Origin of the sequence: Streptosporangium nondiastaticum (assembly GCF_003011965.1) — a bacterium.
Taxonomy (GTDB): domain Bacteria; phylum Actinomycetota; class Actinomycetes; order Streptomycetales; family Streptomycetaceae; genus Streptomyces; species Streptomyces nondiastaticus.
In genome coordinates this window covers 1-54,600 of the sequence record NZ_PXWG01000017.1, presented here as the reverse complement: position 1 = coordinate 54,600, position 54,600 = coordinate 1, and the positions used below count along the sequence as shown (strand labels likewise).

General features: G+C 73.4%; 55 protein-coding genes (1 of these 55 only partly in view). 23 read left to right on the top strand and 32 right to left on the bottom strand.

What is annotated here, in order from left to right; genetic code table 11:
• A protein-coding gene (locus B7P34_RS10340; protein WP_189382662.1) for an ABC-F family ATP-binding cassette domain-containing protein crosses the window boundary here: on the bottom strand, positions 1-1,479 show its 5' portion. It extends 126 nt beyond the left edge of the window; only the first 1,479 of its 1,605 coding nucleotides appear in the window; the start codon lies at positions 1,477-1,479; its stop codon lies off the left edge, out of view.
• 230 nt (positions 1,480-1,709) lie between these two features.
• On the opposite strand from B7P34_RS10340, the gene B7P34_RS10335 reads away from it, so the two are divergent.
• Positions 1,710-1,934, top strand: a complete 225-nt coding sequence (locus B7P34_RS10335; RefSeq protein ID WP_106675542.1) for a hypothetical protein — start codon at positions 1,710-1,712, stop codon at positions 1,932-1,934.
• 109 nt (positions 1,935-2,043) lie between these two features.
• Positions 2,044-2,985: an amidohydrolase family protein gene (locus B7P34_RS10330; RefSeq protein ID WP_106675541.1), complete on the top strand. Its 942-nt coding sequence runs from the start codon at positions 2,044-2,046 to the stop codon at positions 2,983-2,985.
• 46 nt (positions 2,986-3,031) lie between these two features.
• Here B7P34_RS10330 and B7P34_RS10325 read toward each other — a convergent pair whose 3' ends face one another.
• From B7P34_RS10325 to B7P34_RS10295, 7 genes are all read right to left on the bottom strand, one after another.
• Positions 3,032-4,486 (bottom strand): hypothetical protein, encoded by a 1,455-nt coding sequence (locus tag B7P34_RS10325; RefSeq protein WP_106675540.1) that lies wholly within the window; start codon positions 4,484-4,486, stop codon positions 3,032-3,034.
• 151 nt (positions 4,487-4,637) lie between these two features.
• On the bottom strand, positions 4,638-4,991 hold the full coding sequence (locus B7P34_RS10320; protein WP_106675539.1) for a peptidase inhibitor family I36 protein: 354 nt from the start codon (positions 4,989-4,991) through the stop codon (positions 4,638-4,640).
• The gene (locus tag B7P34_RS10315) at positions 4,988-5,482 is read right to left on the bottom strand and encodes a DUF2834 domain-containing protein (protein WP_106675572.1); all 495 of its coding nucleotides are present in this window, start codon (positions 5,480-5,482) and stop codon (positions 4,988-4,990) included. The genes B7P34_RS10320 and B7P34_RS10315 overlap by 4 nt, the downstream gene beginning before the upstream one ends.
• The gene (locus tag B7P34_RS10310) at positions 5,482-6,984 is read right to left on the bottom strand and encodes a flavin-containing monooxygenase (protein WP_106675538.1); all 1,503 of its coding nucleotides are present in this window, start codon (positions 6,982-6,984) and stop codon (positions 5,482-5,484) included. Before B7P34_RS10310 ends, B7P34_RS10315 begins: the two co-directional genes overlap by 1 nt.
• A 108-nt stretch (positions 6,985-7,092) precedes the next feature.
• Positions 7,093-7,992 (bottom strand): 1,4-dihydroxy-2-naphthoate polyprenyltransferase, encoded by a 900-nt coding sequence (locus tag B7P34_RS10305; RefSeq protein ID WP_106675537.1) that lies wholly within the window; start codon positions 7,990-7,992, stop codon positions 7,093-7,095.
• Positions 7,989-8,789 carry a bifunctional 2-polyprenyl-6-hydroxyphenol methylase/3-demethylubiquinol 3-O-methyltransferase UbiG gene (ubiG, locus tag B7P34_RS10300; protein WP_223267705.1) on the bottom strand — a complete coding sequence of 267 codons (801 nt, stop codon included), beginning with the start codon at positions 8,787-8,789 and terminating at the stop codon, positions 7,989-7,991. The genes B7P34_RS10305 and ubiG overlap by 4 nt, the downstream gene beginning before the upstream one ends.
• Before the next feature lie 154 nt (positions 8,790-8,943).
• Positions 8,944-9,327 carry a hypothetical protein gene (locus B7P34_RS10295; protein WP_189382659.1) on the bottom strand — a complete coding sequence of 128 codons (384 nt, stop codon included), beginning with the start codon at positions 9,325-9,327 and terminating at the stop codon, positions 8,944-8,946.
• A 233-nt stretch (positions 9,328-9,560) separates the two neighbouring features.
• Here B7P34_RS10295 and B7P34_RS10290 point away from each other — a divergent pair, with 233 nt between their 5' ends.
• Positions 9,561-10,328, top strand: a complete 768-nt coding sequence (locus B7P34_RS10290; protein WP_189382658.1) for a carbonic anhydrase — start codon at positions 9,561-9,563, stop codon at positions 10,326-10,328.
• A gap of 294 nt (positions 10,329-10,622) precedes the next feature.
• Here B7P34_RS10290 and B7P34_RS39320 read toward each other — a convergent pair whose 3' ends face one another.
• On the bottom strand, positions 10,623-10,757 hold the full coding sequence (locus B7P34_RS39320; protein ID WP_286157464.1) for a hypothetical protein: 135 nt from the start codon (positions 10,755-10,757) through the stop codon (positions 10,623-10,625).
• 442 nt (positions 10,758-11,199) lie between these two features.
• Between B7P34_RS39320 and B7P34_RS10285 the strand changes: the two genes are divergently transcribed.
• The gene (locus B7P34_RS10285; RefSeq protein ID WP_106675535.1) at positions 11,200-12,108 is read left to right on the top strand and encodes a 4Fe-4S domain-containing protein; all 909 of its coding nucleotides are present in this window, start codon (positions 11,200-11,202) and stop codon (positions 12,106-12,108) included.
• A 399-nt stretch (positions 12,109-12,507) separates the two neighbouring features.
• Positions 12,508-13,515, top strand: coding sequence for a zinc-binding alcohol dehydrogenase family protein (locus B7P34_RS10280; RefSeq protein ID WP_223267704.1), 1,008 nt, complete (start codon positions 12,508-12,510; stop codon positions 13,513-13,515).
• Here the strand turns inward: B7P34_RS10280 and B7P34_RS10275 are convergent.
• The 3 genes from B7P34_RS10275 to B7P34_RS10265 all read right to left on the bottom strand — a co-directional run bounded on the left by B7P34_RS10275 (position 13,502) and on the right by B7P34_RS10265 (position 16,932).
• Entirely contained in the window at positions 13,502-14,818 is a 1,317-nt protein-coding gene (locus B7P34_RS10275; RefSeq protein WP_223267703.1) for an MFS transporter, read from the bottom strand. The two genes, B7P34_RS10280 and B7P34_RS10275, sit on opposite strands and share 14 nt — an antisense overlap.
• Positions 14,815-15,426 (bottom strand): helix-turn-helix domain-containing protein, encoded by a 612-nt coding sequence (locus tag B7P34_RS10270; RefSeq protein WP_106675533.1) that lies wholly within the window; start codon positions 15,424-15,426, stop codon positions 14,815-14,817. Before B7P34_RS10270 ends, B7P34_RS10275 begins: the two co-directional genes overlap by 4 nt.
• Positions 15,427-15,519: 93 nt before the next feature.
• Complete coding sequence (locus B7P34_RS10265) at positions 15,520-16,932, bottom strand: short-chain fatty acyl-CoA regulator family protein (RefSeq protein WP_106675532.1); 1,413 nt, start codon at positions 16,930-16,932, stop codon at positions 15,520-15,522.
• A 342-nt stretch (positions 16,933-17,274) separates the two neighbouring features.
• Here B7P34_RS10265 and aceA point away from each other — a divergent pair, with 342 nt between their 5' ends.
• The 3 genes from aceA to B7P34_RS10255 all read left to right on the top strand — a co-directional run bounded on the left by aceA (position 17,275) and on the right by B7P34_RS10255 (position 19,674).
• Positions 17,275-18,555, top strand: a complete 1,281-nt coding sequence (gene aceA, locus B7P34_RS10260) for an isocitrate lyase (protein WP_106675531.1) — start codon at positions 17,275-17,277, stop codon at positions 18,553-18,555.
• A gap of 91 nt (positions 18,556-18,646) precedes the next feature.
• Positions 18,647-18,790, top strand: a complete 144-nt coding sequence (locus B7P34_RS37425) for a hypothetical protein (protein ID WP_189382656.1) — start codon at positions 18,647-18,649, stop codon at positions 18,788-18,790.
• Positions 18,787-19,674: a 3-hydroxybutyryl-CoA dehydrogenase gene (locus B7P34_RS10255; RefSeq protein WP_106675530.1), complete on the top strand. Its 888-nt coding sequence runs from the start codon at positions 18,787-18,789 to the stop codon at positions 19,672-19,674. Before B7P34_RS37425 ends, B7P34_RS10255 begins: the two co-directional genes overlap by 4 nt.
• 45 nt (positions 19,675-19,719) lie before the next feature.
• Here B7P34_RS10255 and B7P34_RS10250 read toward each other — a convergent pair whose 3' ends face one another.
• The gene (locus B7P34_RS10250; protein ID WP_106675529.1) at positions 19,720-20,799 is read right to left on the bottom strand and encodes a type III polyketide synthase; all 1,080 of its coding nucleotides are present in this window, start codon (positions 20,797-20,799) and stop codon (positions 19,720-19,722) included.
• Positions 20,800-21,044: 245 nt separating this feature from the next.
• Between B7P34_RS10250 and B7P34_RS10245 the strand changes: the two genes are divergently transcribed.
• The gene (locus tag B7P34_RS10245; protein WP_106675528.1) at positions 21,045-21,593 is read left to right on the top strand and encodes a hypothetical protein; all 549 of its coding nucleotides are present in this window, start codon (positions 21,045-21,047) and stop codon (positions 21,591-21,593) included.
• On the opposite strand, the gene B7P34_RS10240 is transcribed toward B7P34_RS10245, so the two are convergent.
• Entirely contained in the window at positions 21,568-22,719 is a 1,152-nt protein-coding gene (locus B7P34_RS10240; RefSeq protein WP_106675527.1) for an alkene reductase, read from the bottom strand. The genes B7P34_RS10245 and B7P34_RS10240 overlap by 26 nt on opposite strands.
• Positions 22,720-22,771: 52 nt before the next feature.
• On the opposite strand from B7P34_RS10240, the gene B7P34_RS10235 reads away from it, so the two are divergent.
• Positions 22,772-23,167 carry a MerR family transcriptional regulator gene (locus B7P34_RS10235; protein ID WP_106675526.1) on the top strand — a complete coding sequence of 132 codons (396 nt, stop codon included), beginning with the start codon at positions 22,772-22,774 and terminating at the stop codon, positions 23,165-23,167.
• A 23-nt stretch (positions 23,168-23,190) separates the two neighbouring features.
• Here B7P34_RS10235 and B7P34_RS10230 read toward each other — a convergent pair whose 3' ends face one another.
• Positions 23,191-23,643, bottom strand: a complete 453-nt coding sequence (locus tag B7P34_RS10230; protein ID WP_106675525.1) for a hypothetical protein — start codon at positions 23,641-23,643, stop codon at positions 23,191-23,193.
• Positions 23,644-23,748: 105 nt separating this feature from the next.
• Here B7P34_RS10230 and B7P34_RS10225 point away from each other — a divergent pair, with 105 nt between their 5' ends.
• Positions 23,749-24,135 carry a hypothetical protein gene (locus tag B7P34_RS10225; protein WP_106675524.1) on the top strand — a complete coding sequence of 129 codons (387 nt, stop codon included), beginning with the start codon at positions 23,749-23,751 and terminating at the stop codon, positions 24,133-24,135.
• A 42-nt stretch (positions 24,136-24,177) separates the two neighbouring features.
• On the opposite strand, the gene B7P34_RS10220 is transcribed toward B7P34_RS10225, so the two are convergent.
• Together B7P34_RS10220 and B7P34_RS10215 are read right to left on the bottom strand one after the other, a co-directional pair.
• Positions 24,178-25,110, bottom strand: a complete 933-nt coding sequence (locus B7P34_RS10220; RefSeq protein ID WP_223267702.1) for an aminoglycoside phosphotransferase family protein — start codon at positions 25,108-25,110, stop codon at positions 24,178-24,180.
• A 73-nt stretch (positions 25,111-25,183) separates the two neighbouring features.
• On the bottom strand, positions 25,184-25,579 hold the full coding sequence (locus B7P34_RS10215; protein ID WP_106675522.1) for a tautomerase family protein: 396 nt from the start codon (positions 25,577-25,579) through the stop codon (positions 25,184-25,186).
• Between the two features lie 158 nt (positions 25,580-25,737).
• Between B7P34_RS10215 and B7P34_RS10210 the strand changes: the two genes are divergently transcribed.
• A complete protein-coding gene (locus B7P34_RS10210) occupies positions 25,738-26,610 on the top strand; it encodes a LysR family transcriptional regulator (protein ID WP_106675521.1) in 873 nt (290 codons plus the stop codon).
• Positions 26,611-26,711: 101 nt separating this feature from the next.
• Here the strand turns inward: B7P34_RS10210 and B7P34_RS10205 are convergent, their stop codons facing one another.
• The 4 genes from B7P34_RS10205 to B7P34_RS10190 form a co-directional block, all read right to left on the bottom strand.
• Complete coding sequence (locus tag B7P34_RS10205; RefSeq protein ID WP_106675520.1) at positions 26,712-27,128, bottom strand: SHOCT domain-containing protein; 417 nt, start codon at positions 27,126-27,128, stop codon at positions 26,712-26,714.
• Entirely contained in the window at positions 27,125-28,468 is a 1,344-nt protein-coding gene (locus tag B7P34_RS10200; protein WP_106675519.1) for a hypothetical protein, read from the bottom strand. The genes B7P34_RS10205 and B7P34_RS10200 overlap by 4 nt, the downstream gene beginning before the upstream one ends.
• 143 nt (positions 28,469-28,611) lie before the next feature.
• Positions 28,612-28,809: a hypothetical protein gene (locus B7P34_RS10195; protein WP_106675518.1), complete on the bottom strand. Its 198-nt coding sequence runs from the start codon at positions 28,807-28,809 to the stop codon at positions 28,612-28,614.
• A 108-nt stretch (positions 28,810-28,917) separates the two neighbouring features.
• The gene (locus B7P34_RS10190) at positions 28,918-31,605 is read right to left on the bottom strand and encodes a LuxR C-terminal-related transcriptional regulator (RefSeq protein WP_106675517.1); all 2,688 of its coding nucleotides are present in this window, start codon (positions 31,603-31,605) and stop codon (positions 28,918-28,920) included.
• A gap of 263 nt (positions 31,606-31,868) precedes the next feature.
• Here B7P34_RS10190 and B7P34_RS10185 point away from each other — a divergent pair, with 263 nt between their 5' ends.
• Positions 31,869-33,455 (top strand): MFS transporter, encoded by a 1,587-nt coding sequence (locus B7P34_RS10185; RefSeq protein ID WP_106675516.1) that lies wholly within the window; start codon positions 31,869-31,871, stop codon positions 33,453-33,455.
• A complete protein-coding gene (locus tag B7P34_RS10180; protein WP_106675515.1) occupies positions 33,452-33,943 on the top strand; it encodes a potassium channel family protein in 492 nt (163 codons plus the stop codon). Before B7P34_RS10185 ends, B7P34_RS10180 begins: the two co-directional genes overlap by 4 nt.
• Here B7P34_RS10180 and B7P34_RS10175 read toward each other — a convergent pair.
• Positions 33,908-35,254: a diacylglycerol/lipid kinase family protein gene (locus B7P34_RS10175; protein WP_223267701.1), complete on the bottom strand. Its 1,347-nt coding sequence runs from the start codon at positions 35,252-35,254 to the stop codon at positions 33,908-33,910. The genes B7P34_RS10180 and B7P34_RS10175 overlap by 36 nt on opposite strands.
• Before the next feature lie 122 nt (positions 35,255-35,376).
• Between B7P34_RS10175 and B7P34_RS10170 the strand changes: the two genes are divergently transcribed.
• Both B7P34_RS10170 and B7P34_RS10165 read left to right on the top strand, forming a co-directional pair.
• On the top strand, positions 35,377-36,375 hold the full coding sequence (locus tag B7P34_RS10170) for a hypothetical protein (RefSeq protein ID WP_146166788.1): 999 nt from the start codon (positions 35,377-35,379) through the stop codon (positions 36,373-36,375).
• A complete protein-coding gene (locus B7P34_RS10165) occupies positions 36,372-37,772 on the top strand; it encodes a DUF2252 domain-containing protein (protein WP_223267700.1) in 1,401 nt (466 codons plus the stop codon). Before B7P34_RS10170 ends, B7P34_RS10165 begins: the two co-directional genes overlap by 4 nt.
• A gap of 19 nt (positions 37,773-37,791) precedes the next feature.
• On the opposite strand, the gene B7P34_RS10160 is transcribed toward B7P34_RS10165, so the two are convergent.
• The 5 genes from B7P34_RS10160 to B7P34_RS10140 form a co-directional block, all read right to left on the bottom strand.
• Complete coding sequence (locus B7P34_RS10160) at positions 37,792-39,102, bottom strand: cation:proton antiporter domain-containing protein (protein ID WP_106675512.1); 1,311 nt, start codon at positions 39,100-39,102, stop codon at positions 37,792-37,794.
• 121 nt (positions 39,103-39,223) lie between these two features.
• Positions 39,224-40,210, bottom strand: coding sequence for an ROK family protein (locus tag B7P34_RS10155; protein WP_106675511.1), 987 nt, complete (start codon positions 40,208-40,210; stop codon positions 39,224-39,226).
• A 10-nt stretch (positions 40,211-40,220) separates the two neighbouring features.
• On the bottom strand, positions 40,221-41,279 hold the full coding sequence (locus B7P34_RS10150; protein ID WP_106675510.1) for an ROK family protein: 1,059 nt from the start codon (positions 41,277-41,279) through the stop codon (positions 40,221-40,223).
• Between the two features lie 58 nt (positions 41,280-41,337).
• Positions 41,338-42,081 carry a hypothetical protein gene (locus B7P34_RS10145; RefSeq protein WP_146166787.1) on the bottom strand — a complete coding sequence of 248 codons (744 nt, stop codon included), beginning with the start codon at positions 42,079-42,081 and terminating at the stop codon, positions 41,338-41,340.
• Positions 42,065-42,607 carry an RNA polymerase sigma factor gene (locus B7P34_RS10140; RefSeq protein WP_106675508.1) on the bottom strand — a complete coding sequence of 181 codons (543 nt, stop codon included), beginning with the start codon at positions 42,605-42,607 and terminating at the stop codon, positions 42,065-42,067. Before B7P34_RS10140 ends, B7P34_RS10145 begins: the two co-directional genes overlap by 17 nt.
• Positions 42,608-42,774: 167 nt before the next feature.
• Between B7P34_RS10140 and B7P34_RS10135 the strand changes: the two genes are divergently transcribed.
• Positions 42,775-43,035, top strand: a complete 261-nt coding sequence (locus tag B7P34_RS10135) for a hypothetical protein (RefSeq protein ID WP_106675507.1) — start codon at positions 42,775-42,777, stop codon at positions 43,033-43,035.
• On the opposite strand, the gene B7P34_RS10130 is transcribed toward B7P34_RS10135, so the two are convergent.
• Complete coding sequence (locus B7P34_RS10130; protein WP_106675506.1) at positions 43,019-43,636, bottom strand: TetR/AcrR family transcriptional regulator; 618 nt, start codon at positions 43,634-43,636, stop codon at positions 43,019-43,021. The genes B7P34_RS10135 and B7P34_RS10130 overlap by 17 nt on opposite strands.
• Before the next feature lie 73 nt (positions 43,637-43,709).
• Between B7P34_RS10130 and B7P34_RS10125 the strand changes: the two genes are divergently transcribed.
• On the top strand, positions 43,710-44,534 hold the full coding sequence (locus B7P34_RS10125; protein ID WP_106675505.1) for a class I SAM-dependent methyltransferase: 825 nt from the start codon (positions 43,710-43,712) through the stop codon (positions 44,532-44,534).
• Between the two features lie 29 nt (positions 44,535-44,563).
• Here the strand turns inward: B7P34_RS10125 and B7P34_RS10120 are convergent, their stop codons facing one another.
• Positions 44,564-44,914 carry a DoxX family protein gene (locus tag B7P34_RS10120; RefSeq protein WP_106675504.1) on the bottom strand — a complete coding sequence of 117 codons (351 nt, stop codon included), beginning with the start codon at positions 44,912-44,914 and terminating at the stop codon, positions 44,564-44,566.
• A 95-nt stretch (positions 44,915-45,009) separates the two neighbouring features.
• On the opposite strand from B7P34_RS10120, the gene B7P34_RS10115 reads away from it, so the two are divergent.
• Entirely contained in the window at positions 45,010-45,921 is a 912-nt protein-coding gene (locus B7P34_RS10115) for a LysR family transcriptional regulator (RefSeq protein ID WP_106675503.1), read from the top strand.
• On the opposite strand, the gene B7P34_RS10110 is transcribed toward B7P34_RS10115, so the two are convergent.
• The gene (locus B7P34_RS10110) at positions 45,918-47,474 is read right to left on the bottom strand and encodes a carboxylesterase/lipase family protein (protein ID WP_106675502.1); all 1,557 of its coding nucleotides are present in this window, start codon (positions 47,472-47,474) and stop codon (positions 45,918-45,920) included. The genes B7P34_RS10115 and B7P34_RS10110 overlap by 4 nt on opposite strands.
• A gap of 141 nt (positions 47,475-47,615) precedes the next feature.
• Here B7P34_RS10110 and B7P34_RS10105 point away from each other — a divergent pair, with 141 nt between their 5' ends.
• The 3 genes from B7P34_RS10105 (at position 47,616) to B7P34_RS10095 (ending at position 50,953) form a co-directional block, all read left to right on the top strand.
• Positions 47,616-48,215 carry a TetR/AcrR family transcriptional regulator gene (locus B7P34_RS10105; protein WP_106675501.1) on the top strand — a complete coding sequence of 200 codons (600 nt, stop codon included), beginning with the start codon at positions 47,616-47,618 and terminating at the stop codon, positions 48,213-48,215.
• 146 nt (positions 48,216-48,361) lie between these two features.
• Positions 48,362-49,564: a phosphatidylserine decarboxylase gene (locus tag B7P34_RS10100; RefSeq protein WP_106675500.1), complete on the top strand. Its 1,203-nt coding sequence runs from the start codon at positions 48,362-48,364 to the stop codon at positions 49,562-49,564.
• A gap of 3 nt (positions 49,565-49,567) precedes the next feature.
• The gene (locus B7P34_RS10095) at positions 49,568-50,953 is read left to right on the top strand and encodes a S10 family serine carboxypeptidase-like protein (RefSeq protein WP_106675499.1); all 1,386 of its coding nucleotides are present in this window, start codon (positions 49,568-49,570) and stop codon (positions 50,951-50,953) included.
• 33 nt (positions 50,954-50,986) lie between these two features.
• Here B7P34_RS10095 and B7P34_RS10090 read toward each other — a convergent pair whose 3' ends face one another.
• Together B7P34_RS10090 and B7P34_RS10085 are read right to left on the bottom strand one after the other, a co-directional pair.
• Positions 50,987-52,324, bottom strand: coding sequence for a cytochrome P450 (locus B7P34_RS10090; protein WP_106675498.1), 1,338 nt, complete (start codon positions 52,322-52,324; stop codon positions 50,987-50,989).
• Positions 52,325-52,406: 82 nt separating this feature from the next.
• Positions 52,407-53,453, bottom strand: coding sequence for a type III polyketide synthase (locus B7P34_RS10085; RefSeq protein WP_106675497.1), 1,047 nt, complete (start codon positions 53,451-53,453; stop codon positions 52,407-52,409).
• A gap of 208 nt (positions 53,454-53,661) precedes the next feature.
• On the opposite strand from B7P34_RS10085, the gene B7P34_RS10080 reads away from it, so the two are divergent.
• Positions 53,662-54,504: a GNAT family N-acetyltransferase gene (locus tag B7P34_RS10080; RefSeq protein ID WP_223267699.1), complete on the top strand. Its 843-nt coding sequence runs from the start codon at positions 53,662-53,664 to the stop codon at positions 54,502-54,504.
• Positions 54,505-54,600 lie beyond the last annotated feature (96 nt).

Genomic DNA, 54,600 nt, shown 5'->3' with positions numbered 1-54,600 from the left:
CGCGCCGGGGTAGGAGCCGACGGCCGCGAGGACCTCGTCGCGGGAGGCGGGGTCGAGGTTGTTGGTCGGCTCGTCCAGGAGCAGGACGTTCGCTCCGGAGTGCACCAGCCCGGCCAGCGCGAGCCGGGTCTTCTCGCCGCCGGAGAGGACGCCCGCCGGCTTGTCGGCGTCGGCCCCGGAGAACAGGAACGCGCCCAGGACGTGCCGCGCCTCGCCGTCCGTGAGGTGCGGGGCGGCCGCGGCGAGGTTCTCCCGCACCGTGCGCGCACCGTCCAGGGTGTCGTGCTCCTGGGCGAAGTAGCCCAGCCGCAGGCCGTGCCCGTGCACCACCCGGCCGGCGTCGGGCCGTTCCTCGCCCGCGAGGACGCGCAGCAGCGTGGTCTTGCCGGCGCCGTTGAGGCCGAGGACCACCAGGCGGCTGCCGCGGTCCACGGCGAGGTCCACGCCGGCGAGGACCCGGTGGGCGCCGTAGGACTTGGCCAGGCCCGCGGCGCCGAGCGGCGTCCGCCCGCACGGGGCGGGCTCGGGCAGCCGGATCTTGGCGGTCTTCTCGGTCCGGCGTGCCGGTTCGAGCCCGGAGAGGAGGCGGTCGGCGCGGCGCGCCATGCTCCTCGCCGTCACGGCCGTCGCCGACCGGGCCTTCATCTTGTCGGCCTGGGCGTGCAGGGCAGCCGCCTTGCGCTCGGCGCCGGCGCGTTCGCGGGCGCGGCGCCGCTCGTCCGCGTCCCGCTGGGCCAGGTACGTGGTCCAGCCGGTGTTGTGGACGTCGATCGTCGCGCGGGTCGCGTCGAGGTGGAAGACGCGGTTGACGACGCCGGCGAGCAGGCCCGTGTCGTGGCTGATCACGACCAGCCCGCCCGTGTGTGCCCGGAGGAACGCGCGCAGCCAGGCGAGGGAGTCGGCGTCGAGGTGGTTGGTGGGCTCGTCGAGCAGCAGGGTGCCGCCGTGGCCGGCGAACAGGATGCGGGCCAGCTCCACCCGGCGCCGCTGCCCGCCCGACAGCGTGCCCACCGGTTCGTGCACGACCCGGTCGGGCAGCCCGACCCCGGCCGCCACGCGGGCGGCCTCGGCCTCGGCCGCGTAGCCGCCGCCCGCCTGGAAGGCGGCTTCGGCGCGGGCGTAGGCGCCCATCGCCCGCTCCAGGGCGCCGGGCCCCGCGGCGTCCGCCATCGCGGCCTCGGCCTCGCGCAGTTCCCGCAGGGCCCGGTCCAGGCCGCGGGCGGAGAGGATGCGCTCGGTGACGGTCACGGCCGGGTCGGCGGCGCGGGAGTCCTGGGCGAGGAACCCGACGGGTCCGGTGCGGGTGATGGTGCCCGCGGCGGGCCTGGCCCGGCCCGCGAGCGCGGACATCAGGGTGGTCTTGCCCGCGCCGTTGCGGCCGACCAGGCCGATGCGGTCGCCGGGGGAGACGGTGAAGGAGACGCCGGACAGCAGCAGGCGCGCGCCCGCGCGCAGCTCGGCATCGCGAACGGTGATCATGAAGTAACGCTCCGAAAAGACTGAAGGACACACTTCTGGCGGGGAAGCGGGTCCTCAGCTAGGAAATTCGGGGCGTAGACATGCGGCCACGGTAACCGCGTCCGCGTGCATGGCGCATCTTCTTTATCGCGGGAGGGCGGGCCCCGCTCCGGCTGTTGCGGGAGGCGAGCCCCGCCCCGGCCCGCGCGGTCCCGGATGCGTCCCGCCGGATCCTGGCGCAGGCTGGAAACATGTCCGGACTCGCACGCGTCGTCGTGCATCCGCCGTCGTCGTCGGGCGGCCGGCGGGTGACGGCCGGCGCGGAGAACCTGGGGGTGGCGTACGGCGTCGTGGACGTGATCGAGTTCCTGCGGAGGGCCGGAGTCGCATCGGACGACATGCAGCTCGAGGACCCGGAGCTGATCGACTGGCGCGGCGGCGGGCCCGCCGTGTGGTCGAAGCCCGGGGAGGGCTGACCGGGCCGTTGCCGTTCCCCGGGGGCTTCCGGCGTCGCCCGCGTACTCAGTCGCACGCGTACTCAGGAGACGCGTGCTCACGACACGCGTCTCACGAGAGGCCGCTGCCATGGCGATCGACGTTCACGCGCACATCTGGACGGACGCCTATCTCGATCTGGTCCAGGCGTACGGCAAGACCGACACCGCCACGCAGCGCGGGCTCGGCGCCGGCACCTCGGACGCGGACATCGAGGCGCGGTTCGCGCTGATGGACGAGGCGGGCATCGCGCGGCAGGTGCTGTCGGTCGCCCCTCAGTCACCGCACTTCACCGACCGGGACCATGCGGTGCGTGCCGCCCGTACCGCCAACGACCTGTACGCGGAGGTTGTCAGGCGCTGGCCGGACCGCTTCCGCGCCTTCGCCGCGCTGCCCTTCCCGCACACGGACGCGGCGCTGGAGGAGCTGCGGCGCGCGCTGGACGACCTGGGCATGGTGGGCGCGTGCACGACGACGTCCGTGCTGGGCCGGTCGGTCGCGGACCCCGCGTTCGAGCCGGTCTTCGAGGAGCTCGACCGGCGCGGCAGCGTGCTCTCCGTCCACCCGGCCGGCACCGGGGCCGAATCGCCGCTCATCGCCGGCCACCGCCTGACCTGGTCGATCGGGGCCCCGGTCGAGGACACGGTCGCGGCGATGCACCTCGTCCTGGCGGGTGTCCCCAGCCGCCTGCCACGCATGAAGATCGTGCTCTCGCACCTGGGCGGGGCGCTGCCCATGGTGCTCAGCAGGGCCGACCGTCAATACGCCTGGGAGGCCCCGGACATCCCCGAGAAGCCCAGCGCGGCCGCACGCCGCATGTGGTACGACACCGTCGGGCACGGACACGTCCCGGCGCTGTGGGCGGCCGTGGAGTCACTGGGCGCCGACAGGCTCCTCCTCGGCACCGACTTCCCCTACCAGGCCGGCGGCGAATTCCTGGCCGCCACCGGCTACATCCGCCACTCCGGGCTGCCGGAGGAGCAGGTGGCGGCGATCCTCGACGGGAACGTCGCCGGGGTGATCCCCGCGTAGTCGCGACACCGGGCAGAGGGCGCCGCGGTGCCCGTGCGGCCGCCGGTCACAGACGGACGCGGGTGAGGAGCTCTTCCATGGCGTCGACCGGGAGGCGGGGCGAGCGGGCCGCCGCGATCGCGATGTCTTCGTCCTGGTCCGCGAGCAGGGCGAAGAGGGCGGGCAGGGGGAGGCTGCGATGGCCCGCGACGGCGATGCGGACCAAAGGGTCGGGGTCGGCGGCCAGCCGTGCGGCGAGCTCCGCCGGCAGACCGGGGTCGCGCGGGGCGAGGACCCGCATCCCGGGCTCCGGGTCGCCGGCGAAACGGCGCAGCATCGCGGGCGGGAACGTGATGTGATCGGCCGGCCTGCCCGGGCGCTTGCGCTCGTGGACGTGGGTGCGTTCGAGGCGTTCGGCGACGGCCGGGTCCAGGTCCGGGATCCGGGCGGCCATGGTGGCGCGGACCCGGTGGTCCTCGTCGTCGAGGAGACGGGCCACGATCCCGGGCGGCAGCGCGTCGGCGGTGGCGACGGACCGCCGGAAGCACGGGTACGGCGAGTCCGCGTGGTCGAGCGGGGCCTCGGCCGGCCAGGCGACGTGCCGGTGGTGCATGTCCAGTACGGCCACGAGGCAGAAGTCGTCGTCCTCGGTGGCGTCCTGGGGAGTGTCGCGCGAGCGCCGGTAGCCGGCCTGCAGGTTCGCGTGGATCTCGGCCCGCAGGGCGTCGGGGGTGTCCCGGCGGTAGAAGACCTCCGCGCGGACCAGGGCGTCCGGGTCCCGGCCGAGGGCGTCCCGGAGATCGGCCGGAAGCTCCGGGTGACCGGCGACCGCGGCCCTCACGTCCTCGTTCTCGTCGGCCGCCAAGCGGCGGGCCGTGCCGGCGTCGAGCGCCAGATGGCGGACGACGCCTGCGCGGGTGACGGGGTCGGCGAGCAGCGCGGGATGCAGATCCGCGGGCGGTACGGGGGCCGGCCCTCCGCGGAAGTGCGTGGCGCAGGCCGCCGCGCGGACCGTGGGATCGGGGTCGGTGAGCAGGGAGCGCCGCACGGCTTCCGGGGCGTCCGTCCAGAACTGGCCCAGGGCTGAGCGGACTTCGGGATGCGGATCCTGCGCCAGACGGGCACGGAGGTCGTCCGGAGTGCTGCCGTTCCGGGCGGCCTCCTCCCGGACTTCCGGTGCGGGGTCGCCGGCGAACCGCTCGAAGAGCTCCCGGGGTATTCCCTCCTCGTGCGCGGCCAGCGCCGATCGGACAGCGGGGTCCGGCGCCGCGGCCAGCGTCCGCTTGACTCCTGCCGGGAGGCTGCGGTTGCAGGCGAGGGCGTGCGTGAGCATCGGATCGCCGAGCGCGATGATCTCGCCGGCCAGCTCCTCCGTCAGGTCGGCGCGCCACATGACGGCTTCGTCCCGGGCCGGAGGGTGGGCGAACAGCCGGCGCAGGAGGGCGGGCGGCAGGGCCGGGTTCCGGGCGAGTCCTTCCAGGACCATGCCGGGATGGGCGAGAACGGGCAGGCGCATTTCCATGACGATCATTGTTGCCGGGCCGGGCCGGGCCGGGCCGGAGCGGAGTGGACCGGACCGGATTGTTCCGGACCGGACCGGGCGCGCGGCGGGGGCCGGCGGGCCCGGGAGCCGGGCGCGGGCGCCGGGCTCCCGGTGGGCGGCGCCGGCCGGGTCAGCAGGGGCGCGCGGAGCGGGCCGTGAGGCCGAGCCCCGGCGTGTACGAACCGGAGCGGAGGACGAAGGCCTGGCCCCGGTACGACGGTCGCGGGTAGAGGCACCAGGTCTGCCCGGTCTGGTTCTTCGCACTGCGGACGGGCGGGTTCAGGTTGGTCGACGGGCGCTGGAACATTCTCGTCGTGCCCTCGGCGTCGGGCTCCGTCCACGTGCACAGGCCGATCACCTGCGGGCAGATGGGGATCCGCGCGCGGGGCGCGCCCTGTGCCGTGGCCGCCGGCAGCAGGACCGACGCCCCCACGACCGCGGCGGCGATCGCGGACCTCACTGTCTTCCTCGTCGCAGGCCTCATGCCTGCCTCCTCCCAGCTCTCGGCAGCGGGACCGTGTCCGGCCGGCGGCCTTTCCGGTCTGTTGTCCCGTCAAACGATGAATCCTCCCGGATGTTTCGGATGTCCCGGAGGCCGCCCGGGCCGTCCCCGGCCGCCGCGATCTTCAGCTGGCGGACGTACATGAAGACCGAGAAGCTCGCGCACAGCGCCAGCGCCGGGGCGCCGACGATGTACGCCCACACGTGGTGGATCCCGAGCCGCCGCGACTCGGCGATCATGAAGATCGCCAGGGCCGCCCAGATCAGGACCAGGTCCGCGTAGACGAACTGGGAGGCCGTGTTCGTCAACGCGTCGTGGACGAAGTTCCGTACGACGCCGTACGGGCCGGCGTCCATGTTCTCGCGGACGAAGGCGACGGCCAGCGCCCCCATGACGGCGGTCCCGGCGAGGCCGAACAGCCCGTAGAAGACGCACAGGGAGCGGTCCCGCCCGTGGACGTCGCGGAGCCGCATCACGCCGGCCTCCCCAGCAGCCGTTCGTACGCGTAGTCGTCGAGGTCGAAGTGCCGGGCCCGCCAGGCGGCCTCGTACGTGCTGGCCGGCCGGACGGCCGGCGCGTCCCCGCGCTCGTCGAAGTAGTAGCTGTTCGAACGCCTGCAGCTCCCGTGGGCGAACACGGTGCCCGGCACGCGCCGCAGCGTCTCCCGGAACGACCTGTCGTGCTTCTCCGGCCGGACGACGGCCTGCGTGGCGCGCCGGCGCCGGGCCTCGCGGATCACCCGCAGGGCGTGGGTGACCTGATAGTCGATCATGCCGAACCACGAGCCGCCGGTGAAGGAGTACGGCCCGACGATGAACCAGAGGTTCGGGAACCCCTTGACCGACGTTCCCTCGTACGTCTGGAACCGCTCGGTCCGCCAGAACTCCCTGAGGTCACGGCCGCCGGTCCCGTGCACCGGGAACGGCGGGAGGTTCTCGAGGGTCTGGAAGCCGGTGGCCAGGACCAGCACGTCGAAGCGCTGCTCGCCGCCGTCCGCCGTGCGGATGCCGGTCTCCGTGACGCGCTCGACGGGCTGGGTCACGAGGCGGACGTTGTCGCGGGTGAAGGCACGCCAGTAGCCCTTGCCGAACGACGGCCGCTTGCAGCCCAGCCGGTACGCGGGGGTGAGCTTGGCCATCAGCTCGCGGTCGCCCCTGACCTGGCTGCGCAGGTAGAGCCGCGAGGCCGCTTCCCCCGCCCGCACCAGGAAGGGGAACCGGCGGTGGTGGATCATGGCGATCACGAAGCCGACCTCCGTCGCGGTGTCGGTGAGCAGCCGGATCGCCCGCTGCGTCCACGGTGCCGCCCCGAACAGCCGGCGGACGGGCTCCGGCACCGCGAAGTCCGGCTTCGGGAAGACCCAGATGGGGGTGCGCTGGTAGACGTGGAGCGACTCCACGTGCGGGGCGATCTCCGGAACGACCTGGACCGCCGACGCGCCGGTGCCGATCAGGCCCACGCTCCGGCCGGTCAGGTCCAGCGACGGGTCCCAGTGCGCGGTGTGCAGGACGTCGCCCTTGAACGCGTCCAGACCCTCGATGGCCGGCCGCTTCGGCTCGGTGAGCCAGCCGGTGGCGCAGACGACGAACCGTGCGGTCAAGGAGGCGCCGTCCGCCAGGAGAATCCGCCACAGGTGGTGCTGTTCGCTGTATTCGGCGCGCACGACCTTCGCGTGGAAGCGCAGACGGGGACGGAGACCGTATTTGTCGATGCAGTGCTCCGCGTACGCCTTCAGTTCCGCGCCGGGAGGGAAGATCCTGGACCAGGAGGGGAAGGGTTCGAAGGCGTAGGAGTAGGAGAAGGACGTGATGTCCACGGCGATTCCGGGATACCTGTTGGTGTGCCAGGAACCGCCGGCGCCGTCCTGCTGGTCGATGATGGCGAAGTCGTCGATGCCGGCCCGGCGCAGACCGATTCCCGTCCCTATTCCGGCGAATCCGGCGCCTATCACCAGCACTTCGTGATCCGGTGTCACTGGGTTTTCTCCTTCGGCCGGGTGCGGGCCGGGTAACGGGGCTGGCTGCACGGGCTGGTCACAGGACCGGCTGCACGGACTGGTTACGGGGCCGGCCGTACGGGCTGGTCACAGGGCCAGGCCGATCGCCAGCAGCGCCCCGAACGCGAGCAGCAGCAGGCAGGTGTGCTCCAGCGCCGCTATGAGGTCCCTGCCGCGTGCTCCGCTGAGCACGCGGCGCAGCGGGAAGACGGCGGACGGGACGGCGGCGATCACCAGCAGCGCCCAGGGCCGGGCGCCGGCAAGGAGCAGTGCGGAGGCGAAGGCGCCGGTGACGCAGAGCGCGTAGTAGACGCGGGTGCGCTTGTCGCCCAGCAGCACGGCGACGGTGATCTTTCCCGCGGCGGCGTCGGTCCGTATGTCGCGGAGGTTGTTCGTCGTCAGCAGCGCGCAGGACAGCAGGCCGATGGGCACGGACGCGCCGAGCGCGAGCAGGGGCACGTGGCCGAGCTGGACGGCGGCCGTGGTGCACACGGCGATCACGCCGTGGAAGAGGAAGATGCTGAGGTCGCCGAGCGCGCGGTAGCCGTAGGGCCGTGGGCCGCCGGTGTAGCACCAGCCGGCGAGCCCGCAGTACACCGTCACGGCGAGCATCCACCAGGAGACCGTCGCGGCCAGGACCACGCCGGTCACGACGGCGACGGCGTACAGGAACATCCCGAAGCGCAGGACTTGCCGCGGCGAGGCCTGCCCGGAGCCGACCAGCCGCGCCGGCCCCAGGCGCGCGTCGTCGGTTCCCCGCACGCCGTCGCTGTAGTCGTTGAAGAAGTTCGTGCCGAGGACGAAACCCAGCATGAACAGCAGCGTCAGGACGGTGCGCCACCAGCTGACGGCACCGAGGGAATGGGCGATTCCCTCCCCGACGGCGATCGGCGCCAAGGTCACGGGCAGCGTCTTGAGGCGGGCACCGACCAGCCATGCGCGTACGGCGTCTCCGCGGACCGGCCGCTGCTGAAGGGTCGCCGTCATCGTTTCGTCCCCACGCCGAGGTAGAGGACGGAAGTGGACTTGATGGGAACCATGCGAACCTCCTCGCATCGCCCGGCCAGGTAGCGGATGAAGTCGCGGGACCGCGGACGCAGCCCGAGCAGCCGGAGCTCCACGCCGTGCGACCGCGCGACCCGGGCCAGCCGCTCCCGGTTGACGAAGAGGCGGTGGTCGTGGGTGCCGCGGGCGGGCCTGCCCGGGAGGGGGACGTTCTCGGCGAACGTGATGGCCACCAGCCGGGCGACCCTGGTGTCGGGAATGGTGTCGACGATCAGCGTGCCGCCGGGCCGCAGGACCCGGCACAGCTCCGCCACGACGGCGAAGGGATCCGGTACGTGTTCGAGGCACTGCCCCGCCGTGACGACGTCGAAGGACTCGTCGGCGAACGGGAGCCGGGTGATGTCGGCCCGGGCGACGGCGTCGAAGCCGTGCCCGAGCGCTTCCTTGAGCGCCGTGGCCGACAAGTCCACGCCGAACACGCGATATCCCTTGCCGGCCAGATGCGGACCGAAAAGCCCGCCGCCGCAGGCGACATCGAGCAGACGCGCCCGCGGGGCACCGGCCGCGGTATCGGTATGGGTATCGGCATCAGCACCGGCATTGGCGCCGGCACCGGCACCGGCATCGGGAACGAATGCGGCGCGGGCCCGGGCGATCCAGCCCAGCGGCGCGAGCGGCCCGCGAGGATCCCACCACTGACCGGCGAGACCGTCGTAATCGGAGATGAAATTCCGTCTGTACCCTGCCACAAACCACCGTCCGGGGCGGATCCGGGCCAAGTGTTTTTCCAGAGCCTTGGCATCAGCTGCGACGCGGCCTTTCCGGGGCCGTTTCCACAGGCTAGGCGGACGGATCCGGCGGTGGCCAGAATTCACGCTCCGTTGCCCGCGTAACCCGTCAGGTGTGATGCGGGCCACGCGGGGCGGGTCGCGGCTACGGCTGCTGCTGCGGCTCCGGCCGGAACTCCCGGACCACCTCGATGGTGCCGACGATGTGCCGGTTGAACTCGTCCAGTTCCTCCGCGGGCACCCACAGCTCCAGGATCGTGCGCCCGCCGGCCTGCCGGACCGGGTAGCGGGCGGCGAAGGCGGCGTCCACCTCGAAGCGGGTGACGTAGCCGACGCCGGAGGCGGGCACGTTCCAGTCGCGGGCGATGCGGATCGCGTAGTCCTCGTTCAGCACCGGATAGAAGATCGGCTGGTCGGGGAGGCGCGGGGGCCAGGCCCGCCGGCCGGACGCCTCGACCAGCGCCAGCTCCTCCGGTCCCGTCGGCCGCCACAGGGTCATGGTGCGCCGGCCGGCCGTGTTCGTGCTCATCGTGCTGCCCATTCAGTGTCTCGTTCGGTCGCCACACCGTAGGCGAGGGCCCGGTGCGACGGCCAGTCAGTTTCGGTCCGCCGCGGCAGCGGTGCCGGCGGCGCCCGCGCCTTTGGGCCGTCGGTGGTAAATGGGCCCGGCGGTCCTCCGCGCCTCCCGCAGGAGCACCCGCACCGCGGTGAACAATCCCCATCACCGTCACCATGCGTCAGCCATGCCGAGGAGAACCACCGATGGGCTCAGCAGGACAACCGCATCGCCGGGCGATGCTCACCGGCGGTCTCGCGGCCGCCGCCGCGGCCATGCTCTCGGGTTGCGCGAGGGACGCCGCGGACGTGAGGAGCGCCGGGAAGGCGGCCGCCCGCCCGAGGACGACGCCCGCGCCGCCGACCGCGAGCCCGGCCACGGCCAAGGAGGCGCTCGCGCGGCTGCTGGAGGGCAACAAGCGCTGGGTGAACGGCAACCTCCAGCACCCCGACCGCGATCCGGACCGCCGCCAGTTCGTGGCGCAGACGCAGGAGCCGTACGGGGTGATCCTCTCGTGCATCGACTCCCGCGTGCCTCCCGAGCTCCTCTTCGACACCGGCCTCGGCGACCTCTACGTGCTGCGCACCGGCGCGCAGGCCGTCGGCCCGGTGGTCACCGGCTCCGTCGAGTACGGGCCCCTGACGAGCGGCACCCCGCTGATCGTCGTCCTCGGGCACCAGCGCTGCGGCGCGGCGAAGGCGGCGTACGACGCCCTGCGCGACGGCGCGACCCTGCCCGGCAACCTGCAGGCGATCGTCGAGGCACTGCAGCCGGCGTACAAGAAGGCCCTCAAGCAGCGCGGCCCCGACCCGGTCGACACGATGATCCGCGCCCAGGCCGAGCTGACCGCGGCCGACCTGCGCTCCAACAAGGACCTCTCCCCGCTCGTGAAGAAGGGCTCGCTCGCGGTGGTCAGCGCCTACTACTCCCTCGACACGGGCCGCGTCGACATCCTCAGCGGCACCCCTGCCTGAGCCGCCCCACGGAGGGCGGACCCCGGGCGGCGCGCCCGCCGTGGGCATGCGCCTGCCCGTGTCCTCCAGGCGGACGTCCGCCGCGCCGCGGTTCCCCGGCGAGGCGCTGCCCCGTGCGTTAGGGTGTGGGCTCGTCGGCCGGCCGGCGAGTGGCGGCGGGAGGATCCGCCGCCGCACGGCCCGTGCCGCTCGCGCGGCGCGGACGGAGAGTGGGCCCGCCGCGGGACCGGAGTCCCGCGACGGGCGGCCGAGGAGGCTGGCTCCACGGGGCGTACTGGTGATACGCCCCGCGGGTCAGCCCCTGCCGGTCATCGCCAGGGCCAGAGCGGTCACGGCCGTCAGCAGCTCCACCCACGGCGTCACTGCCCGGGCCACGCCGCGGACCAGGTTCCAGTCGACCGGCGTCTTCGGCCTTCTGTGCTGCACCATGTGTGCGCCTTTCCTCGGACCACGAGACCCGCCGGCCGGCGAGACCCTGAGAGAGCCCTCGGGTGCGGCAGCGCTACCAGCCCCGCCCGAGACCCCTGGGTGAGGCCCCGACGCGACAGGTTGACCCGACGTCAGCGCTGGTACGGCACAATGCGACTTTATCGGCGAAGCACTCGAATGCGGGGCATTTGGCAGATGAACGTCGGCGAGTCCCCTCCTCCGCAGGAGTGGAATCGCGGCCCGGACGTCTCGAAAGCCGGATGGGCACATATGCCGTCATGGGTGGTGAACGACCCGCCGTGCAGGTGGGTGAGAGATACGCCGAGCCCAGGAGAAACAAGACCCGAGCCCCCTTCCGCTTCGCGGCGGCCTCCGGCGAACCTTCTTGTCACGAAGGCCGGTTGCGCCGGCCTGACCCGGACCCCGTCGGAAGAGCCGTACCGTGAACGATGCACACACCACCCGCCCCCGGTCCGCAGAAGGCCCCGGTTGGTACGTCGACGACCGCTGTACCGACTGCGACGTCGCCAGGCAGCTCGCGCCGGGCCTGATCGGCGTGGCCGGCGGGCGCTCCGTGATCACCCGTCAGCCCGCCGGTGAGGAGGAGGAACGGCAGCTGCACGCCGCCGCGTTCGCCTGTCACACCCGCTCCATCCGCACCTCCGCCGGCCGGCTGGATCCGGGGCTGGACCCCTTCCCCCTGGCCCTCGACGACACCGTGTACCTCTGCGGGCACAACTCCCCGCACACGGCCGCGGCCAACTCCTACCTCTTGCGGCGGCCTTCCGGGGCGCTGATGATGATCGACACCCCGCGGTGGAGCGAGCGGCTGGCCGCGCGCTTCGAGGGGATCGGTCCCGTCACCGACGTCCTCCTCACCCACCGCGACCACGCGGCGCACGGTCTGCGCTACGCCGGGCGGTTCGGGGCCCGGCTGTGGATCCACGAGGGCGATCTCGCCGCGGCTCCCGGGGCCGACCGCGTCCTGCGCGGTACGGAAGCGGTGGAGATCGCCGACGGTGTGGTCGCCCACCCGCTCCCCGGCCACACCGAGGGCAGCGTGCTCTACGTCGCCGACGAGCGGTACTGCTTCAGCGGGGACAGCTTCTACTGGTCGCGCTCGGCGAACGACGTCGAGGTGGCGGAGAGCGTCACCTGGTACTCCATCAGGGAGCTGGCGGCGTCGCTGGCCCGTACGGTGGGCGGGCTGCGGTTCGAGTGGCTGCTGCCGGGTCACGGCGACCGCATGGTCCTGCCCGCGGCCGTCATGGCCGAGAAGATGAGGGGCCTGACGGCGCGCGCCCGGCGCATGGAGCCGCGGCCGATCGACTTCACCGCGGTGCGCTGGTGACGCCCGGGAGCTGAGCCCCGGGCCGGCTCCGGCTCCGTACGGGGACGCGGTCCCGGCTTCCTCTTGAGTTGACGTGTCAATCAGGCGCCGTCCGCTGAACGTGCTCGCCGAGCACGTTCGCCGAGCGCGTTCGGGTCCCGGCCCCGCCGGATCGTAGGGTGCTGCAGGCAAGCCTCGCCGACATCGCCATCAGCGTCCTGCCGCACCTGAGCCCGGCGCCGCTGCCCCCCCGAGCTCCGGTCCGACCCGTCAGGACGCTGACGCTTCCCGGGCCCGCGCCGGCTTCACTGGCGGAGAAGACCGCGGCGGCGCACCATGAAACCGGCGGGCCGGGGAGGGTTGTGCCCGCCGCCGGCCGGCAGAAGGAGACCCGAGGTGGCGAGCGGGACGGATGGCGCAGTGACCACGCGGGCCTGGGTCGTCGACCGCACGGCACCGGCCGCCGAACACCCCTTGCGCCGCGTGGAACGCCCCCTCGGCCCGCTCGGACCCACCGGGCTGCTCGTCGAGGTGCGGGCCTGCGGCGTGTGCCGCACCGACCTGCACCTCGCCGAAGGGGACCTGGCGCCACGGGTGCCGCACTGCACCCCGGGCCACGAGGTCGTGGGCCGGGTCCTCGCCACGGGCCCCGGCGCCGGCGGCTTCGCCCGGGGCGACCGCGTGGGCATCGCCTGGCTGGCGGGCACCTGCGGGACCTGCCGGCATTGCACGGCCGGCCGGGAGAACCTGTGCCCGCACTCGCGGTACACGGGATGGGACACCCACGGCGGCTACGCGCGGCACGCCGTCGTCGACGCCCGCTACGCCTACCACCTGCCCGAGGGCCTGCCGGACGAGGAGCTGGCGCCGCTGCTGTGCGCCGGGATCATCGGCTACCGGGCGCTGGAGCGCGCCGAGCTGCCGCCCGGCGGGCGCCTCGGCGTCTACGGGTTCGGCGCCTCCGCCCACCTCACCGCCCAACTGGCCATGGCCAGGGGTGCGACGGTCCACGTGATGACCCGCGCCGAGGACGCGCGGCGCCTGGCCCTCGACCTCGGGGCCGCCTCCGCCACGGGCGCGTACGACGCCCCGCCCGAGCCCCTCGACGCGGCGATCCTCTTCGCCCCGGTCGGTGACCTGGTCCCCGTCGCCCTGGCCGCGCTCGACCGCGGGGGCACGCTCGCCGTGGCCGGCATCCACCTGACGGACGTCCCGCCCCTGAACTACCAGCAGCACCTCTTCCAGGAGCGCACCCTGCGCAGCGTCACCGCCAACACCCGCGCGGACGGCCGCGCGTACCTCGCCGAGGTGGCCCGGCACCGCCCCGTCGTCCACGTCCAGCGCTATCCGCTGAGCAGGGCGGACGAGGGGCTCGCCGACCTGGCGGCGGACCGCGTCACCGGGGCGGCGGTGCTCATCGCGGACTGAGCTGCCGGGACGCGGCCTCCCCCGTGCTCTCCGGCAGCGGGTCCGCCGGCAGGTCCCGGGTCCGCCCGACGGGGGAGAAGAGCAGGAGCAGCCCGGCGAGCGGGACCCCAGCCGTCGTGATCCACATGGCGGTGCGGATGCCGAGGGCGTCACCGAGCGCGCCGCCGAGCAGCGCTCCGAGCGGGATGGTCCCGTAGTTGAGGAACGCCGTGCTCGCGGTGAGGCGGCCGAGGAGCCCGGGCGGGCAGTAGCGCTGCTGGAAGCTCGCTTTGATGACGTTGCCGGCCACGACGCCGGCGGCGACGCAGAAGCCGCCCGTGACGTAGAGGAGGACGCCGGCTCCGTCCGTGCTCAGCGGGATGAGCAGGGCGCACGCGGGCACGCCGAGCTCGAAGAGCAGCATCGCCCGTGCCGTGCCGATGCGGCCGGCGACCCTGCGCGCGAGGAAGGCCCCGGCGATGCCCCCGCTGCCGGCGGCCGCGACGACGGCGCCGACGGTTCCGGGAGCCAGCTCCACGGTGCGGACCAGGAAGACCACCAGTATTGACTGATACCCCATCAGGGCCAGGTTGGAGGTGGCGCCGAACAGCGTCAGCGTGCGCAGCCAGGGGTCCCGCGCGACCAGCCGCAGGCCCTCGCCGATCTCACCGGTCAGGGAGCCGGGGCGGCGCGCCGCCCCGGGGGTGCGCGGCTCGCGGTGGCGGATGCCCGACAGGCACAGCAGGGACACGAGGAACGTCGCGGCGTTGGCGAACATCCCGTTGACCGCGCCGGCGAACTGCGCGATCAGGCCGCCGGAGCCGAGGCCGGCGATCTGTGCGGCGGACGCGCTGCCGTGCAGTTTGGCATTGCCTTCGGGCTGGTCGGCGGGTTCCAGGATGCTGGGGAGGTAGGCGCTGTAGGCGGTCTGGAAGAACACGGCGGCCGTGCCCGTCAGGAGCGCGACGGCCAGCAGCAGGCCCATGCTCAGCCGCCCGGCCAGGGCGGCCACCGGGACTCCGGCGAACAGGACGAGGGAGACTGCGGCGGCGGTCATCATGACCGGTCTGCGCCGGCTCCGGTCCACCCAGGCGCCCACCGGGAGGCCGATCAGCAGCCACGGGGCCCAGGAGGCGGCGGTCAGCAGGCCGGCCTCGAAGGGGCCGGCGTGCAGGTCGGAGACGGCGATCAGCGGCATCGCCACCCCGGTGACGGACGCGCCGAACTTGCCGGCGGTCTCGCCGCACCACAGCAGCCGGAAGTCCCGGTGGCGCCGCAGGAGGCCGCCTCGTACGGGCCCGGTCACGCGTGCGGGCCCGGTCATGCGGTGCCACGCTCCTTGCGGGGGAACGACTGGAGCTGGACGACGACGGGGAGCGCGTCCGGGGCCGGTTCGGCGTCCGGGGCGGGCGTGTGGCGGGCGATGACGGCCATCAGGTCCGCGTTGAGCGCGGCGAGCTGATCGGGCGTCAGCCGCAGGCTGCTCCACTCCGAGACCGTACCGGCGTTCCGCCACCGGTCGTCCCACTCCTCGGTGAAGTAGCGCGTGACCCGGGCGAAGTGCTGCTGCGTCAGTTCGTGCAGGTAGACGGAGAGCGCGCCGCGGCTGTCGGGATCGTCGCGGAAGTCGGCGGTGTCGAGCCGGTTGGCGGTGCCGACCCTGCGCCACCAGCGCTCGCGCTTCGTGCCCCGCCCGGTCTCCTCCTCGATGAAGCCGTGCTCCGCGAGGTGGCGCAGGTGCCAGCTGACGGTGCCGGTGTTCTCCCCGAGGCGCTCGGAGAGCCCCGTGGCGGTGGCGGGGCCGTCCAGGCTGAGCAGTTCGAAGATCCTCATCCGCAGCGGGTGGGCGAGGCCCCGCAAGCTGCGGGCGTCGATGCGGCGTTCGGGCTTCGTGTGCTGCGAGGTGCGCTCGCGCTCGGGTTCTTGGGGCATGTCGGCATCGTAGGTTGCAGAGGATTCTCTGCATAGAGATCTCTGCAGAGAATCCTCTGCAACTTGGTGCGGGGACCTCACTGGTCGGCACGATCACCGTGCCCCGCCGTCCGCCACCGGGTACGGCACGAACGTGCTGCTGTTCTCGTCGACGGCGAGGGGACGGCCGAGCGGCGGGACCGCCCGCTGCGGGCAGTCGAGGCGTTCGCAGATGCGGCAGCCCATGCCGATGGGCGTGGCGGCGGAGGCGTTGCCGAGGTCGAGGCCGTCGGAGTAGACGAGCCGGCCGGCGTGCCGGATCTCGCAGCCCAGGCCGATGGCGAACGACTTGCCGGGCTCGCCCCAGCCGCCGCGCTGCCGGGTCACGGTGCGGGCGGTCCACAAGTAGCGCTGCCCGTCGGGCATGGCGGCGATCTGCACCTGGATCCGGCCGGGCGCGGCGAACGCCTCGTACACGTTCCACAGCGGGCAGGTGCCGCCCGCGCGGGAGAAGTGGAAGCCCGTCGCCGACTGCCGCTTGGACATGTTGCCCGCCCGGTCGACGCGGACGAAGGAGAAGGGCACGCCTCGCAGCCGCGGCCGCTGCAGGGTGCTCAGACGGTGGCAGACGGTCTCGTAGCCGACCCCGAAGTGGTCGGCGAGCCGCTCGATGTCGTAGCGCATCTCCTCGGCCGTCGTGTGGAAGGCGCGGTACGGCAGGATCAGCGCGGCGGCCGCGTAGTTGGCGATGCCGATCCGGGCGAGCGACCACGCGGTGGAGCCCTCGGGGTAGTCCTCCGAGGCGAGGGCGGAGATCTCGCCGGAGCATTCGAGGAGGGCCAGCTGCGTGGCCATCCGGAAGGCCCGCTGGCCGGGGCGGAGCCGGCTGGAGAGGTGCAGGACCCGGCGCGCCGGGTCGTAGTGGTGCAGCCGGCCGGAGTCCGTGGCCAGGTGCACGGCGTGCCGTTCGGTGAGCCGTGCGGCGAGGGCGGGGAGGACGCCGCCGGGCCGGATGCCGAGGCCGGCGGCCAGGTCCTCGGCGGCGAGGTCGAGGTCGTGGAGGTAGTTCCGGCGGCGGTAGAAGAACTCGCGGATCTCCTCGTGCGGCGTGCGCGGCACGGCCGGGCCTGCGGTGCCGCCCCGGCCGTCCGCCGCCTCGGCCAGGCGCTCGGTCAGGGCCTGGTTGCGGCGGCCCAGATCGAGCAGGACGGCGGCGACGGCGGGCAGCCGGGACGCGAGTTCGGACAGGTCCGACGGGGAGACCCGGGCGGCCGAGAGCTCCTCGGCGAAGGCCTCGCGCAGGTCGGCGACGACCCTGGCGGTGCCGAGCTCGGAGAAGAAGCCGGGTTCCACGCCGAACGCCTCGGTCAGGCGCAGCAGGACGGGGACGGTCAGCGGCCGGGAGTCGTGCTCCATCTGGTTGAGGTAGCTGGGGGAGATGGCCAGGACGCGGGCGAACTCGGCCTGGCTCAGCCGCCGCTCCTCGCGCAGCCTGCGCAACCGTGCTCCCGCGTACGTCTTGCTCACCGTCGGCTCCTGTCCGTGGGCGAAGGGGAAAGCGGTGAAGGGGAAGTGAAAGAAGGGGCAAACGAAGGGGCAACGAAGGGGATTGCACCTTCGCAGACTTGGCGGAACGCGGGGAGAAGATTCGCAGGAATTGGCAATAGACCATGCTTGATGGCACTCAGTGTCACTGCCAGAGTCGTACTGCGGCCCGCCGGAACCTGAGGCGACACGCCCTTCGCGCACCGGCGAAGGCACGGCGGGCCATCACGTCCGAGGGAGAGCGACTCCCTTAGCAGGATTGACAGAACTCCGACTTCGACGTGGTTCAGGACGCGGTCCGGAACGCGACACCGGGAGACGATCATGGCTCAGGCACAGACGGCGGCGGAAGCACTGGCGGAGCGGTGGGCCGCGGACCCCCGCTGGAAGGGCATCGAGCGCACCTACGGCGCGGAGGACGTCGTCCGGCTGTCCGGCAGCGTCCGCGAGGAGCACACCCTCGCCCGGCGCGGCGCCGAACGCCTCTGGCGGCAGCTCCACGAGCGCGAGTACGTCCACGCCCTCGGCGCGCTCACCGGCGGCCAGGCCGTCCAGATGGTCAGGGCCGGGCTGCAGGCGATCTACCTGTCCGGCTGGCAGGTCGCCGCCGACGCCAACCTGGCCGGGCACACCTACCCCGACCAGAGCCTGTACCCGGCCAACTCGGTGCCGCAGGTGGTGCGCCGCATCAACAACGCCCTGCTGCGCGCCGACCAGATCGCGACCGCTGAGGGCACCGGCACCGGCGTCGACTGGCTCGCGCCGATCGTCGCGGACGCCGAGGCCGGCTTCGGCGGCCCCCTCAACGCTTTCGAGCTCACCAAGGCGATGATCGCCGCCGGGGCGGCCGGCATCCACTACGAGGACCAGCTCGCCTCCGAGAAGAAGTGCGGCCACCTGGGCGGCAAGGTCCTCGTCCCGACCGCCCAGCACATCCGCACCCTCAACGCGGCCCGGCTCGCCGCCGACATCGCCGGCGTCCCCACCCTGATCGTGGCCCGTACGGACGCCCTCGCCGCGACCCTGCTGACCAGCGACGTCGACGAGCGCGACGCGCAGTTCTGCACCGGCGAGCGGACCGCCGAGGGCTTCTACCGGGTGCGGGGCGGCATGGCCCCCGTCATCGCCCGCGGCCTGGCCTACGCCCCCTACGCGGACCTCATCTGGGTCGAGACCGGCACCCCGGACCTGGCCCAGGCCCGCGAGTTCGCCGAGGCCCTGCACGCCGAGCACCCCGGCAAGATGCTGGCCTACAACTGCTCGCCCTCCTTCAACTGGAAGGCGGCCCTGGACGACGATCAGATCGCCAAGTTCCAGCGCGAGCTCGGGGCGATGGGCTACCGCTTCCAGTTCATCACCCTGGCCGGCTTTCACTCCCTCAACCACGCGATGTTCGACCTCGCCCACGGCTACGCCGAGCACGGCATGACGGCCTACGTCGACCTTCAGGAGCGCGAGTTCGCCTCCCAGGCCGACGGCTTCACCGCCGTGAAGCACCAGCGCGAGGTCGGCACCGGCTACTTCGACCTCGTGTCCACCGCGGTCAACCCGGCCTCCTCCACGACCGCGCTGACCGGCTCCACCGAGGAGGAGCAGTTCCACTAGGAACGTCCCGCGCGCCCGTTCCCGCTCACGACCAGGTGAGGGCCGGACGACCTCCCCGTCCGGCCCTCACCGCCCCGCAGATGGAGACCGCATGCCCTTCACCGAACTGACCGGCCGTATCGAGGTCCCCGGCCCGCCGGGCGACCGCCACGACGAGATCCTCACGCCCCGAGCGCTGGACTTCCCCGGCCCCCTCGACGCGGCCTTCGCCGGCCGGACGGAGGTGCGGTCATGACGGCACCCATCCGGCGGGTCGGGGTGGTCGGCGGCGGACAGATGGGCGCCGGCATCGCCGAGGTCTGCGCCCGCGCCGGCCTCGACACCGTGGTCTGCGAGGCGGACGCGACCGCCGCCCGCGCCGCGCGCGACCGCGTGACGGCCTCCCTCGAACGCGCCGTCAGCAAGGGCAAGCTGGACCGTACGACCGCCGAGGACGCCCTGGCCCGCCTCGTCTTCACCGGCAGCCTCGACGACCTGGCCGACCGCCACCTCGTCATCGAGGCCGTCGTCGAGAACGCGGACGTGAAGACCGAGGTCTTCGCCGCCCTCGACAAGATCGTCGAGGACCCGGCGGCGATCCTCGCCACCAACACCTCCTCCCTCCCCGTCATGCGGCTCGGCATGGCCACGCGGCGCGCCGACCGCGTGGTGGGCCTGCACTTCTTCAACCCTGTGCCCGTCCTGCCGCTGGTGGAGGTGGTCGCGTCCCTGCACACCGCGCCCGCGGCCGTCACCGCCGCCGAGGAGTTCGCCGCCGCGCTGGGCAAGTCCGTCGTCCGCTCGCAGGACCGGGCCGGGTTCGTCGTCAACGCGCTGCTCATCCCGTACCTCCTCGCGGCCGTCCGCATGGCCGAGTCGGGCTTCGCCAGTGCCGCCGACGTGGACGCCGGCATGGAGCTGGGGTGCGCCCATCCGATGGGCCCGCTCAAGCTGGCCGACCTCATCGGTCTGGACACCGTCGTCTCGATCGCGGAATCCCTCTACGAGGAGTTCAAGGAGCCCCTCTACGCCCCGCCCCCGCTGCTGCAGCGGATGGTCCAGGCGGGCCTCCTCGGGCGCAAGACGGGCCGGGGCTTCCACACCTACGCCGGGACCGGCCGCGGGTCCGGCCCGGTGTAGCCGCCCAAGGGCCGGACGGCCGAGACGGGCGGGTGCCCGCGGCTGTCACCAGGCCAGGAGCAGCAGTTCGCTCGTGAGGCCCGGCCCGAGGGCGAGGAGGAGGCCGGCGGAGCCCGTGGCGGGTGGTGCGGCGAGGGTTCTGCGGAGGACGTCGAGCACCGAGGCGGAGGAGACGTTGCCGTATTCGGCCAGCGAGTCCCGGGAACGGGCGAGCGCCCCGGGCGGCAGACCGAGGCCGCGGTCCAGGGCCTCCATGATCTTCGGGCCGCCGGGGTGGCAGACCCAGGAGGCGACGTCCGCCGTGGTCAGTCCGTGGCCCGTGAGGAAGTCGTGGACCTCGCCGGGGAGGTGCTTCTCGGCGAAGCCGGGGACCTCGGGGGAGAGGAAGGCGGCGAAGCCGCCGGTGCCCACGCGCATGCCCATGAGGTGTTCGGTCCCCGGGTGCAGCCGGCTTCGGGCCGCCACCAGCGCCGGGCCGGCCGCCTCCCGGGCCCGGCGGGCGCCGAGGACCACGACGGCGGCGGCCGCGTCGCCGAACAGACTGGTGGCGACGAGGTTGGCGACGGACGTGTCCGCGTACTGGAAGTTCAGCGAACACAGCTCGACGGAGACCAGCACGGCCACGTCGTCGGGCCGGCCCCTCAGGTAGTCGTGCACCCGGGCCAGACCGGCGGCGCCTCCCGCGCAGCCGAGGCCGAGCAGCGGCATGCGGGCCACGTGACCGGGCAGGCCGGCCCGCTGGACGAGCTCGGCGTCGAAGGACGGGACGGAGACCCCGGTGGTGGTCGTGGTGACGACGGCCCCGACCTCGCCGGGCCGCACGCCCGCCGCGGCCAGGGCCTGTTCGAGGGCGTCGAGCCCGACCCGGCGGGCGGTGGCGGTCCACGTCTCGTTGTACTCGGTGAACGTGCGCGGCCGGCGGTACTCGGCCAGGGGCAGGGACAGGTTGCGGTACGCGATGCCCGTGTGCGCGGCGATGCCGGTGAACTGCCGGCGCACGACCGCATCGGCGGAGAGGAACGCCTCGGCGAACACCGCGGCGATGTCCCCCTGACGGTGCCGGTGCGGGGGTGCGGACACCGCCACGGAGGCCACCCGGGGAGCCGCCGGGCTCATGTCGCTCATCAGGCCTCCCAAGGGCGGTCGCGCCGGCGACCGCGTCTGCTCGCTACGGGACAGCCCACGGTGACGCGGGCCGGGCCCGTCCGGCAGGGCGTGAAGCCGGGCGCGAGAGCGCGTTGTGCGGCGTGGAGGGCCTGCGGTGCTTTCGGAGGCCGGGGGAAGGGGATGGAACCCGGGGCGCGTGGGGTAGCCAAGTGGCCGTCAGCCGCGCCGTGGCCGGCGCACGTGCAGGAAACGAAGGAGTACCCATGGTCGGCAAGCGTGGCGCCGGGATCGCTCTGTCCTCCCTCGCCCTGGTCGCTGCGAGCGTCGGAGGAGCACCGGTGGCCCGGGCCCATGGTGACGGCCATGGGCCCGGCCATGCCGTCGTGGACTGCTCGGGCCGGGAGGACATCACCTACACCCCCGGGCTCGGCCTCTCCAGCAGCCCCTCGGCCGTCAGCGTCGACGGCACGTACCACTGCGCGGACGGCCCGGGCCATCTGGTTACGGCCACGTACCACACCGAGGGCACCACCGGAGGCAGTTGCCTGCTCCTCGCCGGGAACCGGTCGGAGGAGACCCTGCACTACGCGGACGGGAGCACGACCGTCATCGCGTACCGCTCCGGCCCCTCCGTCCGGCTCGTGGGCGTCAACACCGCGGTGCTCGACGGCGTGGTCGTCGCCGGACGCGGCAAGGGGTCGGTCGCCGAGAAGACCATCCACACGCTGCCCGCCGGCCTGCCGACCGACTGCGTGCTCGCCGGCGGCATCAAGCACACGATCGCCTTCACGCACCTGAGCGTCCACCCGTGACGGCGAGCACGCGGCCCCGGTCCTCGGCCGCGCCCAGCACCGGGTAGTCGTTGTAGCCGGTCTCGCCGCCCACGTACATCCAGTACTGCTCGCGCACCTCGTTCAGCGGAGCACCGGCACGCAAGCGCTCGACCAGGTCGGGGTTGGCGATGAAGGCGCGGCCCAGCGAGATCAGGCCGGCCCCCGAGTCCAGCAGGCGCTCGCCGGCGCTCCGTCCGCCGTCGGCGGGCAGGGCAGGTGACCGGCGCAGGTCGGGGTTGGCCATCAGCACGCCGGACCAGTCGTCGCGGATCCGCCGGTACAGGGGCTGGTCCGGGTCGGCGAACAGCACGTGCAGGTAGGCCAGTCCCAGGTCCCCGACGGCGGCGAGGAGGGCGGGGTAGATGCGGTGGGTGTCGCCCTCGTCGATGCCGTTGACGGTGTTCGCAGGGGAGATCCGCAGGCCCACCCGCTCCGGGCCGATCGCGTCGGCCACGGCGCGCGTCACCTCGGCCGCGAAGCGGACCCGGTTGCCCACGGGGCCGCCGTAGGCGTCCGTGCGGTGGTTGGTGTTCTGCGCCATGAACTGGTGGAGGAGCATGCCGTTGGCGGCGTGCACCTCCACTCCGGCGAAGCCCGCCGCGACGGCATTGCGGGCGGCCTGGGCGAAGTCGGCGACGGTGGAGCGGATGTCGTCGGCGGTCATCTCGCGGGGCACGACGGAGGGCCGGCGTCCGGCGGGCGTGCGGATGGTCTCCGGAAGCGCGACCGGCGAGGGCGCGACCGGCACCAGCCCGCTGTTGTCCGGGTGACCGACCCGGCCGCCGTGCTGCAGCTGCAGGAACATCCGGCCGCCCGCGGCGCCCACCGCGTCCGTGACCCGACGCCATCCGGTCACGTGCTCCGGGCGGTGGATGGCGGGGATGTTCGCGTACGTCTGGCCGACGGCGTTCGGGGTGGTGCCTTCGGCGATGATCAGGCCGGCGGAGGCGCGCTGCGCGTAGTGGGTGGCCATGATCGGCTCCGGTACGCCGTCGGCACCGGCCCGGTTCCTCGTCAGAGGGGCCATGACCAGGCGGTTCGGCAGGTGCAGCGGGCCGAGGCGGAAGGGGGTGAAGAGACCGGAGTTCACGGGTGCGTTCGTCATGCCCGTACGGTAGAAGTTGTCACCAGTGTCAGGTTCAAGTCGGGGAGGCGGCGTGCGGATCGGGGAACTGGCCCGGCGGAGCGGTGTGAGCGAGCGGTCGCTGCGCTACTACGAGAAGCAGGGGCTGCTGACTGCCGAGCGGACGCCCGGCGGGCACCGCGAGTACGGGGAGTGGGCGGTCGACCGGGTCATCCGGATCCAGGTGCTCCTCGCCGCGGGCCTCAACAGCACGAAGATCGGGCAGTTGCTGCCCTGCATGCGCGACCCGGACGGCGGCCCGTCGGAACGGGCGACCGGGCGCCTCGTCGATGAACTGGCCGGCGAGCGGCAGCGCATCGACCGCATGATCGCCGATCTGGTCCGCACCCGCGACATCCTCGACGAGGTCATCGACACGGCGTCGCAGCCGGTACGGTCGCAGCCGGTACGGGAGAGCGCCGCCGCCTGAACGGCCCCGCGGACCGCAGGACGTCAGAACGCGGCGATCGAGGCGGGCGCGCGTTCGGCCCGGGCCAGGGCGCGGAGGACGGCGGAGGTGCCGTGGCGGCGCCGGGCCGGCCGGGTGAGGAGCGCGACCACGGTGTCGGCGGCGCGCTCCGGGAGCTCGGGCGCGGACGCGCCGACGCTGACGGCCAGGTCGTCGTTGTGGACCGCGATCTCCATCATGCGGGTGACGAGCAGGTCGTCGAGGCGCAGCGACCACGGTCCCCACAGGGGGATGCGGACCGGCCGGTCCGCATCCGCCGCCGCCAGGAAGGCGGGGAGGGGCTCAAGGGCGGTGGTGACGCGCGCTGCCAGGCCGGCGTGGCCTCCGGCGGCGATGTCCTCGCCGTCCTGCCGGATCCGGACGCCGGCATCGGCGTCGGGCGCGGCACCGATCCAGCCGACGCGGGAGTAGTGGCCGAGGAGGGGGACGGCCGGCATCAGCCGTTCAGGTGTAATCCGCCCGCCGGGCGAGGGCACCCGGCGGAACCGCCGGCAAGATCACCCCGTCATCCCCCGCCGCGAGTCCAGGAGACGTGAACCATCGTGGGAACGAAGACGAGTTGGGCGCTGCGCGCAGGACTGAGCGCCGTCGGTGCCCTGGCGCTGCTGGTCGCCGGTGTGCCCTCCGCGGAGGCGGGTGCGCGGGGCTGCAACCACCGGACGTGCATCTCCGTGCAGGGGTCGGGCCTCCACGTCGATTCGGTCGCGGCGTCGACGACGTGGAACGGTGACTTCACCGGGCACTTCCACATCTGGGGCGGCGGCCTCGAAGCCGACAGCGCGACGGGCTACTGGGGATACCACCAGCAGTACACGGTGCACGTGGGCCGCGACCTGCCGAACCGCTCGGTGGTGTGCGCGGAGGGCTGGGAGCACGTCAACGGCCGCCTGGAATCCCGTGGCCGTGCCTGCGAGGAGATCCACTTCTAGCGCGGCGGGCAGGTCGCGTACGTCCGGCCGTGGTCACGGAGGTCACCGGCCCCCGTGACCGCGGCCGTCGTCGCTCCGGACCTCCTCCAGCACCGCCCGGATCACGTGGCGGGCGTTGCGGGCCATCGCCGGGTTCGTGGTCCGGTAGTACAGCAGGGCGATCAGGGCCTGCGAGAGGGTGCGGCCGCGGCCGCGGGCCCAGGTCGCGTCGTCCACGCCGAGCGCTTCGCGGAAGGCCTCCCGCGCGCCGGGCGGCAGCAGGTTCCACGCCGGGAACAGGTCACAGGCCGGATCGCCCGTCCCCGCGCACCCGAAGTCGATCACCGCCGTCAGCCTGCCCCCGGCCACGAGCAGGTTGCCCGGCATCAGGTCGGCGTGCAGCCACACCGGCGGCCCGTCCCAGGCCGGGGCCCGCAGGGCGCCTTCCCACACGGCGGTCACGGCATCGCAGTCGACGCCCTCCTCAGGGATCCCGCGCAGTTCCCCGATCGCCGCCCGGGTCCCCTCGTCGAGCGCGGCGAGCGGCCCGCCGCGGTGGGCCTTCGGCGCCCCCGGCAGGGTGACGCTCCGCATCGCCGCCACGAAGGCCGCCAGGTCGCGGGCCAGCAGCACGGGCTCGCTCAGCGCCCCCGCCTCGGGGTTCTCGCCGGCCAGCCACCGGTGCACCGACCAGGGCCACGGATACCCTTCGGCGGGCTGCCCGGCCCCGAGCACCTCGGGAATCGCCGCGGGCAGCCGGGGCGCGAGGCGGGGCAGCCACTCCTGTTCCAGCGGCACGTCCGCGGCTCCGCCTTGCACCAGCGGCAGCCGTACGACCATGTCGTCGCCCAGCCGGTACATGGCGTTGACGGTGCCGCCGGACGGGAACCGCTGCACGGCCCGTCCCGCCCACTGCGGGAACTGACCCGCGATCAGCCGTCGTACGAGGTCTTCGCCGACGGGGTGCTCGCCGGCGTGCATCTGCCCTGTGCTCACGGGCCACCATCCGATCGTCGGACGCCTCCTCGCGTCAAACGCTTTTCCCGCCCGTACGTCGTTCCCCGGTACGTCAGCCCGCCTGCCGGGAGCGGTAGTGGTCGAACTGGGTCACACCGCCGTAGCCGTAGCTCTCCGGGTGCAGTTCGTGCAGGGCGACGCCGGACCGCGGGAGCGGCCCGAGGATTCCGGTCAGGAGTTCGCCGGCCCGGGCGATGAACGCGGCCTTCTCCGCGGCGCTGTTCGTGCCCGCGGTGAGGCTGCCCTCGACGTGCGCGTCGCGGTCGCCGGCCAGGGGCTTCCCGCCGACGAAGTAACCGGCTGAAGGCACCAGGTTGATGTGGACGATCGTGCGGGCGCGCTCCTTGTGCAGGACCGACACGGCCAGCTCGGTCAGCCCCTCGGCGATGGCGTGCTGGGCGTCGGCCGGAAGGCCGGGGTCGGTGACGGTGACCCGGAAGTACGGCATGTCTTCTCCTCCGTATGGACGTGGTCATGAACGTGGCCATGTACGTGGCCATGTACGTGGTCCGCCGCCGGCGGTTCCGGCGGCGGCCCGGAGCAAGCCTCACCGACCTGGCACGATTGATCCAACGCATGGAAGTCATACGCATATGAGGCCGGTGCATGTCCGTCAATCTCCCTCAGCTGAGGGCCTTCCTCGCCGTCGTCGACGCCGGGGGCTTCAGTGCGGCCGCCGCCGAACTGGGCATGAGCCAGTCGGCGGTGTCGCACGCCGTCGCGTCTCTGGAGCGCGAACTGGCCGCCCCGCTCCTGGTCCGTGCCGTCCCGGCCAGGACCACAGCGCTCGGGGAGCGCGTCCTGCCGCACGCCCGCCGCGCGGTCTCGGCGGCCCGGTCCGTGGCACGGATCGCGGCCGAGGCCGGCGGGGCCATGACCGGCATCGTGCGGCTGGCCGCCACGCCGACGGTCTGCCAGGGCATGGTCCCCGGCCTGCTGCGGCACTGGCGCGAGGAGCAGCCGCGGGTCACGGTGCGGGTCTTCGAGGGCGACAGCGCGGAAGTGGCGACGTGGCTGGACGACGGGACCGCCGACGCCGCGATCCTCATCGACCCGCCGTCCGGCCCCGGCGTCCTGCTCGCCACGGACCACTACCGGGCCCTGCTGCCCCGCGACCATCCCCTGGCGGGCGAGCCGTGCGTGGACATCCGCGACTTGGAGGACGACCAGTTCCTCATCTCGCCCAACGGCTGCGAAGCCCGCATCCGCACGATCCACGGGCTCGCCGGGCTGCGCTTCGACCCCACCCACCGGGTGCGGGACCTGGCGACGCTGATCAGCATGGTGCAGGCCGGAATCGGCGTGACCGTCCTGTCCGAGGTCTCCCGCTCGCTCATCCCGCCCGACCTGGTGCTGCTGCCGCTGGAACCCCGCACCTCGCGCCGCCTCGTCCTGACCGGGCCCTCCGCCCGCCCCTGGCACCCGGCGATCCGCGCCCTGGCGGAGTCGGCGGCCGGCCACCCGGCCCGTACCGCGTGAGAGCGCGGTCGTCCGCCCGGGCAGAACGGATTCCGCAGCGGGCACCGGCGGACCGGTGAGGCACCGGCGGACCCGTGAGCGAGATCCTGCACCGGCCTCCGTCAGTGCAGGATCTTCTCCTTCGCCCGGCGGAACTCCTCGTCGGAGATGTCCCCGCGGGCGCGGATCTCCGAGAGCTTCATGAGCTCGTCGGCCTCGCTCCTGCGGCCCGTGCTGCCGGCCGCCTCCCGGACGTACGCGTCGAACGCCTCCTGCTGCGCCTGGAGATGGCGCCGCTCGCGTGCGCCCATGCTCCGGCCGCGGGCGAGGACGTAGACGAAGACGCCCAGGAAGGGCAGCAGGATGGTGAGGATCAGCCAGCCGGCCTTGGCCCAGCCGCTGAGCGTGTCGTCGCGGAAGATGTCGGCGATGACGCGGAACAGCAGGCAGAACCACGCGACCCACAGGACGATCCACAGGACGGTCCAGAAGGCGCCCAGGAGCGGGTAGTCGTAGGCCAGGTACACGTGTGCGTTCATGATGGTTTCCCTTGCTTGTCCGTGCTGTTCGCGGTGGAGGCGGCGCCGAGCACCGCTAGGACGGCCAGGACGAGGACGGTGATGCCGAGGACCAGGGCGACGACCGCAGCCGTGGGATAGTTCCAGATGATCAGGGCGATGACCGCCGCCGCGATGACGATGCCGGTGGTCCAGCGCCGGTGCGTCTCCAGCCAGTGGCCCGTGGCACCGGTGCGCAGGCCGGAGCGTGCCATGGCCCGGCCGGTGGCGCCGGTGGCCCGCCCGGTCACCGAGCGGACGAACCGGGCGCCGCGCCCGGGCCCGTAGAGGTATCCGGCCAGTGCCGTGATGACCGCCGTGACGAGGACCGTGCGGGTGCTGTTGCGCAGGAAGCGGACGAAGGTGTCGTAGACCGAGGCGGCCGCGTCGGCGGGCAGGGCGGTGTCCGGGACGGAGTCCAGGTAGACGCGCCGCGCGACGACGAGGCCCACCAGGAGCAGGACCATCATGACGCCGATGCCGACGGCCGCGGCCATGAGGGCCACCCGGGGCACGGGCGCCGTCCACACGGCGAGCGCGGCGAGGACGATCACGGTGACGGGCAGCCACGTGCCGACGACGTCGAGCAGGCGCATGGCGCCCTGGGCGTCGTCGAGCTTGTCGGTCCGGAACAGAGTGATGGTCTTGTCCACGTCGGGGATGTTCGCGGCCTTCTCGTAGCCCTCGCCGACCAGCTTGTCCTTGACCTTGTCGACGACGGTGCCCAGGTCGAGGACGACGGCGTCGCCCTTGGCCTGCACGGCGCTGCTCCCCTCGCCGGTGAGCGTCTTGACGACGGCCGCGTGGGCCCGCCGGTTCGCGCCGTCCCACAGCTCGGCGAACTGGTCGCTCGTGACGACCTTGTCGACCACTGTGCGAACGGCGGTGGTGAAGGCGTTCTTGAGCGGGCCGGCCAGCAGGTGCGACTTGTCCACGATCCCCGGCGGTGCGTCGGCCTTGGCGAGCGCGTTGCTGAGGGCGTCGGTGAGACCCTTGACGTCGACGTTGTCGACGACCCGCGTGGTCAGCCTGTCCGTGACGGTCTTCTGCACGGCCGGGTCCTTGGCCAGCGGCGCGACGGTCTGCACGTACCGGTCGGTGTCCGAGACCTGGCTGTTCGCCCAGGCCGCCACCACGGCGAGCGGTGAGAGCACGAAGGCGAGCACCAGCAGGACGGACGTCACCGCGTAGCGCAGCCGCCGGTGGTGCATGGCCTCGTGCTTGCGGAGGCGCGCGTAGTCGCGGCGTTCGCTGGGGGTCAGGGGTCCGTCGCCGTACAGCGGGCCGGAACCCTGCGGGCCCGGGACGCGAGGCGGGTTCATGGCCTGCTCCCTCCTCGGACGGGGGCGCGTGCCGACCGGAACGGGCACGTGCCGGACGCCCGAAGGGCTGGTCTCCCACGCAGGCTGGCCGACCGGCGGCGCGGACCGCATCACCCGTGGCGGGTGAACCGGGGCGCCGCCCGTCACTCGGGCAGGCGGCGCATCTCCCGCACGCTCAGGCCGAGGTCCTGGAAGCGGGCGAGGAGCCCGTACAGGTGGGCCTCGTCCGTGACCGTGCCGGAGAACAGCGTCTGCCGGGGCACCGGTTCCGCCTTCAGCTCCGGGAAGGCTTCCGCCATGAGGCGGGAGACGCTGCCCGTCACGCGGAATTCGTAGCGCATGGCCGATCCTCTCCCGCCGTCGGGCACCATCGCTGACAGGGTGCGCCCGCCGGAGTCCTCCGCCACCACCCGGAACAGGTGGAGACGGGCCCGTCGGCCGGGGGAGCGTCAGAGGATGTGCAGTTCCCTGCCCCGCTCCACGGCCTCGCGGCGCCGGGAGACGCTCAGCTTGCGGTAGACGCTGCGCAGGTGGGTCTTCACGGTGTTGACGGAGAGGGACAGCTCGGCGGCGATCTCGTCGGCGGACATCATCCTCTGCACGCACAGGAGCACGTCGCGTTCACGGCTGCTGAGCGGCTGGGCCGGGCCCGGGCGGCCGGCGTCCCCGCGGGCGGTCAGCCACGCTGCGCGGGTGTGCGCGGGGTCCGTACGGCCGGCGCCGTCCAGCAAGGGGCGCAGCCAGGGGCCGCAATCGAGGAAGGGCCGGCGCAGCAGCTCCGGCCGGGCGGCGTCCAGGGCCCGGCCGAGCAGGCACTGAGCGGTCGCCCGGTCGCCGGCCAGAAGCGCGGCCCGGGCCCGCAGCAGGTGGATGCCGACGAGGTCCGGGAGGCCGAGGCCGGGGGAGTCCTCGGCGCGGGCCAGCAGCCGCAGGGAGCGGTCGGTGCGTCCGGCGCAGAGGTGGGCGCGGGCGAGGGCGACGAGGGGCGCCGGCCCGTCGGCGCGGATGCCGTGCACGGCGTCGACCGCGGCCTCGTGATCCCCCCGGGCCAGTGCCGCGGCCGCACGTGCGAGCGCGAGCCGCCGGGCGGGCCACGGGGCTTCGCCCGTTCCCGGGCCGGGCAGGACGGACAGGGCCGTCTCCCAGCGGCCCCGGGCCAGTTCGAGGCGGGAGCGGAGCACCGCGGCCTCGGCCGCCAGGAGCGGGTCGTAGTGCACGTCACGGCACGCGAGGGCCTGTCCGAGCCGGCGGTGGGCGACTTCCTGGTTGTCCCGTTCGCACGCGACCGCGGCCAAGGCGACGAAGGCGGCGCCGCCCCGGCCGTCCGGCCCGTCATCGTGCTGACCTGCGATCAGCAGCGAGCGCAGCGCGTGGTCCTCCGCCGACGTCAGGGCGCCCGCAGCGCTCTCGGCCAGAGCGAGCAGTCCGAGGGCCATGTGCTGTACGGGGAGCGACTCCTGCGTGGTGCAGGCGCCGGCGGCCTCGGCGCAGAGGCGGCGGGCCTCGGCGAGGCGGCCGCGGCCCAGGTGCGACCGCGCGAGCCCGTGGAGCCGCAGGGCCTCGATCTCGGGGCGGGCCCGGATCCGCTCGGGCGGCAGCCGCCCCATCAGGTCCGAGACGGCACGCGCGGCTTCCTCGGCGGGGCCGGACCCGTCATCCGCACCGTGCTCGCCGCTGTGCTCGTCCGCCTGCGGTTCGCACAGCAGGCGCAGCAGCGCGTGGGTGAGCCCGACCTCGGGGTCCGGCTCCGTGCCGCCCTGCCGCAGGTGCCGTCCGGCCACGGCGAGGCGCTCGCGGCAGCCGGCCCGGTCGTGGCGCGCCAGCCGGCAGGCGGCCGCCAGCAGGGCGGGTTCGGCGCCCGGCACGGAGGGCGGCATGCGGGAGAAGGCCCGCTCGACCCGTTCGCCTCCCGGAGCCGTGAACAGGGCCCCGGCCAGCAGGTGGTGGACGGCCTCGGAAGCGCCGTACTGCCAGTCGCCGGCCTGCGCGGCGTGCTCCAGCGCCTCGGTGACGAGCCCTTCCCCGGCCAGCCACCGGGCGGCGCGGGCGTGGAGCCGCGGTACGAGGCGGGGGTGCCGGATCCGCAGCTGGCCGCGGAGCACTTCGGTGAACAGCGGGTGGACCCGGCACCAGGGCGTGCCGGGGACGGGATCGACGAAGGCGTTCTCGCGGGTCAGCCCGGCCAGGACGGCCTCGGCGTCCCGGCGTCCGGTCAGGGCGTCGACCAGGTCCGGGTGGAGGCGGTCCAGGACGCTCGCGCGCAGCAGCAGTTCCGCGGTGGCGGGAGGCAGGGCGTCGAGCACTTCGGCGATCAGGTAGCCGGAGACCGCCTGCTCGGTGCCGGCGAACGAGCGGGCGAAGCCGTCGGGATCGCCGGTGCGCTGCATGGCCAGAGCGCACAGCCGCAGGCCCGCGGCCCATCCTCCGGTGCGCCGTGTCAGGGCCCCGGCGACGTCGTCCCCCGGTCCGAGGCCGTGCCCGCGCAGCAGTGCGGTCGTCTCGTACGGGGTGAAGGCCAGGTCGGCGCCGCGGACCTCCGTCAGCCGGCCCTCCGCGCGGTAGCGGTGGAGCGGCAGCAGGGGGTCCCGCCGGCTGGTCACGACCAGCCGCAGCAGGGGCCCGCAGTGGCCGAGGAGGAATTCCAGGCCGGCCGGCACGCGCCGGCCCGCCACCTTCTCGAAGCCGTCGAGCACCAGGACCACGGGGCCGGACAGGTGCTCCGTCGCGGCGGCGAGGCGGGTCAGCAGGGACGTGCCGACGCTGCCGGGGCGGGCGGGCATGGTGATCCCGTCGCGCAGCCGGGGGAGGACGCGCCCCAGGGCCTCCACGACGTAGCTCCAGAAGACGCCCGGCGCCCCGTCGTGCGTGTCGAGCGTCAGCCACGCCACCGGCCCCGGGGGTTCGCCGTCCCGCGCCCACGCGGCGGCGAGTGCCGTCTTTCCCGCGCCCGCGGGGCCGGTGACCAGCGTCAACGGCCCGCGCGCGCCCTCACCGACCCGGTCGAGCAGCCGGTGCCGGGAGACGTGATGGCGGGGAGCGGCGGGCACCGAGAACTTCGCGGCGAGCAGGGGATCGCCCGACCAGGCCAGTGTCGTTCCCCGCCCGTCGCCGGAGGGCGGGAGTCCGGTCGGAGGCATCCGATCACCACCGTGCCATGGAGGAGCCGCTGCACTGCTGCGCACACCCCCCATCTGCGGCCGGTCCGCCCCGGCGGACCGCTCCCCTCCATCTTCACCACGCACGACCGGTGATCGCACACGGGCCCGCCGGCACCCGGGCCGGGCCCGCGACACGCCCCGCCCAAGACGCCGGCCGGTCGCCGCGCGGTTCTAGGGTGCGATCAAGCGGCCGCTCGCCCGTCACCGGGGCGCACCGGAAAACGGAGAGGGTGCATGCAGGCGTGAAACGATGGCGGGCCCTGACCGTGCTCGGGACGGCCCAGTTCCTGATGGTGCTGGACACATCGGTCATGAACGTCTCGATCAGCAGGCTGGTCGAGGACTTCGACACCGAGGTCACGGCCATCCAGGCCGTCATCACCCTCTACACCCTCGTCATGGCCGCCTTCATGATCACCGGCGGGAAGCTCGGCGACGCGTTCGGACGCCGCCGGGCCTTCACCATCGGGCTGGTCGTCTACGGGGCCGGGTCCGCCGTCACCTCCCTGGCGCCGTCCCTGTGGGTGCTGGCGCTGGGCTGGTCGGTGGTCGAGGGACTCGGCGCCACCCTCGTCCTCCCCGCGCTCGCGGCACTCGTCGCCGGCGCGTACCGGGGCCGGGAGAGGGCCGTCGCCTACGGCGTCATCGGCGGCCTGGCCGGCGCCGGCATCGCGGTGGGCCCGCTGCTCGGCGGCTGGGTGACCACGTACCTGACCTGGCGCCTGGTGTTCGCCGGCGAGGTCGTGCTGGTCATCGCCATGCTGTGCGTCGTCCGGTGGATCCCGGACGTTCCGCCGGAGCCGCGCACCGCACTGGACAAAGGAGGCGTCGCCCTGTCCTCGGCCGGGCTCGCCCTCGTCGTCCTGGGCGTCCTGCAGAGCAGCTCCTGGGGGTGGCTGAAGCCCCGGAACCCGCCCTTCACCCTGCTCGGCTTCTCCCCGACCCTGTTCGTCATCGCCGCGGGCGGCGTCCTGCTGTGGCTGTTCTGCTGCTGGGAGCGGCGGCAGCAGGCGCGGGGGAGGGAGCCTCTGGTGCGCCTGTCGCTGTTCGCGGTCCCGCCGCTGCGGTCCGGGCTGACCATGCTGCTCTGCCAGAACCTCGTCCTGCTCGGCCTGTTCTTCGTCATCCCCCTGTACCTCCAGGTCGTCCAGGGCCTCAACGCCTTCGAGACCGGGCTGCGCCTGCTGCCGGTGTCCGTGACCATGCTGCTGTCCGCCATGACCGGACCGCTGCTCGGCCGGATCGCCGCGCCCCGCACGGTGGTGCGCTGCGGCCTGTTCGTGCTCGTCGTGGCGGCGGTATGGCTCCTGGCCACGATCGAGCCCCGGATCGACAACCTCTCCTTCGGCCTGGCGATGGCCGTCCTCGGCCTGGGCATGGGGCTCCTCGCCTCCCAGCTGGGCAACGTCGTGCAGTCCAGCGTGGGGGAGGACGAACGCAGCGAGGCCGGCGGCCTGCAGTACACCGCACAGAACCTCGGCTCGTCCCTGGGCACCGCGCTCATCGGCTCCCTGCTGATCGGCGCGCTGGTCCACGCCTTCACCACGCAGATCGAGGACAACCCGAAGATCTCGGACACGGCACGCCACCAGGCCGGCATCGCCATGGAGGCGGGGGTCAGCTTCGTGAGCACGGACCAGGTGCGCGCCGCCGCCGGACGGGCCTCGCTCCCGCCGTCCGAGACCGACGCGCTCGTCGACTCCTACGCCACGGCGCAGCTGGACGCCCTCAAGGCCTCCGTGCTGGCCGCCGCGGCCATCACCCTGGGCGCGTTCCCGTTCACCCGCCGGCTGCCGGCGGAGCGGCTGACCAGGGAGGCCGGACGGTGAGGGCGGTGCTGCGGCCCCTCGGCACGGCCACGGGCCTCGTCGTCGCCTACTACCTCCTGCCCATGGACCAGAGGTTCGAAGGGAGCGCGGCCGTGGGCCTCGTCCTCGGTCTGGTGGCCGTGGCGGCCCTCTTCACCTGGCAGATCCGCTCGATCCTGCGGTCGCCCCGGCCCCGGCTGCGGGCGGTCGAGGCACTGGCCACCACGGTTCCGCTGTTCCTGCTGCTCTTCGCGGCCACGTACCACCTCATGGAGCAGGCCCGGCCGGGTGACTTCACCGAGCCCCTCAGCCGGACCGACGCCCTGTACTTCGCGCTCACGGTGTTCAGCACCGTCGGCTTCGGCGACATCACGCCCCGCACGGAACCCGCACGGATCGCCACCATGGTGCAGTTGGCGGGCGACATCCTGCTCGTCGGCGTCGCCGCCCACGTCGTCGTCGGGGCGGTCCAGTCAGCCCTTGCCCGCAGGCCCGCCGACGACGGGTAGGACGCGGCCGGCCGCGAACGCGAGCCCCCACAGGCGCCGCCAGTCCAGCCGCGGCCGCGCCGCCGGGACCCCTGGGCGGTGCCGGGGCACCCTCACCCGCAGCGCACCGGGCTCCGACACGCAGCGCACGGGCGTGGGAAGCGTCAGCGCTTCACCGTCGACGCCGGCCTGCACCTCGGGCCGGTCGGCGTCGACCACGAGCTCGCGCGAAGTGAGCGCGACCAGACCGGGTGCGTGCCGGCCGCGCAGCAGATCGGCCGCCTCGACAGCGCTGTCGACCTTGACGCTGACCAGCCCCAGCACTCCGCCGTCGAGCCGGTCGCGCCGGCCCAGCCCGGCCCGGTCGCCCACCCGGTAGGGGTTGTTGCTCACCAGCACGGCCTGCGGGCCGTCCACGGTGACGGACCCGGCGCCCACCCGCAGCCGCGGACCGCGCTGATGGGTCAGCACGCCGGGCAGCAGCCGCATGAGGGTGCCGGCCTTGTCGTCGCGGTACGCGGGGCTCTGCACGACCTCCGCGTACGCGCCGAAGGACGCGTTGTTGACGAAGACGCGCCCGCCGACGCGCCCGAGGTCCACCCGCAGCTCCACCCCGTCGGTGAGCGCCTCCAGGCTCCGGGTCGGGTCCTCCCGGTCGAGCCCGAGGTCCAGGGCGAAGTGGTTGCGCGTTCCCGCCGGCACCACCACGAACGGCACCCCGTGTTCCGCCGCCACGCCCGCCACCAGCGCCTGGGTCCCGTCGCCCCCGGCCACCCCGAGCAGGTCCGCGCCCCGGGCGAGGGCGGCGCGGGCGAGCGCGGCGGCGTCCCCGGAGCCGGGGCCGAGCAGCACCACCTCCGCGCCGAGCGCCTCCGCCTTCTCCCGCAGCCCGAACCGCCCCACCTTCCCGCCGCCCGAGCGGGGGTTCATCAGGAGACAGGCGTGCCGGGGCGGCGGGACCGGCCGGCCGGGCGCCGTGCCCGGGGCCGTGTCCGCCCGCAGCGCCGCCCAGCCCGCGACGGCGGCCAGCACCCCGAGCCCCAGGGAGACGAGGACGAGCCAGAGGAGCCGCGCGGCGACGTACGACGCGAGCACGGCCAGCGGTGCCGCCACGGCCAGCACCAGGGCAATGCCCCTCACGACGCCCCGGTGCGTCAGCGCCCACCAAGCAGCCGCTGCCGACACCGCCAGGCCCGCCGCTCCCACGGCCACCAGCGCCACGCTCCGGAGGCCTGCCACGCACAGCAGGAGCAGCCCCGCGCCGGCGGCCGACGCGACCGCCAGGCGTGCGCTCCAGCGCTGCCGGGCCCCTCCACGGTCGGCCTGCCTCATGAGCGTCTCCATCGGGTTGCTGCCCGGACCCCTTCCGCCCATGGTCGCCGCCCGCGGGAGCGGTCACCCTCACCCGCAACGGGTGAGGCGGTCCCGGCACGCCCGGCCCCACAGTGGGACCGATGAACGGCGGCGGACGTAACCCCGGGGAATCGCGGCCGGCCCGTACGGCCGGGTCGGCGACGGTGGAGGCCCAGGCGCTGCTGCCGATGATCTGGGCCGATCCGCAGCACATGCCCGAGCAACTGGCCTTCTTCGCGGTGCGCCGGTTCGGCCCCCGGGCCGCAGCCTCGGTGGCCCGCCGCAAGCGGAACAAGCCGGCGGCCGGGGACGACGAACTCCGCCGGGAGGCCATCGCCCACGGGACGCACATGGCGATCGCCGACGGCGCCGTGCTGGGCGGCCCGTTCATCGTCCTCATGCCCGTCAGCTTCGTCGCGGCACTGCTCTCCCAGGCCCGGATGGTGCTCGAACTGGCCGTCCTCGCCGGCGAAGATCCCCGGAGCGAACGGCGCGTGGCCGACCTGCTGGTCCTCCAGGACGTGTACCCGTCGACGGAGGCGGCCGCCGAGGCCCTGAGGGAGGCGAAGCGGCGGCCGCCCGGAGGCCGGGGCCGGATCCCCCGGCGGACACGGTGGTCGCTGATCGTCCGGATGGCGGCGATCCTCGGCCTCGTGGGCGGCGGCGGCAAACAGAGCACGTTCCGGCGGGTGGTGTCGACGACCCCGATCGTCGCCCTGTTCCTCGTCGGCATGGTGCTGCCGCTGATCTGGGTGCCCGCACTCGCGGTGATCTACCGGAAGAACACCCTGCGGCTGGGGGCGAAGGCCGTGCAGTACTACACTCCGGGCGCCGCGGGGGAACTGCTCAGGCACCGGAAGCGGCTTCCCCACATGCCCAGCACGGCCGGCGTCGCCGCCGTTCTGCGGGTGTTCGCCCTCGCGGTGGTGCCCTTCGCGGCGGCCGGCGCGGCCGCCTGGGCAGGGCTCCGGCTGGCCGGCGGGTTCTGGGGCACCTGTCTGATCGTCCTCGTCGCGGTCTCCCTGCTCGCGGCGTGCCTCTGGTTCGTGCGCCGCCGCTCGCGCCGGAGCGTCGACGACGAGGGAAGGAGCCCGCCGTGAAAGCGCCGGAACCCCACCTGTCACCGCATGAACGCGCGGCGCGCGGCAAGGCGGCCCGCGGCCGGATGCCCCGCTCGGCCCATGCCCGACCGGGGCCCGACGCCGGCCGGGCCGACCCGGTGGAGATCCTCGAACAGCAGAGCGCCGACCGCGTACCGGAACTCGTTCCCCTCCGCTACGGCAGGATGCTGGAGTCGCCGTTTGCCTTCTACCGCGGCGGCGCCGCGATCATGGCGGCCGACCTGGGCGCCCAGCCCCGCACCGGCATCGAGGCGCAGCTGTGCGGGGACGCCCACCTCCTGAACTTCGGGCTCTTCGCCTCGCCCGAGCGCCACCTGGTCTTCGACGTCAACGACTTCGACGAGACCCTGCCCGGTCCGTGGGAGTGGGACGTCAAGCGGCTGGCCGCCAGCGTGGCGATCGCGGCACGGGAGAACGACGTCCCGGACAAGCGGCGCGGAGACGTCGTCCGCGGCACCGTGCGCGCGTACCGGGAAGCGATGCGCGGCTTCGCGGCGATGCGCAACCTCGACGTGTGGTACGCGCACTTCGACACCGAGCGCCTGCGCGAGCTCTTCGCCGACCGGCTCGGCAAGCAGGGCCGCCGCCGGATGTCCCGGGCCCTGGAGACCGCGCGCGGCCGCGACCACCTGCACGCCTTCCAGCAGCTCACCGAGGTCGTCGACGGCACCCGGCGGATCGCCGCCGATCCGCCCCTGATCGTTCCGCTGGGCGACCTGACGACCGGCGACCGCAGGGCCGAGCTCGAAGGACGCCTCCGCCTGCTCGTCGAACGGTACGGCCGCAGCCTCGCCTCCGACCGCCGGCACCTCCTGGACCAGTTCCGCATGGCCGACGCCGCGCGCAAGGTCGTGGGCGTCGGCAGCGTGGGCACCCGCTGCTGGATCGTGCTCATGCTCGGGCGCGACGACGACGATCCGCTGATCCTGCAGGCCAAGGAGGCGGGCCCGTCGGTGCTGGCACCGTTCGTGCGCCCGAGCCCGTACGCCAATGAGGGGCAGCGCGTGGTCTGCGGGCAGCGCTTGATGCAGGCCGTCAGCGACATCCTCCTCGGCTGGGAGCGCGCCACCGGGATCGACGGGCGGCAGCGCGACTTCTACGTCCGGCAGCTGCGCGACTGGAAGGGCAGCGCCCGCCCCGAGACGATGCCGCCCGGCCGGCTGCAGGCCTACGGAGAGCTGTGCGGCGCCACGCTGGCCCGCGCCCACGCCCGCTCCGGCGACCGGATCGCGATCGCCGCCTACCTGGGCGGCGGTGACGCCTTCGACCGGGCCCTGGCCGAGTTCGCCGAGGCCTACGCCGACCGGAACGAGCACGACTTCCGGGCGCTCGCCGAAGCCGCGGACCGCGGCCGCGTCGTGGCCCGGCGCGCCTGACACGCCGGCCGGCCCGCGGTCACCGCCTCTTCCACTCGGGGAGGGGGCGTTCGCCGGGAAGTCCGCCGGCCACGCTCTCCCGCAGGGACGGCCGGCGCGACGCGGCTCTTTCGTACCACCGGCCGTACCGGTCGGCGAGGGGGACGGACGAGACGCCGTGGAGGAGGACGCCGAGGCCGACCGTGACGGCGATCGCGGTGCCCATGGGCCGGGCCCCGGGCACTTCCTCGGCCGCCACGACCAGCCCGAGGACGAGGGAGGGAAGACCGCGGGAGCCGAACCACGCGGTATAGGCCACGGTCGGGGGACGCAGCCGGCTGCCCGCGAGCGCGAGGGCGGTGGGCAGCATGCGCACGACCGTCAGGCTCAGCACCGCGTAGGCGACGACGCGCCCGTTCAGGTCCGTCAGCGCGGGGCCGAGGAGCACCGCGCCGAAGACGAGGAAGCTCAGTGAGGCCAGAAGCGCCGCGAGGTGCTCCACCGACTCGAGAGTGTCGTCCTCGCCCTCCGGGACGGAACCCGGCGGCGGACCCGCGCGCAGGGCGGCCGCGAAGGCGAAGCCCGCCACCCACGCCGCCACGAAGGCGCTGCCGCCCGTGGCCGCCGCGAGCGTGCCCGCCCCGGCGGCGAGCGCGAGGGGAAGGATGCGGCGCCAGTCGTCGTCGACCCGGCCCGCGGCGCGCGACCTGCTCAGCAGCACCCCGCCGAGGCCCCCGGCCACCAGCCCCAGCAAGGGGCTGAGCAGGAGCACCTGACGGAGGATTCCCGTCACTCCCTGGTGGGAGGCGGACGTCCCGGGCAGAGCGGCGAGGAGGACGGCGAACACGGGCAGGACCAGGCACTCGTTCAGGCCGCACTCGGCATTGAGCCCGTGCCGCACGACCGCGGGGATGCGCGGGGCGAACACGGCGGTCTTGCCCACCGACGCGTCGGTGGGCGCGAGGATCACCCCCACCAGCGCCGGCTCCCATCCCGTGAGACCCGGCAGCAGCGCCCACGCGAGCAGACCACCGCCCGCGATCGTCAGCGGCAGCCCGACGACGAGGAGACGGACGGGGAGGAACCAGCCGTTGCGGAACTCCTCCGACCGTACGGTGGCGGCGTCGGTGAACAGGACCAGCGCCAGGGCCGCTTCGGCGAGGGCGAGCACCGGCCCGGCGTCGCGCTCCGGATCCAGCAGCCCGAGGCCGGCCGGGCCGATGAGCACCCCGGCGGCGGTGAACACCATCGGCGCCGACACGACGGTCAGGGCCAGGCGCCGGGAGACGAGCGCGTACCCACCGGTGACGGCGGCCACGGCGGCCACCGCCCATCCGCCGCCTGCGCTCACAGTCCCTCCTCCGGCCGGCCGTCGGCCACGGACGGACCCGTCCAGGAAGAGTGATCGGTCCGGTGCCCCGTGGGGCACCGGACACGCGGACGCTCACCCGATGGACGGACAGCGGAAGGCGTCACTGCCCGCCGGCCGGGTCCTCCTCCTCGTGGTCGAGGGCCAGGAGGGCCGCGCCGATCCATCCGGCCTCCGGGCCGAGGCGGGCGGGTTCGACGGCCGGGAGCTCGCGGTGGGCGGCGGCGGTCACGTAGCGGGCGAAGCTCGCGCGGAGAGGAGCCAGCAGGAGCTCGCCGGCTTCGGCCACGCCGCCGCCGATGACCACCAGCTCGACGTCGAAGAGGTTGACGAGCGTCGCGACGCCGATGCCCAGCCAGTGGCCGAGCCGCTCCAGCTGGGCCCGTGCCGCCGGGTCACCGGCGTGTGCGGCCGCGGACACCGCCTCCCCGGTCACCCGTCCCGACCCGTCGGCGAGGGCGGCCAGCGCCCCGCCGGGTTCGGCCGCGGCCGCCGCGCTGCCGTAGCGGCCGAGGGCCCGCCCGGAGGCCAGCGGTTCGAGACAGCCGACGGTCCCGCAGCCGCAGCGTTCGGTGCCGTGCGGGTCGACGATCATGTGCCCGATCTCCGTGGCGATCCCGGTGCGCCCCCGGAAGGGGCGACCGGCCAGGACGAGGCCCCCGCCGACACCTGTCCCCACGGTGACGAAGGCCATGTGGGCGGCGCTGTTCCCCAAGCGGTACTCCGCCCAGCAGGCGGCGTTGGCGTCGTTCTCGACGACGGCCGGCAGCCCCGTGGACTCCTGGAGCAGCCGCCGGAGCGGAAGGTCGTGGTAGGCGGTGTTGGGGGCCGTCAGGACGCGTCCTTCGGGCCAGCGGACGAGGCCGGCCGCGCCCACGCCGACGGCTGCGACCCCCGGATTGCGGTAGCGCAGCGCCTCGATCAGGACGGAGACGGACTTGAGGATGGTCGCCTGGTCGGAGGGGCACGGCACGGCAGGGACGCGGTCGGTGACGCGGCCCTCCGCGTCGACCACTCCTGCGGCGATCTTCGTTCCTCCGATGTCGAGGCCGATGGCGAGCCGGCCGTCGTCGGGGAGTCGTGGGCGCATGGGGGAACTCCTACCGGGGTTGGAGCAGGACGCCGGGACAGCCCTGCAGAGCGATCAGCGCGGCGCCGTGCGCACCACGGACGGCGTCCAGCGGTTTGGTGACGATCTGACAGTCCCTGCTGATCTGGAACGTGTGCGCGGGGAACTTCCGCATCGCGTGGAGGAAGGCGTTCGCCGCCCGGCGCCCGGGCCCGCCGCCGATGAGGTCCTCCGCCCCGTAGACCACCATGTGGGTGGGCCCGAACAGGGTGAGGAGCGTGGCGATGCCGCGGGCTATCGAGGTGCCGGCCTTGCGGAAGGCCGCCAGTGCCTCGCGCGCCTGCGCGTCGTCGCCGTCGGCGAGCGCGATCGCGGCCTCCAGCCCGTCCAGTTCCCGGCCGGTCCGCTCCTTGACCACGGCGGTCAGGGCCCGGTTCCCGACCTGGCTCTCGATGCACCCGCGCATCCCGCAGTCGCAGATGCGGCCCCTCGGCCACACCTGGAGGTGCCCGAACTCCACCGGGGCGGAGAGCCGTTCGCCCCGGACGACCATGCCGGCGCCCACGCCGTCGCGCACGAGGACGACCCCGAACGTCGAGCCGACGCGGCCCACGCCGAGGCTCTGCTCGTACGCGGCGAAGGCGTGCGCGTCGTTCTCCACCGAGGTGGCGCAGCCCAGCATGGAGGCGAGTTCCGCACCGAGCGGGACGTCCTCCCACTCGTACGGGGGAGGTTTCTCGTGCCGGTGGTCGTCGGGCCCGTTGACCAGGTGGAGCACCATGCCCGTGTCCGGGTCGACGGGCCCGCCGACCTGGACCCCCACGCACACCCTGCTCCTGGGGAAGGCGCATCCCAGCCTGTCGTCGACGAGGTTCTCCGCGAGCTCGGCGACGCGCTTCACCACCTCTGCCGACTCCATGACCGTGAGGTGCCGACGGGAGCGCGCCAGGACCACGCCGTCGGCCCCGACGACGACTCCGGTGAGTTTGTACGGCTGGATCTCGATCCCGACCGCGTACTGCTCGTGGTCGAGTTCGTCGGAGCGCCGGAGGATCTGCCGCACTTTCACGTCGTTCACGTTCACGTTCATGTGCCACCTTGCGTCCGGTGGTGCGCCGAAGGAAAAGCCGGTGGTGGGGAAAAAGAGCTCAGGCGATGGAGCCGGGGGTCACCGCCTCCGGGTAGCGCTGGACCGCGGAACGGATGGCGATGGGGGTCAGCGTGACGATCTCGTCGGCGTCGCCTTCCCCTTCGCCTTCTCCTCCCGCGTCCCGTGCCGCGCGGCGCAGTTCCTCCGCCCGTCCGGTGGTCGCGCAGTCCCACAGCGCCCCGACGAGATCGATGTCGTCCGTGTCCTCGAATTCCTCGAAGGAAACCTGTTCGGTCATGAGGCGAAGGCTTCGATTGACGTAGGGAAGGTGACGCACGCATTCGGTGAGGAAAGCGGCCTTCAGCGCCGCATCCGCCGTCCGTGGTTCCGGAAGGGGGTGCAGTTCCTGGTCGCGGAAGCTGCTCAGCGCCCGTGCCACGGTCTCCACCGCGAGTTCGTCGACATCGTTCCGCCGGAGACGCGCGCGGGGACTTCCCGTCGCGGCAATGGCGAGCAGCCAGAGACGAATGACGTGATATCCGTAAGCGGCCCAGCCGGCCCGGGACTCGAAGCGGGGAACACCGGCGCTGCGCGTGCGGTCCGCGGCCGGTGCGGTGGCCGCCGGCCCGGTGAGCCGACGGAGCCGCTCCTGCACCACGTCCGGGGTGAGCCGGCTCTCGATGTCGGCCCGGACGGCCCGGAGGAATCGCTCGAACGCCGGGTGCACGTGCTGCGTGGCGACTCTGGTGGACTTCGGCTGGGCCCTGCGTGTGGCGAGACCGTGATCATCCCTTGCGGACATGCGAACCTCCTTCATCTTCCTCGTGGTTCTCCAGTGAGCTCCGCAGTGCGGCGATCGCGTGCCGCAGGTTGCTGCGGACCGTGCTCGCCTTCACGCCGAGAAGCGCCGCGATCTCCTGTGCGGAGTAGCCGTCCAGGTGCAGGGCCAGGACCTGGCCCTGCCGAGGGGGGAGGGCGCGCAGGGCCTCCAGCACCCTTTTGTGCTCGTCCGGTTCCGGCGGGGCCGCCGGGGCCGGGCCCGAGAGGTGTGCGGTCCGGGACTCCAGGACCAGGCGTCTGCGGTTGCGCTCGGCCTTCTTGCAGTACGCGTGCCAGGCTGCCGTCCGGACCCAGCCCGCGGGGCACTTGCAGTCCGCCCATGTGCGCAGGAGCTCCTGCATGGCGTCCTGGGTGGCGTCCTCGGCTTCCTCGTAAGTCGCCCCGGCTCTCATCAGGCTGTGCACGACGCGTGGATACTCCGCTGTAAAGAAATCGGCGAAACCCGGCAACTCGGCGGGTAAGGCTCCGCGATCTCCTCGGGGGCTCACGCGGCCACCTCCTCGGGGTCGGTCACACCCTTATAGGGCCGTGGGGAGCCGGAAGCGTGCAAAAGCCCGCCGGAATTCCTCGCACCCGCCTCCGTCCGCAGCACTTGCACGGGAACGCTGTATTCCGCCCCTTTCCGGATAACAACCCCGATGAAGGCGAGGCCCTCATGAGGCGCAATGGCGGCACACGGCACTCCGGCACGACCGACCCCACCGGCTCCGTCAACTCCACCGACTCCACCAGCCCCACCGGACCGGACCGTCACCCGAGCCCCGCGGAGGTCGTGGCGCTCGTGAACGGAGTGACGGCGAGCATCGCAGGCACCTACGTGGTGACGTCATCGGTGCTGCTCGCGGCGCTGGCCGGAGTGCTGGCGGTGGTCGTGGCGACAGTCGTGGTGGCCCTGCACCTCAGGTCCGGTCGGTGACGGGAGCGTCGTCCCGGAGGGCGCCGGCGAGGACCGAGGCCACGACCTTGCGGACGGCTCCGGCCTCCGGCCGGGGGCTCGTCCGGTCGGCGAACAGCAGGTGACCGGCACCGATCAGCGCGGGAGCGAGCGCGTCGACGTCCGCATCGCCTGAGACGCGGCCCAGTTCGCGCTCGGCGGCCAGATACGAGGCGACCATGGCGGCGGCTTCCGTCAGCAGCGGGATGCCGCCGCCCGGTCCGGCCCGGCGCAGCCGGGCGCGCAGGTCGTCCCGGAAGGTGATCAGGGCGACGATCGCCACGGCGACCGAACCGAAGAGGTCGGTCAGCGCGGCGGCGAGGTTGCCGGCGACGGAGCCGGTGCCGGCGGCGCCGCGCAGGGCCGCGGCCCAGCCGTCGATCCGGGCGACGCGGTCCCGTACGAGCTCCGCGAGGAAGGCGTCGAAGTCGGCGAAGTGCCGGTGCAGGACGCCCTTGGCGCAGCCCGCCTCGGTCGTGACGGCGCGGCTGGTCAGCGCGCTGGGCCCGGCCCGGAGCAGGATGCGCTCGGCGGCGTCGAACAACTGCTCGCGCGCGTCGCGCAGGGCCACCCCGGTCGGCATGCGGCACGTCCTTTCCGTCTCTCGCCGGACCCTATCCGTTGACGAGTGGGCATGTGCCCACCATAGTGGGCGCATGCCCACTTCACCGTCAGGGCGATCGAGCCCCTCGGATCGAGAACCGCATCAACACCGGGAGACGGCCGAGTCGTTCGGCACGGACGCCGAACGGTACGACCGGGCCCGGCCCCGCTACCCCGGCGCCCTGGTGGAACGGATCGCCGCCGGCGCCGGCGACGTTCTCGACGTCGGCTGCGGCACCGGAATCGCCGCCCGCCAGTTCCAGGCGGCCGGCTGCCGGGTGCTGGGAGTCGAGCCCGACCCGCGGATGGCCGCACTCGCGCGGCAGCTCGGCGTGGACGTCGACGTGTCGGCGTTCGAGGCCTGGGACCCGGCGGGGCGTGCCTTCGACGCGGTCGTCGCCGCCCAGGCCTGGCACTGGATCGACCCGGTCGCGGGAGCGGCCAAGGCCGCGCAGGCGCTGCGGACCGGCGGCCGGCTCGCGGCCTTCTGGAACGTGCCCCGGCTTCCGCCGGAGGTGACCGAAGCCTTCGACGCGGCCTACAGGCGGGTCGCGCCCGACTCGCCGTTCGCCATCCCGGCGACGGAGGCGCAGGCCCTGGACGGGCACCGGCAGCTTGAGGCCAAGGCCGCCGACGCAATACGGGAGTCGGGCGGATTCGGGGAGCCGGAGCAGTGGCGCTTCGACTGGGACCGGACCTACACCCGGGACGCGTGGCTGGACCAGATGCCCACCCACGGCTCCCTCACCCGGCTCCCGCCCGGCAAGGCGGCGGACGTGCTGGAGCACGTCGGGGCCGCTATTGACGCCATGGGCGGCAGCTTCGCCGTGCGCTACGCGACGGTGGCGGTCACCGCGGTGCGCACCGGCGCCGCGTGACGCGGTTCGCAGTGCGGCACACCGGCTGCCTATCGCGTCGCTGTGAGGACGAGGGACGCGACGCTCAGTGCCAAGTAGCCGCCGGGGAAGGCCATGTTGTAGTAGACGCGGGCGCGGACGTGTACCGCGACGGCGCCGACGTAGAAGAGGACCAGCCCGGTCGCGGCCGCGGCACCGATGAAGGGGACACCGAGCAGGCCGAGCAGCAGCCCGGCGGCACCGGCCCCCTTGAGCGCGGCGAGCGGGGGGATCCAGGAGCGCGGGGTCCCCACCTCGGCCGCGTTGGCGAGGACGAACCCGGCCTTCATCAGGTCCGCCACGGCGATCCCGGCGTTGGCGGCGATCGTGACGACGGTGACGATCACGTAGGCGATGAACACCCGTTGTCCTTTCGGAGAGGCGCGGAGCGGGAGTGCGCCCAGCCTCGCCAACCCCTCGGCACGGCGTCCAATGCCTGCGTCTATAACCTGATGGCATGGACGTCGACACCCGGTTGCTCCGTTCCTTCGTCGCCGTGGCGGAGGACGGCAGCCTGACCCGGGCCGCGGAACGGCTGTTCGTGTCACAGCCCGCACTGACGAGGCAGATCAAGCAGCTGGAGGACCGGGTCGGGGTACGGCTGTTCACGCGGTCGCAGACCGGCATGGTCCTCACCGCTCCGGGCAGGGTGCTGGCGGCGCGGGTGCCCGACCTGCTGGCCGAGTGGGACCGGGCCCTGGGGGAGACGAAGGGCGCGGCTGGCAGGGCGGCCCGCGTCCTGCGGGTCGGGTTCCTGGCCAGCGCCGCCAACGAGGCGACCCAGCACATCGTCGCGGAGTTCGCCCGGCGCCGGCCGGGCTGGCGGGTCGAGATGCGCCAGGCCTCGTGGGCGGATCCGAGCGCCGGCCTCGCCGACGGGGACGTCGACGCCGCCCTGCTGCGGCTGCCCTTCCCCGGCCAGGACGCCGTACGCGTCGAGGTCCTGTTCAGCGAACCCCGCTGGATCGCGCTGCCCGAGGCGCACCCCCTCGCCGTGCGCGAACGGATTCCGTTCCGGGATCTGCGGGACGAGCCGTTCGTGGCGGCCCCGCCCCGGACGGGCGCCTGGCGGGACTACTGGCTGGCCGCCGACGAGCGCGACGGCCACCCCGTCCGCGTCGGCGCCGTCACCGACCAGCCCGACGAATGGCTGAGCGCGATCGCCAACGGCTACGGGATCGCCCTCGCCCCCGAATCCGCCGCCCGCTACTACGCACGCCCGGGCATCACGTACCGCCCGGTCACCGGCGTCAGCCCCAGCCGGGTCGGAGTCGCCTGGCCCGCCTCCGCGGACGCCGACCCCGTCGTCCGGGACTTCGTACGCTCCTGCCTCAACAGCCGGCAAGGGCCGCAGGGCGGACCCGTTTAGAGCGAGACGGTGGCTTCGGCACCGGAATCACCCGTGGGCGGTCCTGGCCGTACGAGGTCGAAGGGCGCCGGGGCGTGCCCCTCCCAGATGCGGCGCGAGGACTCTTCCGGATAGGGCATGGTCTTCGACTCGCCTTCCAGGACGCGCGTGAGCCGCTCGCCGGGGCGGTACGCGGCCCACCCGGGAGCACCCGTGGTGGCGAAGCGGATCCACGCCTGCTGGAGTTCCTGCGAGACCGCGAGGGCCTCGGGCGTGGGCCGGTCGCCGAGGAGCCCCTTGCCGGTGGGGCTGGCCAGGGTGCCGAAGGCCAGGGGGACGTCGAGGCTGTGGCACGCGCCCAAGACCCCGCCCATGGCCGTGGAGCCCAGCCGCAGCTCGAAGAGGAACGACGTGCCGCCGGCCGCCGCGTTAGCCTCGGCCAGCTGCAGCGAGGGCATCCGGAAGAGGGCGTCGGAGTACACCGTTTCCAGCAGCTCCTCCGCGGAGGCCCGCGGGTGGGCGGCCCGGTAGGCGGCCGCGCCGTCCGGCGCCGGGGCGAACAGCTCCAGGGCCGTACGGGCATCCTCGTCGGTGAACGTGCCCAGCCGTCCGGTCATGACGCTGAAGAGCCGGAACTCATCGCGCGTGTGGCCGACGAGGAGTTCGGTCCCGCTCGCGCGGCCGCCGGCCAGCGCGGGCCAGGGCGTTTCGGAGAGGACCTCGCCGTCGACGACCGGGCACATGGCGATGCCCGCCTGGGCGAGCCGCCCCCAGCTCTCGCGGCGGCCGGGCAGCCCGGCGCTGAGCGCGGTGAGCTCGCCCGCCAGGCGCCACGGGTCGACGCCGGACAGGGCCGCGGCCGTGGGAGCCGTGCCGAGCCGGTCCGCCAGCGCGGCCGCGGCCTGTTCCGCGAGGGCGCGCGTGCAGTGCCATCCCGGCACCGAGTGGGTGACGGCCCGCCGGAACAGCCCGCGCGCCGGCTCCATCGTCAGCAGGGCCGCGATCGACCCGGCCCCGGCGGACTGCCCGGCCACGGTGACCCGGCCGGGGTCCCCGCCGAACGCGGCGATGTTCCGCTGCACCCACTCCAGCGCCGCGATCTGGTCCAGGAACCCGCGGTTGGGCGGCGCGCCGTCGAGCAAGGCGAAACCCTCGGCGCCCACCCGGTAGTTGATGCTCACCACGACGAGCCCCGCCGAGGCCGGCTCGGCCGGGTCGTACATCGGGTCGCCGGAGTCCGCCGCCACGTAGGCGCCCCCGGGGATCCACACCAGCACCGGCAGCCCCGCGGCGCCCGGGTCCGGCGTGCAGACGTTGAGCGTCAGCCAGTCGGTGCCCGCCGGTGAACTCCCGGCTGGCGGCCCGGCGTGGGGAACGGACTGCGGCGGCGGAGGGCCGAAATCCACGGCCTGCCGTATGCCGTCCCAGGGCCGGAGCGGGACGGGCGCGGCGAACCGGAGCGCTCCCACCGGCGCCTGGGCGTACGGGATGCCGCGGAAGACCGCGTGCCCGTACCGCCGCCGCCGGCCCTCGACCAGGCCCTCCGCAGTGCGCACGCATGGCTGTTGAGACATGTCGCTACCCCTCTCCGAGCGTTCTTCCGAAGGGCTCCAGCGTTATCGGCCAGCTGTATTATGTCAACCGTATGGGAACGCCGGGTAGACTGCGGGGGCCGGAAAGAGAGTGCCGGAAAGAGAGTGACGGAGAGGCCGACGATGCCGAAGCAGGTGGACCACCAGGAGCGCCGCGAGACGATCGCCCGGGCGCTGTGGCGGGTGGTCGAGCGGCGCGGCGCGGTGCACCTGACCATGCGGGAGGTCGCGCAGGAAGCGGACCTCTCCCACGGGGCCGTGCAGCACTACTTCGCCTCTCGCGAGGCGATGCTCGCCTTCGCGATGGACTTCGCGGCCGAGCAGACCGCCCTGCGCGTCGGCCGGGGCGTCCAGGAGCTCGGCGACCGGCCGCACCCCCGCGACGTGCTCCGGCTGATGCTCACGGAGACCCTCCCCCTGCACGCCGACGCCCGCGCGACCAGCCGGATGAGCGCCGCCTACGTGCTGGAGGCGCTCCACGACGAGAACGTCCACGCCCGGGCGCGCGACGGGATGCTCCAAGGGCGCGCCCTCGTCGAGCAGCTGGTGCGTCAGGCGATCGCCGACGGGTACATCGACGCCGGGCGCGACCCGGCGGTGGAGACCGGCCTGCTCCTCGCCCTCACCGGCTTCACCCCCCTCATCGAACTCGACGTGATCCGTCCCGAGGACGCGCTCGCCGCCATCGACCAGTACCTGGACAGACTGTTCGTCAAGGTGTGACTCCGCCTTCCGGCGCGCGACCGGAATGCGTCGGTGTGGTGGGCAGTGGCCGGTTCGCGTCCTCGTGCCCGGGTCCCGGGGCGCGACAGATTGGGCTGCGGCACACGGCAGCGCACCACGCGGAAGCGGCAGGAGGCGGGACGCCGATGGAGTTTTCCAAGGACATCGAGGATTTCCTCGCGAAGCTCATGTCGTGGTACGAGGACAACCACGAGGGCTTCAGGGATCAGTACGACGCGGCGGTCAAGTACGCGGAGAAGTGCCCGGTCGATCCGGACGACCCCGTGTACTGCGACTGGCAGAACAAGGACATCGAATTCCTGTATCAGTTCTTCAGCGACTGGTACGAGTGGCAGGAGAACGGATCGGGAGTCGACAACGGCCTGACCTACATCGAGAAGTTCAGCTGGATCAACTACGGCGGGCACAAGCCCGGCATGGACTTCATGAACAAGGGGCCCGGGCGCGAGCTGATCGCCGACTTCACACATCTGCAGGGCCTGCAGATGAACTCGCCGGAGTCGAAGAAGACCATCGACAGGTGGGTCGAACAGCTCGGCGCGAAGCGCATGGACGACTACAAGATCAAGAACTGGAAGAACTTCAACGAATTCTTCATCAGGGAGATCAAGGAGGACCGGCGGCCGGTCGACGCCAAGGAAGACCCCACCGTGGTGGTCGCCCCGGCCGACTGCGTCATCAACATGATCGTCGACGACCTGGGCGAACTCACGCAGATCCCGGTCAAGAACGTGACCATGAACGTCAACCAGCTGCTCGACAGGTCGAAGTACGCGGGCCACTTCATCGGCGGCACAGCGGTGTCGTGCATCCTGATGCCCGACAGCTACCACTGGTATCACACCCCGGTGGCGGGCGAGGTGGTGGAAGCCCGCAGCGACATCGGCGGCATGTACTACGGGATCCGGAACTTCCCTCAGCTGCTCGACAAGGGGGACGTCGGCTACGGCTACGACTACAACGACTTCCTCGACTTCCGCCGGGGGTACGTGATCATCAAGACGCTGTACGTGAATGCCGATGGAGGGCCGGACGGCGAAGGGTACGTCGCGCAGGTGCCCGTCGGTCTCAACTCGATCGCGTCGGTGAACTTCCTGGAGAAGTTCACCGGGAAGCTGCCGGTCCCGGTGGAAAAGGGAGAGCGGGTCGGGAACTTCATGTACGGCGGGTCACTGAACATCCTCCTCTTCGAGAAGGGCCGGTTCCCCGCCGTGCAACTGCTCCAAGGGCAGCGCATCGGCCTCCTGGAGGACCCGGAGAAGACGCCCAAGCGGTTCCCCCGCTCCCCTCGCACGCAGCTCCGGACCCCGCCGCCGAACGGAAGGTGAACCATGTCCGCAGCAGATCTCGTCACCTCGATCCCTGCGAACCTCTTCAACACCCGATCCGTCGACGTGAAGACCCGCTCCTACGCCGGGCACGTCCACGTCGACAGCACGGAGCACCCGGGGACCGCGAACCACCTCTTCTACTGGTTCTTCGAGAGCCAGACCTGCAACCCGCACGTCGCGGTCCACGACCAGCAGGAGCTGATCAGCGGGACGCCGCTGCTGATCTGGCTCAACGGCGGGCCGGGCGCCTCCTCGCTGCTGGGGCTCTTCCTGGAGAACGGGCCGCTGACCATCGGCGACGACGCCGCCGGGACGGTCTCGGTCACCGCCAACACCTGGAACCAGGAGGCGCACGTCGTCTACTGGGACCAGCCCGTCGGCACCGGGTACAGCCACTCCGACGTGGGGGAGTACGTCCAGGACGAGAAGACCCTCGCCCGCATGTTCCGCGAGGGCCTGCAGAAGTTCTTCGACCTGCACCCCGAGTACGCGCGGTGCCCGCTGTACGTCTGCGGCGAGAGCTACGCCGGGAAGTACGTGCCGGCGATCGCCCTGGAGATCGACGAGCACAACCGCCGCAACGCGGACGGGCGGCGGATCAACCTCAAGGGGATATCCGTCGGCAACGGCTGGATCAGGCCCGAGCTGTCGATCCGCGTCCTGATCGACTACGCCTACACGACCGGGTTCCTCGGCATCAGCCAGAAGCAGTCCCTCTACACGGCCTACGCCGCGTACCAGGAAGCGCTCGCCAAGGGGAAGATGGCCAAGGCCACCAAGCTCGGCAACGACCTGGTGACCGCCACCCTCGCGTACGGGGGCAACTTCGACCTCTACGACGTGCGGCGCTGGGACGACCTGCCCATGGGCGCGCTGCGCGCCTACCTGGACAGCGAGGCCGTGAAGGAAGCGCTGCACGTTCCCCACGACGTCCCCTGGGAGTGCGCCGACAACGACGGCCCGGTGGCCGAATGGCTGGTGAACGACAACATGAGGGACTGCTCCGAGGACTACGCCGAGCTCCTCGCCAGGGGCTGCAAGACCCTCCTCTACACCGGGAACTTCGACACCGCCTGCGGGTACCGGAGCACCGAGGAGATCCTGGACGACCTGATGAGGGCGAAGGGCGACCAGGAACACGCGGAGTGGCGCAACGCCCCTCGGCTGATCTGGACACAGGCGCAGGGCAACCCTAAGGGATTCGTCCGCCGCCTCGGGAACCTGACGCAGGTCAGCGTTCCCGACTCCGGGCACCAGGTCCCGGCGTTCCAGCCGGAAGTCTGCCGGGAGATGCTCTACAACTGGCTCTTCGACCGGCCCTTCCCCGGCTACGACCCCCAGCAGCTGCCCAAGCAGCGCAACGGCAGCGGCGCGCGGAAGGGATGAACCCGGCCGCTCCGCGGCCCCCGGCCGGCGGACCTACCCGGGGGTCCGCGGGGTGACGGTCATGCGGATGTCGTCGGCCGCCCAGAGGACGAACCGTTCGACCGGCGTCACCTCGTGTCCCGGCACGGGCCGGAACCGGAAGCGCTTGAGGAGCACGGCCAGCACCAGCTCGGCCGTGACCATCGCCAGGCCCGCGCCCTCACAGCTGCGCGGTCCGATCCCGAAGGGGACGTAGGCCAGCCGGTGCCGCCCGGCCTCCTCCTCCGGCGTGAACCGCTCGGGCCTGAACCGCTCGGGCTCGGGCCAGTGGTCCGGGTTCATGTGGACGGCCCAGAAGGGGTAGAAGACCGTCGTCCCGGCGGGGATGTCGTAGCCGCCGAGGACGAGGGGCCCGGTCGTCTCCCGCGCGCCGTAGGGGCCGGGCGGGTACAGCCGCATCGTCTCCTTGAGGACCATGGTCAGGTACGTGAGCCGCCGCAGGTCCGCGTACGCGGGCGCGGCACGCTCACCGAGCACGCGGTCCAGCTCGTCCGCGACGCGTCCGGCGGCCTCGGGATGCCGGCCCAGCAGGTGCAGGGTCCACGAGACGGCCACCCCGGTGGTGTGGTGGGCGGCCAGCATCGCCACCATGACGGTGTCACGGATCCGCGCGGGCCGCTCACCCGCCTCGACGAGCGCCCCGATCAGGTCGCTCCGGTCCGCGCGCGGCCCGCGGCCGCCGGACCGGTGGGCCGCGACGACCCGGTCGACCGTCGTGCGCAGGTGGGCGAGGGCCTGCCGCGCCCGCTCGGCGCGCTCCTCCTCCGGGCCCGCGGCCGGCAGGTGGTAGAGCCGCCCCAGGTGCTCGGTGAGCACGTCCTCGAAGGCGGTGACGACGCGGTCGGGGTCGGCGACCTCGCCTCCCAGCGCGTACGCGCAGATCATCCGCAGGGACAGCGCGGTGAGGTCCTTCTGCAGTTCCACGGGCTCCCGGCCGGCCCGCTCGGCCCAGCGGCCGGCGAGCGCCGTCGCCAGCGCGGTGAACTGCGCGAAGTGCCGCTCGTGGGAAGGCCGCCCCGCCAGCACCGACAGCAGGAGGCGCCGCCAGGGGCCGTGCTCACCGGCCGGCATCACCTGGAGGTTGCCGGTCTCGAACAACGGGGCCAGGAAGGCGAAGAGCCGCTCCGGCCGCTTGTCGGTGCCCGCCGTGGCCTCCAGCAGTACGGGGTCGGAGACGGACACGGCCGTGCCCGTCTCCGCGCCCGGCAGCTGGAAGCGCACGACGGGCCCGTACTCGGCGTGCAGCCGTAACTGGTAGGTGTGCAGGCCGCCCGCCGCGGCGATGGCACCGAGGCCACCGTCCTCCTGGGGCGCGGGGCCGGGGATGTCCATGGCGGATCCTCTCGCCGAACCGGAACCGTAGCCACGGCCGGCGTCGTCACCCCGGCCGTGGCTCGATGGGCCGGTCGCCAAGCTACGCCGCGACCCAGGTGCCGGCCACCGCCACCGTGGTGACGCCGGGGCCGAAGGCGATGACCAGGCCCGTGGCTCCGGGGTGCGGAGGGGCGGCGAAGGTCTGTGCCAGGACGTCGAGGACGACGACGCTCGCGGTGTTGCCCCGCCGGGCGAGGGAGTTCTCGCTGAGCTCGAACATCGCGGGCGGGATGCCCAGCCCCTTGCTCACCTCGTACATGATCCGGGGGCCGCCCGTGTGGCTGACGAGGAAGTCGGGCTGCGGCGCGAGGACGGCCGTCTCGGCGCGCAGCCACGCTTCGAGGAGCGGCATCGACTCGGCCACGACGCGGGATATCCGCGGGTCGGTGTCGAAGTGGAAGCCGAGTTCGTCGACGTCGTAGGAGATGTGCCGCAGCGTGTCCGGGGCGAGGTCCTCGTACGCGGCGTCGAGCCGCAGTCCGGGCCGGTCGTCGCGGACCACGCAGGCCGCGGCCGCGTCGCCGAAGAGCGCGGTCGAGACGAAGGAGGCGATGCGGTCGTCGCCGGGCTGGTAGGAGAGGGAGCACAGCTCGACCGCGACGACCAGGGTGACGGATCCCGGGTGGGCCAGGGAGAGTTCCCGGGCGCGCGCGAGGGCGTACGCCCCGCCGGCGCAGCCGACCTGTGTGAAGGCCAGGCGCCGGGCGCCGCGCCGTAATCCGAGCCGGCCCGCTATGTGCGCGTCCAGGCCGGGGAGGAGGTAGCCGGTGCACGAGACGAGCAGGAGGTGGTCGACCTCGTCCGGCGTGGTGTCCGCTGCGGCGAGGGCGCGTTCCGCGGCGCTGACGCCCAGGTCGGTGCCGGCCGCGGCGTAGCGGCGCATGCGTTCGCCGAAGGTTCTCGGGCTCGTCACGGTGCCGAAGGGGTCGACGAGCGATCTGGTGCGCACCGAGGTGTTGCGCATGAGGCCGAGGGCGGACCGGATCCGGGGATGGCCGGCGTGCAGCTTCGCCATGTGGTCGACGACCTCGTCGAGGGTGGCGGAGTGCTCGGGCAGGCTCAAGGCGGGGCGGCAGACGGTGGACACGCTTCTCCTCGCGCTGGCTGACGTCGGAAGGATCAAGCTCACCGCGAGCCAACCACGGCCGGTTCGGCCCCGGCACCCGAAGGAGTGTTACAAGATCCTTACGGCGGTGCTCGCCGCGTTGACGAGGGTCTCGCGGCTGGGGGTGGCCGGCCGGGCCGGGCGGAAAAGCAGTGGCAGGAACACGTGGTCAGCGGCTTGGATGCTCGGCGTGAATCCTGCGCAACTTGATGACCGTCGTGAACTGCTGGCCCGGCTAGAGCAGTACTACGACGCGGTGCCCCGCTCGGGCGCCCGGGCCGAGGACTTCGGGCCGCTGACCCTGTTCGTCCGGGAGGGCCAGGGCTGGCCCTTCTACGCACGCCCCGCCCTGGGCCGGTCCGGAGAGGTGACCGCCGGGGACGTGGCCCGGGTCCGCGCGCGGCAGCGGGAACTGGGCATCCCGGAGAGCTTCGAGTGGGTCGCCGAGACCACGCCGGCGCTGCGGGCCGCGGCCGAGGAGGCGGGGCTCACGGTGCACGAGCACCCCCTGATGGCGATCGGCCCGGACGCTCCGGTCCCCGCCCTGCCCGAGATGCCCGCCGGGATGGAATTGCGGACGGTCGGGCCGGGCGATCCCGTGCTGCCGAGTGCGGTCGCCGTCCCCCACCTGGCCTTCGCCGATCCCGGGACCGGTGTCGGGGTTGCCGGCACGGCGGAGCTGCGTGAGGCGGTGCGCGGCCTTGCCGGGGACGGGTCCGTGGAGCACGTGGCGGCGCGCGTCGTGGCCGGGCTGACGGTCGTCGCCGCTGCCGTCGAGGACGGCGTGGCGCTGTGCGCCGGTCAGCACCAGCCGGTGGGAGCGGTCAGCGAGATCGTCGGGGTGGGGACCCTGCCGGCCGCGCGCCGCCGCGGCCTCGGGCTCGCGGTGACGGCGGCGCTGCTGGCCGACGCCCGGTCGCGGGGCGCCGGGACCGTCTTCCTGTCCGCGGGTGACGAGGACGTCGCCCGGATCTACGCGCGCCTCGGATTCCGCCGCGTGGCCACGGCCCTGATCGCCGAGCCCGCCGCCTAGCGGGGGCGGGCGCGCCGGCCGTTCGCCCGGCCCGCCCCCGTCCCCGCCGCCCCGGATCAGCCGAAGGGCCCGCGGAGGGCGGTGAGGACGGGGGCA

Excerpts from the sequence above, each read along its gene's own strand:
- B7P34_RS37425 (WP_189382656.1), top strand. The coding sequence starts at position 18,647 with ATGCCCTTCACCGAACTGACCGGCCGTATCGAGGTCCCCGGCCCGCCG.
- B7P34_RS10295 (WP_189382659.1), bottom strand. The coding sequence starts at position 9,327 with ATGAGCACGAACACGGCCGGCCGGCGCACCATGACCCTGTGGCGGCCG.
- B7P34_RS10305 (WP_106675537.1), bottom strand. The coding sequence starts at position 7,992 with ATGACGGCGACCCTTCAGCAGCGGCCGGTCCGCGGAGACGCCGTACGC.
- B7P34_RS10245 (WP_106675528.1), top strand. The coding sequence starts at position 21,045 with ATGGTCGGCAAGCGTGGCGCCGGGATCGCTCTGTCCTCCCTCGCCCTG.
- B7P34_RS10090 (WP_106675498.1), bottom strand. The coding sequence starts at position 52,324 with ATGGACATCCCCGGCCCCGCGCCCCAGGAGGACGGTGGCCTCGGTGCC.
- B7P34_RS10190 (WP_106675517.1), bottom strand. The coding sequence starts at position 31,605 with ATGCCTCCGACCGGACTCCCGCCCTCCGGCGACGGGCGGGGAACGACA.
- B7P34_RS10255 (WP_106675530.1), top strand. The coding sequence starts at position 18,787 with ATGACGGCACCCATCCGGCGGGTCGGGGTGGTCGGCGGCGGACAGATG.
- B7P34_RS10320 (WP_106675539.1), bottom strand. The coding sequence starts at position 4,991 with ATGAGGCCTGCGACGAGGAAGACAGTGAGGTCCGCGATCGCCGCCGCG.
- B7P34_RS10210 (WP_106675521.1), top strand. The coding sequence starts at position 25,738 with ATGTCCGTCAATCTCCCTCAGCTGAGGGCCTTCCTCGCCGTCGTCGAC.
- B7P34_RS10215 (WP_106675522.1), bottom strand. The coding sequence starts at position 25,579 with ATGCCGTACTTCCGGGTCACCGTCACCGACCCCGGCCTTCCGGCCGAC.
- aceA (WP_106675531.1), top strand. The coding sequence starts at position 17,275 with ATGGCTCAGGCACAGACGGCGGCGGAAGCACTGGCGGAGCGGTGGGCC.
- B7P34_RS39320 (WP_286157464.1), bottom strand. The coding sequence starts at position 10,757 with ATGGTGCAGCACAGAAGGCCGAAGACGCCGGTCGACTGGAACCTGGTC.
- B7P34_RS10095 (WP_106675499.1), top strand. The coding sequence starts at position 49,568 with ATGTCCGCAGCAGATCTCGTCACCTCGATCCCTGCGAACCTCTTCAAC.
- B7P34_RS10270 (WP_106675533.1), bottom strand. The coding sequence starts at position 15,426 with ATGCCCCAAGAACCCGAGCGCGAGCGCACCTCGCAGCACACGAAGCCC.
- B7P34_RS10175 (WP_223267701.1), bottom strand. The coding sequence starts at position 35,254 with ATGAGGCAGGCCGACCGTGGAGGGGCCCGGCAGCGCTGGAGCGCACGC.
- B7P34_RS10275 (WP_223267703.1), bottom strand. The coding sequence starts at position 14,818 with ATGACCGGGCCCGCACGCGTGACCGGGCCCGTACGAGGCGGCCTCCTG.
- B7P34_RS10325 (WP_106675540.1), bottom strand. The coding sequence starts at position 4,486 with ATGGAAATGCGCCTGCCCGTTCTCGCCCATCCCGGCATGGTCCTGGAA.
- B7P34_RS10205 (WP_106675520.1), bottom strand. The coding sequence starts at position 27,128 with ATGAACGCACACGTGTACCTGGCCTACGACTACCCGCTCCTGGGCGCC.
- B7P34_RS10150 (WP_106675510.1), bottom strand. The coding sequence starts at position 41,279 with ATGAACGTGAACGTGAACGACGTGAAAGTGCGGCAGATCCTCCGGCGC.
- B7P34_RS10195 (WP_106675518.1), bottom strand. The coding sequence starts at position 28,809 with ATGCGCTACGAATTCCGCGTGACGGGCAGCGTCTCCCGCCTCATGGCG.
- B7P34_RS10145 (WP_146166787.1), bottom strand. The coding sequence starts at position 42,081 with ATGTCCGCAAGGGATGATCACGGTCTCGCCACACGCAGGGCCCAGCCG.
- B7P34_RS10330 (WP_106675541.1), top strand. The coding sequence starts at position 2,044 with ATGGCGATCGACGTTCACGCGCACATCTGGACGGACGCCTATCTCGAT.
- B7P34_RS10230 (WP_106675525.1), bottom strand. The coding sequence starts at position 23,643 with ATGCCGGCCGTCCCCCTCCTCGGCCACTACTCCCGCGTCGGCTGGATC.
- B7P34_RS10100 (WP_106675500.1), top strand. The coding sequence starts at position 48,362 with ATGGAGTTTTCCAAGGACATCGAGGATTTCCTCGCGAAGCTCATGTCG.
- B7P34_RS10170 (WP_146166788.1), top strand. The coding sequence starts at position 35,377 with ATGAACGGCGGCGGACGTAACCCCGGGGAATCGCGGCCGGCCCGTACG.
- B7P34_RS10110 (WP_106675502.1), bottom strand. The coding sequence starts at position 47,474 with ATGTCTCAACAGCCATGCGTGCGCACTGCGGAGGGCCTGGTCGAGGGC.
- B7P34_RS10125 (WP_106675505.1), top strand. The coding sequence starts at position 43,710 with ATGCCCACTTCACCGTCAGGGCGATCGAGCCCCTCGGATCGAGAACCG.
- B7P34_RS10335 (WP_106675542.1), top strand. The coding sequence starts at position 1,710 with ATGTCCGGACTCGCACGCGTCGTCGTGCATCCGCCGTCGTCGTCGGGC.
- B7P34_RS10240 (WP_106675527.1), bottom strand. The coding sequence starts at position 22,719 with ATGACGAACGCACCCGTGAACTCCGGTCTCTTCACCCCCTTCCGCCTC.
- B7P34_RS10250 (WP_106675529.1), bottom strand. The coding sequence starts at position 20,799 with ATGAGCGACATGAGCCCGGCGGCTCCCCGGGTGGCCTCCGTGGCGGTG.
- B7P34_RS10200 (WP_106675519.1), bottom strand. The coding sequence starts at position 28,468 with ATGAACCCGCCTCGCGTCCCGGGCCCGCAGGGTTCCGGCCCGCTGTAC.
- B7P34_RS10130 (WP_106675506.1), bottom strand. The coding sequence starts at position 43,636 with ATGCCGACCGGGGTGGCCCTGCGCGACGCGCGCGAGCAGTTGTTCGAC.
- B7P34_RS10290 (WP_189382658.1), top strand. The coding sequence starts at position 9,561 with ATGGGCTCAGCAGGACAACCGCATCGCCGGGCGATGCTCACCGGCGGT.
- B7P34_RS10135 (WP_106675507.1), top strand. The coding sequence starts at position 42,775 with ATGAGGCGCAATGGCGGCACACGGCACTCCGGCACGACCGACCCCACC.
- B7P34_RS10315 (WP_106675572.1), bottom strand. The coding sequence starts at position 5,482 with ATGCGGCTCCGCGACGTCCACGGGCGGGACCGCTCCCTGTGCGTCTTC.
- B7P34_RS10155 (WP_106675511.1), bottom strand. The coding sequence starts at position 40,210 with ATGCGCCCACGACTCCCCGACGACGGCCGGCTCGCCATCGGCCTCGAC.
- B7P34_RS10115 (WP_106675503.1), top strand. The coding sequence starts at position 45,010 with ATGGACGTCGACACCCGGTTGCTCCGTTCCTTCGTCGCCGTGGCGGAG.
- B7P34_RS10105 (WP_106675501.1), top strand. The coding sequence starts at position 47,616 with ATGCCGAAGCAGGTGGACCACCAGGAGCGCCGCGAGACGATCGCCCGG.